At 62.9% G+C, this 47,368-nt stretch carries 39 protein-coding genes and 1 pseudogene; 22 read left to right on the top strand and 18 right to left on the bottom strand.

Annotated elements, in window-relative coordinates; genetic code table 11:
- Nucleotides 1-118: 118 nt before the first annotated feature.
- Nucleotides 119-418 carry a putative quinol monooxygenase gene (locus tag EGJ86_RS21325; RefSeq protein ID WP_059391271.1) on the top strand — a complete coding sequence of 100 codons (300 nt, stop codon included), beginning with the start codon at nucleotides 119-121 and terminating at the stop codon, nucleotides 416-418.
- Nucleotides 419-669: 251 nt separating this feature from the next.
- Here EGJ86_RS21325 and EGJ86_RS21320 read toward each other — a convergent pair whose 3' ends face one another.
- Nucleotides 670-1,365, bottom strand: coding sequence for a GNAT family N-acetyltransferase (locus EGJ86_RS21320; protein ID WP_125836533.1), 696 nt, complete (start codon nucleotides 1,363-1,365; stop codon nucleotides 670-672).
- Nucleotides 1,366-1,567: 202 nt separating this feature from the next.
- On the opposite strand from EGJ86_RS21320, the gene EGJ86_RS21315 reads away from it, so the two are divergent.
- A complete protein-coding gene (locus EGJ86_RS21315) occupies nucleotides 1,568-1,903 on the top strand; it encodes a hypothetical protein (protein WP_125836534.1) in 336 nt (111 codons plus the stop codon).
- Nucleotides 1,887-2,078 (top strand): DUF1289 domain-containing protein, encoded by a 192-nt coding sequence (locus EGJ86_RS21310; protein WP_125836532.1) that lies wholly within the window; start codon nucleotides 1,887-1,889, stop codon nucleotides 2,076-2,078. Before EGJ86_RS21315 ends, EGJ86_RS21310 begins: the two co-directional genes overlap by 17 nt.
- A 948-nt stretch (nucleotides 2,079-3,026) precedes the next feature.
- On the opposite strand, the gene EGJ86_RS21305 is transcribed toward EGJ86_RS21310, so the two are convergent.
- The 3 genes from EGJ86_RS21305 to EGJ86_RS21295 form a co-directional block, all read right to left on the bottom strand.
- Nucleotides 3,027-4,226 (bottom strand): DUF3800 domain-containing protein, encoded by a 1,200-nt coding sequence (locus EGJ86_RS21305; RefSeq protein ID WP_125836531.1) that lies wholly within the window; start codon nucleotides 4,224-4,226, stop codon nucleotides 3,027-3,029.
- A gap of 109 nt (nucleotides 4,227-4,335) precedes the next feature.
- A complete protein-coding gene (locus EGJ86_RS21300; protein WP_037000242.1) occupies nucleotides 4,336-5,586 on the bottom strand; it encodes a ribonucleotide-diphosphate reductase subunit beta in 1,251 nt (416 codons plus the stop codon).
- Nucleotides 5,587-6,044: 458 nt separating this feature from the next.
- Entirely contained in the window at nucleotides 6,045-8,951 is a 2,907-nt protein-coding gene (locus EGJ86_RS21295) for a ribonucleoside-diphosphate reductase subunit alpha (protein ID WP_125836530.1), read from the bottom strand.
- A gap of 762 nt (nucleotides 8,952-9,713) precedes the next feature.
- Here EGJ86_RS21295 and EGJ86_RS21290 point away from each other — a divergent pair.
- A complete protein-coding gene (locus EGJ86_RS21290) occupies nucleotides 9,714-10,469 on the top strand; it encodes a winged helix-turn-helix domain-containing protein (protein ID WP_106735505.1) in 756 nt (251 codons plus the stop codon).
- 10 nt (nucleotides 10,470-10,479) lie between these two features.
- Nucleotides 10,480-12,087, top strand: coding sequence for an ATP-binding protein (locus EGJ86_RS21285; protein WP_125836529.1), 1,608 nt, complete (start codon nucleotides 10,480-10,482; stop codon nucleotides 12,085-12,087).
- Nucleotides 12,088-12,353: 266 nt separating this feature from the next.
- On the opposite strand, the gene EGJ86_RS21280 is transcribed toward EGJ86_RS21285, so the two are convergent.
- Entirely contained in the window at nucleotides 12,354-13,058 is a 705-nt protein-coding gene (locus EGJ86_RS21280) for a 4'-phosphopantetheinyl transferase (RefSeq protein WP_125836528.1), read from the bottom strand.
- 599 nt (nucleotides 13,059-13,657) lie between these two features.
- On the opposite strand from EGJ86_RS21280, the gene EGJ86_RS21275 reads away from it, so the two are divergent.
- Complete coding sequence (locus EGJ86_RS21275) at nucleotides 13,658-15,532, top strand: MFS transporter (protein ID WP_125836527.1); 1,875 nt, start codon at nucleotides 13,658-13,660, stop codon at nucleotides 15,530-15,532.
- An 83-nt stretch (nucleotides 15,533-15,615) separates the two neighbouring features.
- On the opposite strand, the gene sugE is transcribed toward EGJ86_RS21275, so the two are convergent.
- The 3 genes from sugE to EGJ86_RS21260 all read right to left on the bottom strand — a co-directional run bounded on the left by sugE (nucleotide 15,616) and on the right by EGJ86_RS21260 (nucleotide 18,004).
- Nucleotides 15,616-15,930: a quaternary ammonium compound efflux SMR transporter SugE gene (sugE, locus tag EGJ86_RS21270; RefSeq protein WP_017674886.1), complete on the bottom strand. Its 315-nt coding sequence runs from the start codon at nucleotides 15,928-15,930 to the stop codon at nucleotides 15,616-15,618.
- A gap of 142 nt (nucleotides 15,931-16,072) precedes the next feature.
- The gene (locus EGJ86_RS21265) at nucleotides 16,073-17,020 is read right to left on the bottom strand and encodes a bile acid:sodium symporter family protein (RefSeq protein WP_125836526.1); all 948 of its coding nucleotides are present in this window, start codon (nucleotides 17,018-17,020) and stop codon (nucleotides 16,073-16,075) included.
- 123 nt (nucleotides 17,021-17,143) lie between these two features.
- Entirely contained in the window at nucleotides 17,144-18,004 is an 861-nt protein-coding gene (locus EGJ86_RS21260) for a MurR/RpiR family transcriptional regulator (RefSeq protein ID WP_177432902.1), read from the bottom strand.
- Nucleotides 18,005-18,215: 211 nt separating this feature from the next.
- On the opposite strand from EGJ86_RS21260, the gene zwf reads away from it, so the two are divergent.
- The 6 genes from zwf (at nucleotide 18,216) to EGJ86_RS21230 (ending at nucleotide 24,184) form a co-directional block, all read left to right on the top strand.
- Nucleotides 18,216-19,685, top strand: a complete 1,470-nt coding sequence (gene zwf, locus EGJ86_RS21255; RefSeq protein WP_125836524.1) for a glucose-6-phosphate dehydrogenase — start codon at nucleotides 18,216-18,218, stop codon at nucleotides 19,683-19,685.
- Nucleotides 19,672-20,385: a 6-phosphogluconolactonase gene (pgl, locus tag EGJ86_RS21250; RefSeq protein WP_125836523.1), complete on the top strand. Its 714-nt coding sequence runs from the start codon at nucleotides 19,672-19,674 to the stop codon at nucleotides 20,383-20,385. Before zwf ends, pgl begins: the two co-directional genes overlap by 14 nt.
- A 1-nt stretch (nucleotide 20,386) precedes the next feature.
- Complete coding sequence (locus EGJ86_RS21245) at nucleotides 20,387-21,058, top strand: bifunctional 4-hydroxy-2-oxoglutarate aldolase/2-dehydro-3-deoxy-phosphogluconate aldolase (RefSeq protein WP_125836522.1); 672 nt, start codon at nucleotides 20,387-20,389, stop codon at nucleotides 21,056-21,058.
- A gap of 141 nt (nucleotides 21,059-21,199) precedes the next feature.
- A complete protein-coding gene (locus tag EGJ86_RS21240) occupies nucleotides 21,200-23,122 on the top strand; it encodes a methyl-accepting chemotaxis protein (protein WP_125836521.1) in 1,923 nt (640 codons plus the stop codon).
- Nucleotides 23,123-23,327: 205 nt separating this feature from the next.
- The gene (locus tag EGJ86_RS21235) at nucleotides 23,328-23,762 is read left to right on the top strand and encodes a YciI family protein (protein ID WP_125836520.1); all 435 of its coding nucleotides are present in this window, start codon (nucleotides 23,328-23,330) and stop codon (nucleotides 23,760-23,762) included.
- Nucleotides 23,763-23,764: 2 nt separating this feature from the next.
- Complete coding sequence (locus tag EGJ86_RS21230; protein ID WP_099525542.1) at nucleotides 23,765-24,184, top strand: VOC family protein; 420 nt, start codon at nucleotides 23,765-23,767, stop codon at nucleotides 24,182-24,184.
- 140 nt (nucleotides 24,185-24,324) lie between these two features.
- Here the strand turns inward: EGJ86_RS21230 and ggpS are convergent, their stop codons facing one another.
- The 6 genes from ggpS to phhA form a co-directional block, all read right to left on the bottom strand.
- A complete protein-coding gene (gene ggpS, locus EGJ86_RS21225) occupies nucleotides 24,325-26,583 on the bottom strand; it encodes a glucosylglycerol-phosphate synthase (RefSeq protein ID WP_125836519.1) in 2,259 nt (752 codons plus the stop codon).
- A gap of 145 nt (nucleotides 26,584-26,728) precedes the next feature.
- Nucleotides 26,729-27,991, bottom strand: a complete 1,263-nt coding sequence (locus tag EGJ86_RS21220) for an MFS transporter (protein WP_125836518.1) — start codon at nucleotides 27,989-27,991, stop codon at nucleotides 26,729-26,731.
- 145 nt (nucleotides 27,992-28,136) lie between these two features.
- Nucleotides 28,137-29,480, bottom strand: a complete 1,344-nt coding sequence (locus EGJ86_RS21215) for a DUF2254 domain-containing protein (RefSeq protein WP_125836517.1) — start codon at nucleotides 29,478-29,480, stop codon at nucleotides 28,137-28,139.
- 85 nt (nucleotides 29,481-29,565) lie between these two features.
- Complete coding sequence (locus tag EGJ86_RS21210) at nucleotides 29,566-30,765, bottom strand: amino acid aminotransferase (protein WP_125836516.1); 1,200 nt, start codon at nucleotides 30,763-30,765, stop codon at nucleotides 29,566-29,568.
- Nucleotides 30,762-31,115 (bottom strand): 4a-hydroxytetrahydrobiopterin dehydratase, encoded by a 354-nt coding sequence (locus EGJ86_RS21205; RefSeq protein WP_017674872.1) that lies wholly within the window; start codon nucleotides 31,113-31,115, stop codon nucleotides 30,762-30,764. The genes EGJ86_RS21210 and EGJ86_RS21205 overlap by 4 nt, the downstream gene beginning before the upstream one ends.
- A 230-nt stretch (nucleotides 31,116-31,345) precedes the next feature.
- Nucleotides 31,346-32,131 carry a phenylalanine 4-monooxygenase gene (gene phhA, locus EGJ86_RS21200; protein ID WP_125836515.1) on the bottom strand — a complete coding sequence of 262 codons (786 nt, stop codon included), beginning with the start codon at nucleotides 32,129-32,131 and terminating at the stop codon, nucleotides 31,346-31,348.
- A 253-nt stretch (nucleotides 32,132-32,384) separates the two neighbouring features.
- Between phhA and EGJ86_RS21195 the strand changes: the two genes are divergently transcribed.
- Nucleotides 32,385-33,938, top strand: a complete 1,554-nt coding sequence (locus EGJ86_RS21195; RefSeq protein ID WP_125836514.1) for a sigma-54-dependent transcriptional regulator — start codon at nucleotides 32,385-32,387, stop codon at nucleotides 33,936-33,938.
- An 86-nt stretch (nucleotides 33,939-34,024) separates the two neighbouring features.
- On the opposite strand, the gene EGJ86_RS21190 is transcribed toward EGJ86_RS21195, so the two are convergent.
- Both EGJ86_RS21190 and EGJ86_RS21185 read right to left on the bottom strand, forming a co-directional pair.
- On the bottom strand, nucleotides 34,025-34,579 hold the full coding sequence (locus tag EGJ86_RS21190) for a nucleoside deaminase (RefSeq protein WP_125836513.1): 555 nt from the start codon (nucleotides 34,577-34,579) through the stop codon (nucleotides 34,025-34,027).
- Nucleotides 34,580-34,807: 228 nt separating this feature from the next.
- The gene (locus EGJ86_RS21185; protein WP_125836512.1) at nucleotides 34,808-35,695 is read right to left on the bottom strand and encodes a LysR substrate-binding domain-containing protein; all 888 of its coding nucleotides are present in this window, start codon (nucleotides 35,693-35,695) and stop codon (nucleotides 34,808-34,810) included.
- 200 nt (nucleotides 35,696-35,895) lie between these two features.
- On the opposite strand from EGJ86_RS21185, the gene EGJ86_RS21180 reads away from it, so the two are divergent.
- The 6 genes from EGJ86_RS21180 to EGJ86_RS21155 all read left to right on the top strand — a co-directional run bounded on the left by EGJ86_RS21180 (nucleotide 35,896) and on the right by EGJ86_RS21155 (nucleotide 42,550).
- The gene (locus EGJ86_RS21180; protein ID WP_125836511.1) at nucleotides 35,896-36,723 is read left to right on the top strand and encodes a MaoC family dehydratase N-terminal domain-containing protein; all 828 of its coding nucleotides are present in this window, start codon (nucleotides 35,896-35,898) and stop codon (nucleotides 36,721-36,723) included.
- Nucleotides 36,724-36,909: 186 nt separating this feature from the next.
- The gene (locus tag EGJ86_RS21175; RefSeq protein ID WP_059391297.1) at nucleotides 36,910-38,073 is read left to right on the top strand and encodes an acyl-CoA dehydrogenase family protein; all 1,164 of its coding nucleotides are present in this window, start codon (nucleotides 36,910-36,912) and stop codon (nucleotides 38,071-38,073) included.
- Nucleotides 38,074-38,083: 10 nt separating this feature from the next.
- The gene (locus EGJ86_RS21170; RefSeq protein ID WP_125836510.1) at nucleotides 38,084-39,436 is read left to right on the top strand and encodes an MmgE/PrpD family protein; all 1,353 of its coding nucleotides are present in this window, start codon (nucleotides 38,084-38,086) and stop codon (nucleotides 39,434-39,436) included.
- 14 nt (nucleotides 39,437-39,450) lie between these two features.
- On the top strand, nucleotides 39,451-40,653 hold the full coding sequence (locus EGJ86_RS21165; RefSeq protein ID WP_125836509.1) for a CaiB/BaiF CoA-transferase family protein: 1,203 nt from the start codon (nucleotides 39,451-39,453) through the stop codon (nucleotides 40,651-40,653).
- A complete protein-coding gene (locus EGJ86_RS21160) occupies nucleotides 40,653-41,480 on the top strand; it encodes a CoA ester lyase (protein WP_125836508.1) in 828 nt (275 codons plus the stop codon). The genes EGJ86_RS21165 and EGJ86_RS21160 overlap by 1 nt, the downstream gene beginning before the upstream one ends.
- Before the next feature lie 74 nt (nucleotides 41,481-41,554).
- The gene (locus EGJ86_RS21155) at nucleotides 41,555-42,550 is read left to right on the top strand and encodes a TRAP transporter substrate-binding protein (RefSeq protein WP_125836507.1); all 996 of its coding nucleotides are present in this window, start codon (nucleotides 41,555-41,557) and stop codon (nucleotides 42,548-42,550) included.
- Nucleotides 42,551-42,613: 63 nt separating this feature from the next.
- On the opposite strand, the gene EGJ86_RS21150 is transcribed toward EGJ86_RS21155, so the two are convergent.
- Together EGJ86_RS21150 and EGJ86_RS21145 are read right to left on the bottom strand one after the other, a co-directional pair.
- Nucleotides 42,614-43,549 carry a hydroxymethylglutaryl-CoA lyase gene (locus EGJ86_RS21150; RefSeq protein ID WP_055985036.1) on the bottom strand — a complete coding sequence of 312 codons (936 nt, stop codon included), beginning with the start codon at nucleotides 43,547-43,549 and terminating at the stop codon, nucleotides 42,614-42,616.
- Between the two features lie 163 nt (nucleotides 43,550-43,712).
- Entirely contained in the window at nucleotides 43,713-44,915 is a 1,203-nt protein-coding gene (locus tag EGJ86_RS21145; protein ID WP_055985033.1) for a CaiB/BaiF CoA-transferase family protein, read from the bottom strand.
- 168 nt (nucleotides 44,916-45,083) lie between these two features.
- Here EGJ86_RS21145 and EGJ86_RS21140 point away from each other — a divergent pair, with 168 nt between their 5' ends.
- The 3 genes and pseudogenes from EGJ86_RS21140 to EGJ86_RS21130 all read left to right on the top strand — a co-directional run.
- Nucleotides 45,084-46,004: a LysR family transcriptional regulator gene (locus EGJ86_RS21140; protein ID WP_055985030.1), complete on the top strand. Its 921-nt coding sequence runs from the start codon at nucleotides 45,084-45,086 to the stop codon at nucleotides 46,002-46,004.
- Nucleotides 46,005-46,122: 118 nt separating this feature from the next.
- Complete coding sequence (locus EGJ86_RS21135) at nucleotides 46,123-47,142, top strand: TRAP transporter substrate-binding protein (protein ID WP_055985027.1); 1,020 nt, start codon at nucleotides 46,123-46,125, stop codon at nucleotides 47,140-47,142.
- Nucleotides 47,143-47,293: 151 nt separating this feature from the next.
- Nucleotides 47,294-47,368 (top strand): annotated as a pseudogene (locus tag EGJ86_RS21130) (C4-dicarboxylate ABC transporter); the annotation flags it as partial.

The following is a 47,368-nucleotide window of genomic DNA, read 5'->3' as shown; positions in this document are numbered from 1 at the left end:
GCTTTACGATCAGTTACGAAGACAGGCTGCCGCAGCAGTAACCCAAGCCCCGGTTACACAAAATTCTGCACACCCTCTCGCCGGGTGCGCAAGCCAACCCACCGAACGAGTTAACACCATGAGCAAACCATTGGTATCCCTTGCCGTACTCAAGGCCAAACCCGGTAAGCAACAGGAACTGAAAGAAGGCTTGCTGAGCCTGATAGAACCCACGCGGGCCGAGCCGGGCAATCTTGATTACGTGCTGTTCGAAATGCGTGATGAACCGGGCACCTTCTACATGCGTGAAGCCTTCAAGGATCAGGCAGCCCTGGATGCGCATTTTGCGACGCCCTATTTTCAGGCGTTTGCCGCCACCGCTGATGAACTGCTCAGCGAGCCATTGCAGCTGATATTCCTCGAGCAGGTATCCAACTGAGTGGGACCCATGGCCATTGCTTGATGCATGGGGATGCCCGTTGGTTCGCTGATGGTCGCTCCCACGCCTCTAGATGGGCCGCCTGGTGGTCTGCGCCGACCGGGCGAGAGTCCCTGTCTTAATGCTTTATCAGCGTTGGCGGGCGTTCAACGTCCGCCAACTGCGCGTGTGCATGCGTGGTGTCGGCTGACCGCCACAGGTGATTGCAATCGGCGTTTCGTGAAGCCCCACGGCTAGCGTGGGGCATTGCCTCAATGCAGGGCGCGCGAGGGCAGGCGCTCGTCGACCAGTTGCTGAGCCTGGAGCGCGAGTGCATCGAGGTGCGCGTCACGCTGCTTTTCCGCCTGTTGCATGGCGCGCTGGCCGTGTTGCTTGAGCAGGTAGGCGTGAATCTGCCTGACCTCGGTGGAGGCAAACACCGGCGCCAGGTCGGCGACCGCTACCATGCCGGTGGAGCGGTAGTCGCGGCTGTTCATCATCACCAGCGCACCCTGAGCGGCCAGCACCTGCAAGCCTAGGGCCTCGAACAGCGGCACCTTGCCTGCCACGCAGGCCAGCTCCAGATGCGGGCGTCGCTCCAGCACCCGTTGCAGCAGCGCCCGGCCGATGCCCTGAGCGCGATACTCGTTATGCACCGCCAGATAGGCGAGGGTGCAGGCGGCAGCATCGTCCGGGCTCGGCAGATACAGGGCAAACCCCAGCACACGGGCCGGATCTTCATCGTCCAGCGCCAGTAGCAACTGCACGGGGCCTTCGGCGTCGCCGTTCATGGTCTGCAGGTGCAGATGCAGCTCATAGCCGATCACGTACTGGTACAACTGATACAGCGGATTGCTTGGCAGCAGCGGTACTGCGCTGACATCGGCGAAGTAGTCCACCACCATCTGCTGCACTTGGCTCTTCAGTGACTCGGGCGGCGGGCTGCTGAGGTGGGAAAGGGTGAACATCGGTATATGGTCCGCTGGAGAATGCGTGGGCCGTGGATTGTAACCCGCGGGCGGGGTTGCTCGGGCGCCATGATCGTACCCTCACTCGGCGTTACCCCGTGTCGCGGATACCATTTTCCGGCCTCGCCCCATCAATTCCCTCTGGCCGTTTTGCGCCTCGGGTAACATGGCGGCGCAGCGAACTCGGACCCAGAACAACCTTATGCCATCGCCGAAACGAAAATACTCAGGCATCGAGCGCGAGCTGATTCGCACCCTGACCCTTGCCTGTGAAACGGCGAAAAGCGAAATCGTCGGCTTCCAGTGGCTGACCCATGATGTGAACTACGAGCAGTTTCCGCAGAGCCTTGTGGTGACCTGGGTGTTCGACAGCGAAGCGAACAAGGCGCGTGCACTTGCCTGCGCCGACAAGGCGAGAATGCGGGCGCTGACGCTGGCCGCTTTCGATGAGGTGGGCATCAGCGTTTCCAGCATCGCCGACCACGTCGCGTTCTCGGTCGAACGACCGGCAAGGGGCAAGCGTGGCCAAGGACATTGAGAACCCCTGCGTGTCGCTGTGCCAGCTCAACAGTGAGCTGTGCGTCAGTTGCGGGCGCACGCGCGAGGAAATCCGCAAATGGCGAGGCATGAAAAGGCCCGAGAAGATGGCCAGTGTGCAGAAGGCCGCAGCGCGGATGAAGGCGATTGCCAAGAAGAAAGGCAAAGGTCAGTAGGGTGGATGACGCTTTTTTCATCCACTCTTCAGCGGTTCTCAGGTCTACTCGCTCAACCAGCCAAGAACCACGATGGCTCACGCCTGACGGCACTTTGGTTAGACCTCAGTTACACCACTTCCTGGGACACGATCCGGCGTGAACTCGCCGCTTCCATGTTGTTGCCGATACCGGTTCCGCTCTTACAGCGGCTCACTTTTGGCAGACGCCCCAAAAGTAAGCAAAAGGTCTGTGCCCCTGCCATCCGGCCCGACTTCGTCGGGTTCCCTCGCTCCATCATTGTTCTAGGGGCCCGCCGCGAAGGGCCATCCCTGGCCCATCGCGGCTCTCGCGGCATCCATGCCGCTCAACCCCTTACACAACGATTCCACTCGGCCTCCTGACGGGGCGTTTGGCGTCGTCTGTGAGATCGGCGATCCAGCACCAAACAGAGCGAGAGCATTGCGGCTTGGCCGCAATGCTCTCGCTTTAAGCTCTGCTTTTGCTTTTTTGCTCTGCCTTCCACAACACGTTCAAACACCGCGGTCCCCGAATCCCGTCAGGAGGCCGAGTGGAGGTGCTGTGGAGAGGGGCGTTTGGCATGGATGCCAAACGAGGAGTGATGGGCCAGGGATGGCCCTTCGCGACGACCCTCGGAGCAGCGCCGGAGCGAGGGGAGTTTCGCGTAGCGAAACCCGGATGCCGGGCGCGCTTTCTCTTTGGTTACTTTCTCTTTCGCGCGAGCAAAGAGAAAGTGACTCGCCGTAAGGGCGAAAAGGGGCATGGGTGGCGCCGGTAAATCGTGGTCTGTCCCCGATTGTTCTTTCTCTTTCTCTTTCTCTTTCTCTTTCTCTTTCGCGCGAGCAAAGAGAAAGTGGCTCGCCGTAAGGGCGAAAACGGTAAAGGAGAGCGACATAAAAACGTTTCAGGTTTAACTGGAGTCGTAGGGGGATTAGTATTTTGAAGTTTTTAATTGTTATCTTTGATAAGTTGCGCTTGGATTTTTTGCCATGCGGGGTCACTAGCCTCTATTAAATTGCATAGGTCTCCGGCGCTGTCTTTATTGATCATTTCAAGTGTTCCTGCAGATTGGGTGCGATAATGATTATGCATTTTCTTAACGCGATCCAATATGGGAATTATTTGAGATGTTACTTTATTTAGATAGTCTTGGATGTCAGATAGAGATGTCGGTATTTTGTAACCATTTGGGCTGCTCGCGATTATGACGCTTTCGTCTCGAAGTTTTGCAATTCCTCCAGTGCGTAGCATTTGTTGTGTGATGTCTGTGAGTCCAATATTTTTTAAGTGATTTTCTATTTCTACCGTGCTTATGTAGTTGGACGTTCCCTCTAGTGTGTTTTTGAAAAGCAAGAATTTCAGTATCGCCGTTTGTAGTCTTTTAGATTGATCGGCAGATTTTGGTGTTTTAGAAAGGTAATCATATGCGCTTTTTATAGCGATTTCGTATACCTTTTGGTCTTGGGGTGTTGAAGATTTAGATTGGGGAGGTGATGTGTATCGGATTGGCCACTCAATAAAAGAATTCTGCTTTTCTCTGATTTTATTTAAGTACTCCAGGGCAATATACGGTGGGCATTTTTCTTCGTATATGTGCGCTATCGTGCCCGCATAGAAGTCGGCTACTTGAATTAATATGGCTTCATGGCTCTTTGCTGTTCCGAAGGCCGAGGTGGAGTCGATTAAATCAAATTTCCTATTGACGTACGCTTCTAGCGAGGATTTGAATTCTGGCGACCCATGCTCATCAGCTAACACCTCAATGGTGGGATATGTTTCATATAGGTTTTTATATAGTATGCTGGTTCCATATTTTATGAAGGATTTTTTATGCTTGAGGCCGCTATCTGGATATATTTCAGATTTGTTTATTGCGATAATCTCAAGCCTTATCTCGAGCTTGGCTAGGTCTTCTAGTATTTGAATTCTGCGGTTATGGCTTTTATGTCCGACGTTGCTTGATTTTATTTCGCTTGTTTTGAAATGTCTTTCTCTTATTGCTTCGGCAACTTTTTCGTTTTGCTTTAAATTGTGCTCTGAGCTAATTATTGCGCATACTACATAGTATTCTGATGTTCCGTCCTTTTCTATGTTTAAGCTAGTATTTCCCGACTCGTCGACATATGCGTAATGTTTTTCAGTAAGCATATATTCCTCGCCAATAAAAAGCCCCGCACTAGGCGGGGCTTTTTATTCAACTTCATTCCCAACATCCCTGGCAGGTGTAGGGTCAATCTACTCTGATGTCAGCGAGCCATCAATCCCAGCTCAACGCCCCACCAGTCTGATACTCAATCACTCGGGTCTCGAAGAAGTTCTTCTCCTTCTTCAGGTCCATGATCTCGCTCATCCATGGGAAGGGGTTGGTAGTACCTGGGTACTCTTCCTTCAGGCCGATCTGGGTCAGACGGCGGTTGGCGATGAATTTGAGGTAGTCCTCCATCATCGCGGCGTTCATGCCCAGTACGCCGCGCGGCATGGTGTCACGCGCGTATTCGATCTCCAGCTGGGTGCCCTGCAGGATCATCTGGGTCGCTTCGTCCTTCATCTGGGCGTCCCACAGGTGCGGGTTTTCGATCTTGATCTGGTTGATCACGTCGATGCCGAAGTTCAGGTGCATGGACTCGTCACGCAGGATGTACTGGAACTGCTCGGCGGTGCCGGTCATCTTGTTGCGGCGGCCCATGGAGAGGATTTGGGTGAAGCCGCAGTAGAAGAAGATGCCTTCCAGTACGCAGTAGTAGGCGATCAGGTTACGCAGGAACTGGCGGTCTGTTTCCGGGGTGCCGGTTTCGAACTTGGGATCGGAGATCGAGCGGGTGTACTTGAGGCCCCAGGAGGCCTTCTTCGCGACGCTCGGGATCTCGTGGTACATGTTGAAGATTTCGCCTTCATCCATGCCCAGCGATTCGATGCAGTACTGGTAGGCGTGGGTGTGGATCGCTTCCTCGAAGGCCTGGCGCAGGATGTACTGGCGGCACTCGGGGTTGGTGATCAGGCGGTACACGGCCAGTACCAGGTTGTTGGCAACCAGGCTGTCGGCGGTGGAGAAGAAGCCGAGGTTGCGCATGACGATGCGGCGCTCGTCTTCGCTGAGACCGTCTGTGGATTTCCACAGCGCGATGTCGGCGTTCATGTTCACTTCCTGCGGCATCCAGTGGTTGGCGCAACCATCCAGATACTTCTGCCAGGCCCAGTCGTACTTGAAGGGTACGAGCTGGTTGAGGTCGGCGCGGGCGTTGATCATCTGCTTGTCGCCGACCTGTACGCGTGCGGAGGCGCCTTCGAGGTCGTCCAGGCCTTCCTGGATGTCGAGGTCGTTCAGGGCTTTCTTGGCGCGGGCCACGGCGTCGGAGTCGTTGGCGTCGACGGCGCGGGCCTGCTCGACCGAGCCGGCAGCTTCGCTGTCGAGCTTGTCGAAATTGGTGCCGGCGCTTTGTGCGTTGGCGTTGCTTGCGGCGGCTGCTTCTGCGCCGTCTTCCTTGTCGAATTCATCCCAGCTCAGCATGGCTTGGCTCCTGCGTGAGGGCCGGCGAATAAACCGGCCTGTATGGATATACAGATAATTTGAATTATGTTCCGTTGCGTGATGCGCGCAAGGGTAAACGGGTACCGCTGGTCAGCAGGCGGTGGATTGCTGGCTGACCGTTGCCCCTCGACCCGGAGGAGGAGGGGCGGGAATTTGTGGGGAGGAGTGACGGTTTTGCCTGGGCTTTGGGTCGCGGCTAAAGCCCCTCCCACAAGTACAAGCCGAACCGTTTTGCCCTCTCCCTAACCCTCTCCCGCAAGCGGGAGAGGGGATTTAACGCTGATTTGCTTTAGAGCTTCACAGACCTTCGAGCGTGTAGCTGAGCGAGTAGTCGCAAGGCACCTGCTGGAGTGGAACCCCTGAGCGTACGCATGTACGTGATGGGGGCCGCTCTAGCAGGTAACGCCGCGAATGCCGCTCAGATCCACGCGTCAGCCTTACTGACAGGCTTCGCAGTCGGGTTCGTCGATGGCACAGGCTTTTGGTACGGGCGCCGGGGCCGGAGCTGCCTGCTGGGCAGGAGCCTGGGCCTTGGCCGAGAAGCCTTCGTCACCACCAGCGGACACTGCGTTGAGCTTGCCGGTGTTGATGGTGGACTTCTCGGTGCTGGTAGCGGCCAGGGCACGGAGGTAGTAGGTGGTTTTCAGGCCACGGTACCAGGCCATGCGGTAGGTCACGTCCAGCTTCTTGCCCGAGGCGCCGGCGATGTACAGGTTCAGCGACTGAGCCTGGTCGATCCACTTCTGGCGACGGCTGGCAGCGTCGACGATCCACTTGGTTTCCACTTCGAACGCGGTGGCGTACAGGTCTTTCAGGTCCTGCGGGATGCGCTCGATCTGCTGTACGGAACCGTCGTAGTACTTCAGGTCGTTGACCATGACGCTGTCCCACAGGCCGCGGTTCTTCAGGTCGCGCACCAGGTAGGGGTTGATCACGGTGAATTCGCCGGAGAGGTTCGATTTCACGTACAGGTTCTGGTAGGTCGGCTCGATGGACTGCGACACGCCAATGATGTTGGAGATGGTCGCGGTCGGCGCGATGGCCATGATGTTCGAGTTACGAATACCTTTCTTCACGCGCTCGCGGATCGGCGCCCAGTCCAGCGATTCGGACAGGTCGACGTCGATGTACTTCTGGCCACGGGCTTCGATCAGCAGTTGCTGCGAATCCAGCGGCAGGATGCCTTTGCTCCACAGTGAACCTTCGAAGGTGCTGTAGCTGCCACGCTCTTCGGCCAGGTCACAGGAGGCCTGGATGGCGTAGTAGCTGATGGCTTCCATCGACTTGTCGGCGAACTCGACGGCAGCGTCGGAACCGTAGGCGATGTGCTGCAGGTACAGGGCGTCCTGGAAGCCCATCAGGCCGAGGCCGACCGGGCGGTGCTTGAAGTTGGAGTTACGTGCCTGGTCGACGCTGTAGTAGTTGATGTCGATGACGTTATCGAGCATGCGCACAGCGGTCTTCACGGTGCGGCCGAGTTTCTCGATGTCCAGCTTGCCGTCGACGATGTGGTTGACCATGTTGACCGAGCCCAGGTTGCAGACCGCGATCTCGTCCTTGTTGGTGTTCAGGGTGATCTCGGTGCACAGGTTGGAGCTGTGTACCACGCCCACGTGCTGCTGCGGGCTGCGCAGGTTGCACGGGTCCTTGAAGGTCAGCCATGGGTGGCCGGTCTCGAACAGCATGGAGAGCATCTTGCGCCACAGGTCTTTGGCCTGGATGGTCTTGTACAGCTTGATCTTGCCGTACTCGATCAGGGCTTCGTAGTACTCGTAGCGCTCTTCGAAGGCCTTGCCGGTCAGGTCGTGCAGGTCCGGTACTTCGGATGGGCTGAACAGGGTCCACTTGCCGTCTTCGAAGACGCGCTTCATGAACAGGTCCGGAATCCAGTTGGCGGTGTTCATGTCGTGGGTACGGCGACGGTCGTCACCGGTGTTCTTGCGCAGCTCGAGGAATTCCTCGATGTCCATGTGCCAGGTTTCCAGGTAGGCGCAGACCGCGCCCTTGCGCTTGCCGCCCTGGTTGACCGCCACGGCGGTGTCGTTGACTACTTTGAGGAACGGTACGACGCCCTGGGATTTGCCGTTGGTGCCCTTGATGTAGGAGCCCAGCGCGCGCACCGGGGTCCAGTCGTTGCCCAGACCGCCAGCGAATTTCGACAGCATGGCGTTGTCGTGGATGGCGCCGTAGATGCCCGACAGGTCGTCCGGCACGGTGGTCAGGTAGCACGAGGACAGCTGCGGACGCAGGGTGCCGGCGTTGAACAGGGTCGGGGTCGACGCCATGTAGTCGAACGAGGAGAGCAGGTTGTAGAACTCGATGGCGCGGTCTTCACGGTTCTTCGGCTCTTCGATGGCCAGGCCCATGGCCACGCGCATGAAGAACACCTGCGGCAGTTCGAAGCGGATGCCGTCCTTGTGGATGAAGTAACGGTCGTACAGGGTCTGCAGGCCGAGGTAGGTGAACTGCTGGTCACGCTCGTGGTTCAGCGCCTTGCCCAGCTTCTCCAGGTCGTACTCTTTGAGTTTCGGGTCGAGCAGCTCGAACTCGGCGCCTTTTTCCACGTAGGCCGGCAGGGCCTTGGCGTACAGGTCGGCCATCTCGTGGTGAGTGGCGCTGGCGGTGATGTTGAGGAAGCTCAGGGCTTCGGCGCGGATGTTGTCCATCAGCAGGCGAGCGGTGACGTAGCTGTAGTTCGGCTCACGCTCGACCAGGGTACGAGCGGTCATCACCAGAGCGGTGTTGACGTCTTTCTCGGCCACGCCGTCGTACAGGTTCTTCAGGGTTTCGCGCTCGATCAGCGAGCCATCGACTTCGGCCAGGCCTTCGCAAGCTTCGCGGATGATGGTCTGCAGGCGGCCCATGTCCAGCGGCTGCAGTTCACCGCCAGCGGTGGTGATGCGGATGCTCGGGTGCGGCTGGGCAATTTCGCTGCCGGCACTGGCCTTGCGCTTGTTGGCCTGGGCTTCGCGGTAGATCACGTAGTCGCGGGCGACTTTCTGCTCGCCGGCGCGCATCAGGGCCAGTTCGACCTGGTCCTGGATTTCTTCGATGTGGATGGTGCCGCCGGACGGCATGCGGCGCTTGAAGGTAGCGGTGACCTGCTCGGTCAGGCGCGCGACGGTGTCATGGATACGCGACGAAGCGGCAGCGGTGCCGCCTTCTACTGCAAGGAAGGCCTTGGTGATGGCGACGGTGATCTTGTCATCGGTGTAAGGGACGACGGTGCCGTTGCGCTTGATCACACGCAGTTGGCCGGGCGCGGTGGCAGCCAGATCCTGAGAGGATTCAGCGGCCTGCGGCGCCACGGCCTGCGGGTTCTCGCGAGTAGTGTCGGTATGCATGGAGATCTCCGTGTTCTGTAATTTTTGGTTGGACGTCACGATTAGAAACTGTGCCCTGTCCGCCGTTCATTCCATTAACAACTGAACCGCACGCGGCAGCCGGGCCGGGTACGGGGTGTCGCAAGAGCGGGCAGGTTAGGCACGACTTCAAGTGCCGTCCTGGCGCATAAGTCACAGCGGGGCATTACCACACCCCGCCTACTACATATAGTGGTCGACTGGCGGATAAGGCCGCAGTCTGACCAGCTCACACGCAACGTCTGGCGTTGCTGCGCGGCTGTAACCCAGGCCAGGCCTGGGCTAAGGCGAAACGGTTAGCCGGGACACCTGGAAAACCCTGCGAAAAGGGCTTGCGCGATTCGTTCTTATTGTGTCCGGTTTTCTGCGGTAACCCAACATCTGGTGGGTGCTGCACGATGGGGATACAAGATAGTGCGCTGTTGGAGGCATTGCAAGGCGCTAAAAAAAGAACTGCCTGTGGATAAGCTGTGAGTGCCTTGTGGGTGTTGGCGGCGTAGCCCGCGTGTTCTCTGGCTCTGGCTACCAATGACCGTTCGTCGCCCCTGGGGGAAGGATTTCAGCGAGTTGGCGAAGCTGTTCGGCGGCGCACAGACTACCACTATATATAGTGCTTTTGGCATGTGCTGTGCTTAACCCGGCGCCAGGCTTAGGCGCAGGTTTGCCGCTCGCGCCGGGACGCGCTCAGCCCCTAGAATGGCGACGGTGTTTGCGGCGCTTGCCGCTATGCGAAGGGGAATGGGTGTGGAACAAGAAGCGTGGCAGATTCTGATCGTCGAGGATGACCAGCGCTTGGCGCAGTTGACCCGCGAGTATCTGGAGGGCAACGGCCTGCGTGTGTCCATCGAAGCCGATGGTGCGCGTGCGGCGGCGCGGATTCTCGCCGAGCAGCCGCACCTGGTGATTCTCGACCTGATGCTGCCGGGTGAAGACGGTCTGAGCATCTGCCGCAAGGTACGCAGCGGTTACAAGGGGCCGATCCTGATGCTGACCGCGCGTACTGACGACATGGATCAGGTGCTGGGCCTGGAGATGGGTGCCGACGACTACGTGTGCAAGCCGGTGCGCCCGCGTGTGCTGCTGGCGCGCATTCGTGCACTGCTGCGCCGCCGTGAGGGCAGCGAGAGTGAGCGTGATGAAGGTCAGCCGCGACGTCTGCAGTTTGGTGCGCTGGCTATCGACAGCGCCATGCGCGAAGCCTGGCTGGGCGAGCAGGGCATCGAGCTGACCAGCGCCGAGTTCGATCTGCTCTGGCTGCTGGCGGCCAATGCCGGGCGCATCCTGTCGCGCGAGGAGATTTTCAATTCCCTGCGCGGTATCGAGTACGACGGCCAGGACCGTTCCATCGACGTGCGCATTTCGCGCATCCGCCCGAAGATCGGCGATGACCCGATGCATCCGCGAATGATCAAGACGGTGCGCAGCAAAGGCTACCTGTTCGTCGCCGAGGCCGCCGAAGCACTACCGTTCGGTGATGCGCCGCCGATCCTCCGCGATTGATCGGGCAGCCATGAATTCCATCTTCCTGCGTATCTACGGCGGCATGCTCGCCGCGCTGGTGCTGGTGGCGCTGTTGGGCGTCGGCACCCTGCACCTGGTCAACGAGGTGCGCGGCGACCAGTACCGCGAAGGCCTGGCGCGCGGCACCTTCCGCCTGATGGCGGACAACCTGCTGCCGATGAACGAGGTGGAGCGCAGGCGCGCCCTGGTAGTGTGGTCGCGCCTGCTTGGCATTCCGCTGGAGCTGCAGGCCCTGAGCGACGTGCCGCTGGAAAGCAGCGAGCGCAACCGGCTGCAGCGCGGCCATGTGCTGGTGCAGCAGACTGGGCCGCACTCGGCCAAGGTCTATGGCCTGCTCGACGGCAAGCAGCCGTTGCTGCTGACCGGTGAGATTCAGCAGATCAGCGAGCAACTGGCGCGGGCTACCAACTACCTCCTGATCGACGAACTGATCCGTTACCCGGTAGAGGAACAGCCGCAGCGCCTGGCCGAGCTGAAGGCAGCCAAGCAGTTCGGCTTCAACCTGCAACTGGTACGCCTGGAGGAAGCCACCATCGACCTCGACCAGCGGCGCCGCATCGATGAGGGCGATACGGTGATGGCGCTCGGCAAGGGCGGCGACTCCATCTATGTGTTCTCCGGCATCGTCGATACTCCCTGGGTACTGGAAATTGGCCCGCTGTACCAGATGAACCCCTATCCGCCGCAGCTGCTGGTGCTGATCGGCGCGCTGGGCCTGAGCCTGATCGGCTTGATCGTCTACCTGCTGGTGCGCTCGCTGGAGCAGCGCCTGCGTGCGCTCGAGGGTGCAGCCACGCACATCGCCAGCGGCCGCCTGGATGCGCGCGTGCCGACGCGTGGTGCGGACTCGGTAGGGCGCCTGGCCAGCAGCTTCAACGCCATGGCCGAGCATCTGCAGACCTCCCTGAGCACGCAGCGCGAGCTGGTGCGCGCGGTGTCCCACGAGCTGCGCACGCCGGTGGCGCGGCTGCGCTTCGGCCTGGAGATGATCGCCGATGCACCGAGTGAAAATGCTCGGCGCAAGTACATGGACGGCATGGACAGCGATATCCAGGATCTCGACAAGCTGGTCGACGAGATGCTGACCTACGCTCGCCTGGAGCAGGGTTCGCCGGCGCTGAATTTCCAGCAGGTGGAGCTCAAGGCGCTGATCGATCAGGTGATCGACGAGTTGGCGCCGCTGAGCAACAAGGTGCGCGTGGAGGCGGGTGCGGTGCTCAGCGTGCAGGCCGAGGGCGCCTGCTGGGTTGAGGCTGAGCCGCGCTATTTGCACCGCGCGCTGCAGAATCTGGTCAGCAACGCTATGCGTTACGCCGAAGGCAAGGTGCTGATCAGTTGCCAGGTCGGCTACAAGCGTTGCCGCATCGACGTCGAGGACGACGGCCCGGGCGTGCCGGAAGAAGCCTGGGAGCGCTTGTTCAGCCCCTTCCTACGCCTCGATGACAGCCGCACGCGGGCCTCCGGTGGGCATGGCCTGGGCCTGTCCATCGTGCGCCGGATCATCTACTGGCACGGTGGCCGGGCGCAGATCAGTCGTAGCGATAGCCTTGGCGGCGCGCGTTTCAGCCTGGTGTGGCCGCGGCGTCAGGGGGAGTAGGGCGCGATTGTGTGGTGGGCCCGGTGCGCTGTGCGCACCGATTTTTTGCCTGCGCTGTAGCCCGGATGCAATCCGGTGCGATTGAGCGCGGCCAAAAGCATCGCGGCTGAAGCCGCTCCTACAGAGGCTCACAGGTCCCGTGGGAGCGGCTTCAGCCGCGATAGCTCTATCCAGCTCGCATGAAATCCGGGCTACGCCGTGACCGCCGCCGGCTTTGCAGGGTGTGCCGCGCGCACCGGATTATCCATGTGCGTCGGGGCGCTTGATCACGCCGCCACGGCCACCAGGCTCAGCACCTTGTTATCGAACAGCGCGAACTGGCCATCCAGCTCGGCGCCCGTGCGCCATTCCGGGTGCAGGTCGATCAGCAGGCGTAGGCGTGCGCTGTCGTGGTCCATCTCCAGCAACTCGGCGTCATGGAAATAGAAGCGCGTCAGGGTCAGCGGGTAGAGCGCCTTGAACAGGCTTTCCTTGAGCGAGAAGGTCAGGCTGATGCGCGTGGCGCGGGCCTCGTCGTCCAGGCCCGACAAGCGCTGCAACTCGGCTGGAGTGAGGATTTCGCCCTGCAGGCGTTGGGCGCGCTCTGCGGGCAGCAGGCGCTCGACGTCCAGGCCTAGCGCGCGCCAATGCTCACGCTGGGCGACCAGTGCAGCAGCCCAGTTGTCGCCATGGGTGATGGAGCCGACCACGCCACGTGGCCACTGCGGCGCGCGGTCTTCGCCGACGGCCGGCACGCTGGGCTGGCCGGTCACGCGGCGCAGCGCCTCGCGGGCGCACAGGCGTCCGGCCAGATACTCGGCCTGGCGCTTGGCGACGCCGCGCACCGGGGCGATATCGCAGCGAGCGAAGTCATCTTCTGCGAGACGGGCAGGGTCGAAATGTGTGCTGACCAGCTGCGCGCCGTCCACTGCGTGGGGCAGCGGGTTGTGGGTGTCGAGTGGGCTACAGCAGGCGGGGTGGTGAGCGTTCATGGGCGCGATTGTGCCGCGCGGCGGACCGTGCAGTCATCTGCCGTTTACATTTCTTTGCAGGCAGGTAACAAAGCTAAACGGACGCTGAGGCTGGCTTTTGTCAGACTGCGCTGGCATTCCCCAGGGAATGCAGGTGAGGTTGTAGTCAGTGCGAGGGCACTGACGTTTTCTCCGAGTTCGAGAACGGTAGCCCGATTGGGCTGCCGTTTTTTTTCGTCTTTTATTTGCTGCTGTGGCAAGTGCCTGAGGTGTCACCCGTTTGTAGGAGCCGGCTTGCCGGCGATAGCTGCGCTGATGTACGGGATCGCCGGCAAGCCGGCTCCTACAGCATCCTTTGTTTGGCGGCGCGGTACGCCGAGGATTCGGCGGCATCGTGGTGCGCACGGCGCCCACTATGCAATGCCGAAATGCGTAGGGAGGATCGCGCCTTGCCGATCCACCGCTTTGGTGGATGTAAAAAGCGACATTCACCCTACACGACTCTCCCGGCCCTTCGTGTGATCGCCAAGGCGTTCGCATTTGCCCTGTGGCTTTCGTGGGGGTATTTGCAGTCAAATGCCTGTGCGGGCAAAAACCGACTCCCGCGAGGACCATGGACGATGACCCAACAATCGCAGTTCGCCCTGCTCGGCAAGAAGCGCTTTCTGCCGTTTTTCGTGACGCAATTGCTCGGCGCCTTCAACGACAACATCTTCAAGCAGTCGCTGATTCTCGCCATCCTCTTCAAGCTCAACACGGGCGTCGACCGCGATCTGCTGGTCAATCTCTGCGCCTTGTTGTTCATCCTGCCGTTCTTTCTGTTCTCCGCCCTCGGCGGGCAATTCGGCGAGAAGTTCGCCAAGGACGCGCTGATCCGCAAGATCAAGTTTGCCGAGATCGGCATCATGCTCGCCGGCGCTGCCGGGGTGCTGCTGGACAACCTGCCGCTGATGCTCGCCGTGCTGTTCGCCATGGGCACGCAGTCGGCGCTTTTCGGCCCGGTGAAGTATTCGATCCTGCCGCAGCACCTGAAGGAAGAGGAGCTGGTGGGTGGCAACGCCCTGGTGGAAATGGGCACCTTCCTGGCGATTCTGGCCGGCACCATCGGCGCCGGCATCATGATGGCCAGCAGCAGCTATGCGCCCATCGTCGCCGGCTCTGTGGTCGGTGTGGCGCTGCTCGGCTACCTGGCCAGTCATGGCATTCCCAAGGCTTCGGCTGCCATGCCTGAACTGCCGCTGGACTGGAATATCTTTCGTCAGTCCTGGGTGATCATGAAGCTTGGCCTGGGCCAGCGCCCTGCGGTGTCGCGCTCGCTGGTGGGCAACTCCTGGTTCTGGTTTCTCGGCGCGATCTACCTGACGCAGATTCCGGCCTACGCCAAGGAGTGGCTGTACGGCGACGAGAGCGTGGTGACGCTGATTCTCACCGTGTTCTCGCTGGGGATCGGTCTGGGCTCGATGCTCTGCGAGCGCATGAGCGGGCACAAGGTGGAGATCGGCCTGGTGCCGTTCGGCTCCATCGGCCTGACCCTGTTCGGCATGCTGCTGTGGTGGTTCTCCGGCGGTTTCCCCGAAGCTGCTGCGCCGCATGACTGGCTGGCGCTGCTGGGCTACGGCCAGACCTGGTGGATTCTCGGCTGCATCCTCGGCATCGGCCTGTTCGGTGGCTTCTACATCGTGCCGCTGTATGCGCTGATCCAGTCGCGCACCGCCGAGCACGAGCGGGCGCGGGTTATCGCGGCGAACAACATCCTCAACGCGCTGTTCATGGTCGCCTCGGCCATCGTCGCGATTCTCTTTCTCAGCGTCGCCGGGCTGTCGATTCCGCAGCTGTTCCTGGTGGTGTCGCTGATGAACATCGCGGTCAACAGCTACATCTTCAAGATCGTTCCCGAATTCAGCATGCGCTTTCTCATCTGGCTGCTGGGGCATTCGATGTACCGGGTCGAGCACAAGGGGCTCGATGCTATCCCTGACGAGGGGGCGGCGGTGCTGGTGTGCAACCACGTGTCCTTCGTCGATGCGTTGTTGATCGGCGGCGCCATTCGCCGGCCGGTGCGCTTTGTCATGTACTACAAGATCTACGACCTGCCGGTGCTCAATTTCGTCTTCCGCACAGCCGGCACCGTGCCGATTGCCGGGCGCAACGAGGATCTGCTGATCTACGACGCTGCGTTCAAGAAGATCGCCGAGTACCTGCGCAATGGCGAGCTGGTGTGCATCTTCCCCGAGGGCAAGCTGAGCGGCGATGGTGAGATCGACGAGTTCAAGGCGGGTGTCGAGCGCATTCTCGAAGAGAACCCGGTGCCGGTGATTCCCATGGCGTTGCAGGGCTTGTGGGGCAGCTTCTTCAGTCGCGATCCGCACAAGGGGCTGTTCAAGCGCCTGTGGTCACGGGTGTGTCTGGTGGCGGGAGCACCGATTGCGCCGGAGCAGGCCAAGCGCGAGGCGTTGCAGGCGCAGGTGGCGGCCTTGCGTGGGGATTGGCGTTGATGAAGGTGCGCATGGCCTAGGCGGCCCCGCGACACCCTACGGATCACCTGCTTCCGTAGGGTGTGCTGTGCACACCGGGCTTTCTAGTGGCTCATCTTGAGCCCGATCAGCCCGCAGACGATCAATGCCACGCTGGCCAGGCGCAGCAGCGCCATCGACTCGCCGAACAGGATGATGCCGGCGATCACCGTGCCCACGGCGCCGACGCCGGTCCAGATGGCGTAAGCGGTGCCCAGCGGTAGCTCCTTCATGGCCAGACCGAGCAGGCCGAGGCTGACCAGCATGGCGCAGACGGTCAGCGCCGTTGGCAAGGGGCGGGTGAAGCCTTCGGTGTATTTCAGACCGATGGCCCAGCCGACCTCGAACAGGCCGGCGAGAAACAGAATGATCCAGGACATGGTCACCTCCAGTGGCTGAAGGGGCCGTCCCCCGGATGAGCCACCCTGAGCTCAGGGTGCGGAGGTCGTCCTCGCGTGCGCCAATATTGTGCATATTGGCGTATCCGGGGCAAGTTGCCCCGGATTGGTGCGAGGCGTTGGGTCAGTCGGCGGCTTTCTCTGAGCTCTGACTCATTCGGCGATAAATGGTCGCCAGCAACGGGCCGGACAGGTTGTGCCAGACGCTGAACAGGGCGCTGGGCACGGCGGCCAGCGGGCTGAAGTGCGCGCTGGCCAGGGCGGCGCCGAGGCCGGAGTTCTGCATGCCGACTTCGATCGACAATGTCTTGCGCTGCGCCAGCGACATGCCGAACAGGCGTCCGGCCAGGTAACCCAGGCCCAGCCCGATGCCGTTGTGCAGGATCACCACGGCCATGATCAGCAGGCCCGATTCGGCGATCTTGCCCTGGCTGGCCGCGACCACGGCGGCGACGATGGCGACGATGCTCACCACGGAAATCAGCGGCAGCACCTCGACAGCGGTCTTCACTCGCTCGCCGAGCAGGCGCTGGGCGATCAGGCCCAGGGCGATGGGCAGCAGCACCATCTTGAGGATGGAGATGAACATGGCGCTGAACGACACCGGCAGCCATTCCGAGGCCAGCATCCAGATCAGTGCCGGGGTGACGAGCGGGGCGAGCAGGGTAGTGACGGCGGTGATCGAGACCGACAGCGCCAGGTCGCCACGGGCGAACCAGGTGATCACGTTGGAGGCGGTGCCGCCCGGGCAGCAGCCCACCAGGATCACGCCCACGGCGATTTCCGGCGGCAGGGCGAACGCCTGGCACAGCAGCCAGGCGGTGCAGGGCATGATGATGAACTGAGCCAGTACGCCAAGCAGCACGGCCAGCGGGCGACGAGCGACTTCCTGGAAGTCCGCGCCCTTGAGCGTCAGGCCCATGCCGAACATGATCAGACCGAGCAGCGGCACGATCCAGGCGGTCAGTGGCAGGAACCAGCTGGGCTGGAAGAAGGCCATGACGGCGAACAGCAACACCCAGATGGCGAAGGTGTTGCCGATGAAACGGCTGAGGGCAATCAGAGCTTGCATGACGGATTTCCTGGCAGGTTCGGAAAAGCCGGCAAGCCTACCAGAAGCGTCCAGCGCATCAGAACTTTAGGGGCGGACTTGCCGGCGATGCTTTTTCGAGGGGCGCTGGTTCCTGTAAACGCTTTACAGCGGCTCTTCATCCGCCGGGTAACGGCTGGCGCTGAGGCTTTCCTTGATCTTGCGCAGGTGTGGCTGGAAGTCGACACCGCGGCGCAGGGTGACGCCGGTGGCGAGTACGTCGAGCACGGTGAGCTGGATGATGCGCGAGGTCATCGGCATGTAGATGTCGGTGTCTTCCGGCAGCGGAATGTCCAGGCTCAGGGTGCTGGCCTTGGCCAGCGGCGAGCCGGCGGCGGTGAGGCCGAGTACCGAAGCGCCGTTCTCGCGCGCCAGGCGTGCCACCTCCACCAGCTCGCGGGTGCGTCCGGTGTAGGAAATGATCACGAACAGATCACCGGTGTGCGCCACCGAGGCGATCATGCGCTGCATCAGCACGTCGGAGTGCGCCGAGACCGCGAGGTTGAAGCGAAAGAACTTGTGCTGCGCGTCCAGCGCTACCGCGGCCGCGGCGCCGAGGCCGAAGAAGTGGATCTGCCGCGCCTGGATCAGCAGGTCGACGGCGCGGCTGACATGCTGCGGGTCGAGGCTCTGGCAGGCGCTGTCGAGCGAGGCGATGGTGCTGCCAAAGATCTTGCGCGTGTAAGCCTCGGGGCCGTCGTCGGCCGACACCGCACGGCTGACGTAGGCGGCGCCGCTGGCCAGGCTCTGCGCCAGCTGCATCTTCAGTTCTGGGTAGCCGTTGGCGCCGAACGAGCGGCAGAAACGGTTGACCGTCGGCTCACTGACGGCGGCGGCCTGCGCCAGCGCAGCGATGCTGAAGCGCGTGGCCTGCTGCGGGTCGTGCAGGATCACTTCGGCGACCTTGCGTTCGGCCTTGTTCAGGTCGTCCAGGCGGCTCTGGATCTGTTCCAGCAGGTTGCGCACGCGGTCCATAAGGGCTCCTAACAGGCGGTTGAACGGGCTTGGCGACAGGCGATGGGCGGTAAAACAACCGGCCTATCCTACTGATGCCGCCCCGTGGCCACCACTGACTTATCGGATGTAGTGAATAATGTTGTTGCTATCACAACATTTTTACTTGATAAAAGCAGTATCACCCGGTATTTCTAGTGCATCTTGATAAAAGAACAAACTCATGCCTGCGATGAAGCTTGAATCCTGCACCTTTGCCTTGTTCGGCGCGCTGGGCGATCTGGCCTTGCGCAAGTTGTTTCCCGCGCTTTACCAGCTCGATCGCGCCGGTTTGCTGCACGATGGCACGCGCATCCTCGCCCTGGCTCGTGAAACGGGCGAGCCGAGTGATCACCTGCGCGCCATCGAACAGGCGTTACGCCTGCACGTACCAGCCAAGGAGTTGACGGAGGCCGACATGACGCGCTTCCTCGCACGCCTGAGCTACCTGAGCATGGACTTCCTGAAGGCCGACGATTATGCGGCGTTGCTCGAGCATGTGAGCCCGCAGGATCAGTTGATCGCCTACTTCGCCACGCCGGCCTCGGTATACGGTGGCATCTGCGCCAACCTGGCTGCTGTCGGGCTGGCCGACGGCACGCGGGTGGTGCTGGAGAAACCGATCGGCCACGACCTCTCGTCCTCGCGTGCGGTCAACGATGCCGTGGCTCAGGTGTTCCCGGAAAACCGCGTCTATCGCATCGACCATTACCTGGGCAAGGAGACGGTGCAGAACCTCATTGCCCTGCGTTTTGCCAACAGCCTGTTCGAAACCCAGTGGAACCAGAACCACATCTCCCACGTGGAAATCACCGTGGCCGAGAAGGTCGGTATCGAAGGGCGCTGGGGTTACTTCGATCAGGCCGGGCAACTGCGCGACATGATCCAGAACCACTTGCTGCAACTGCTCTGCCTGATCGCCATGGACCCGCCCAGCGACCTGTCGGCCGACAGCATCCGTGATGAGAAGGTCAAGGTGCTCAAGGCGCTGGAGCCGATCAACGTCGAGCAGCTCGGCCAGCGCGTGGTGCGCGGCCAGTACGTGGCCGGCAGCAGCGATGGGCGCGCGGTGCCCGGCTATCTGGAAGAAGAGAATTCCAACACCCAGAGCGACACCGAAACCTTCGTCGCCCTGCGTGCCGACATCCGCAACTGGCGCTGGGCCGGCGTGCCGTTCTATCTGCGTACCGGCAAGCGCATGCCGCAGAAGCTGTCGCAGATCGTCATCCACTTCAAGGCGCCGCCGCACTACATCTTCGCCCCGGAGCAACGCCAACTGATCGGCAACAAGCTGATCATCCGTCTACAGCCGGACGAGGGCATCGCGTTGCAGGTGTTGACCAAGGATCAGGGCCTGGACAAGGGCATGCAGCTACGCAGTGGTCCGCTGCAGCTGAGTTTTTCCGATACCTACCGCAGTGCGCGTATCCCCGATGCCTACGAGCGTCTGCTGCTGGAAGTGATGCGAGGCAATCAGAACCTGTTCGTGCGCAAGGACGAGATCGAATACGCCTGGCAGTGGTGCGATCAGTTGATCGACGGCTGGCGTCGTCTCGGCGAGGCGCCGAAACCCTACACCGCCGGCAGTTGGGGCCCCATGGCGTCGGTCGCGTTGATCACCCGAGATGGCAGGAGCTGGTATGGCGATCTCTGAAATGAAACTGCCGTCAGGCGTGCAGGCCTGCCCGCATGATGACGCCGAGCAATTGGCCCAAGCCTTGGCCGTGCGCGTGGCCGATGCGCTGCGCCAGGCCATCGCCAGTCGCGGTCAGGCCACGCTGGTAGTGTCCGGTGGGCGCAGCCCGGTGCCGTTCTTCGAGGCGCTGGCGCAGCAGGACGTGCCCTGGGCGCAGGTGCTGGTGAGTCTGGCTGATGAGCGTTGGGTGCCGATCAATCACGCGGGCAGTAACGAGGCGCTGGTGCGTCGTCATCTGCTCCGTGGTCCGGCCGCCGAAACGCGTTTTCTCGGCCTCTATCAGGTCGCCGGCAACCTCGAACAGGCAGCCGAGCTGGCCGATGCTGCGGTTACCGAGCTGGCGCCGATCGATGTGCTGGTGCTGGGCATGGGCGATGACGGTCATACCGCCTCGCTGTTCCCGCACAGCCCTAATCTGCATCAGGCGCTACAGCCGGACTGCGCGCGCCGCGTATTGCCGATGCTTGCCCCGAGCGAGCCGGCGCAACGCCTGACCCTGACCGTGCCGGTGCTGGCCAGCGCACGCCTGCCGCTGCTGGCTATCCAGGGCCAGGCGAAACTGAACATCCTCAGCGCGGCGCTGCAGCCTGGTGAAACCTCCGAGTTGCCGATCCGCGCCTTCCTCAATTCCCCTCTTGAAATCCATTGGTGCCCCTGACATGACCAGCCTCGACCAAGGCCAGCGCGCGCGCATGGCCGACAAAATCGCCGAGATCGACCGCATCTGCGCGCAGGTGCGGATCATGCCGGTGATCACCATCGCCCGCGAGGCGGACATCCTGCCGCTGGCCGACGCCCTGGCCGCTGGTGGCCTGCGCGTGCTGGAAGTGACCCTGCGCTCTGAGCACGGCCTGGAGGCGATTCGCCGCCTGCGCGCCGAGCGCCCGGAACTCTGCGTTGGCGCTGGCACCGTGCTGGATGAAGACATGCTCGCCGCGGCGACCGCTGCCGGTGCGCAGTTCATCGTCACGCCGGGCAGCACGCGTGAGCTGTTGCTGGCGGCGCTGGATAACCCGCTGCCGCTGCTGCCGGGTGTGAGCAGCGCATCGGAGCTGATGGTCGGTTACGCCCTGGGTTATCGCCGCTTCAAGCTGTTTCCGGCGGAAATCTGTGGCGGTGTCGCGGCGCTCAAGGCGCTGTCCGGGCCTTTCGGCGGTGTGCGCTTCTGCCCAACCGGTGGCATCACTCCGGACAACCTGCAGCGCTACATGGCGCAGCCCAACGTGATGTGCGTGGGCGGCACCTGGATGTTCCAGCGCGAATGGGTGGAAAGCAGCGACTGGGCACGTATCCAGCAATGCAGTACCGAGGCCCTGCAACTGCTGGACTGATACGCGGCCGCTGCAGAATGTCGCAGCCGCTTAATATCTGTGCCCTGCCAGTCGCTTACTACGTCAGTTGATCCCTTGTGCTGGCTTCAACAAAAACAATTCTCCAGCGAAACCTGAAACATCCGCAGTTGGAGAATTGTTATGAACACCTGGTTCGCGAACCTAAGCGTGACCCGCAAGCTGGCGCTCGGCTTCGGTCTGGTGCTGGCCCTGACCCTGATCCTCGCCAGCGTGGCCTGGACCAGCATGGGCAGTCTGATTCAGCGCAGCAACTGGACTGCCGACATCAGTCACCTGAGCAATCTGCTGACCGAGCTGCGCGTCGACCGCCTGCGCTACATGCTCGATAACGGCGACGAGAAGATGGCCGAGGTGGTGCAAAAGTCGCTGGCCAGCTACAGCAATGCGCACGCCGAGGTGCGCAGCCGCTTCCGCAGTGAAGAAAACGTTCGCTTGCTGGCGCAGCAGGCCGAGCAGATCGAGCTCTACAAGCAATCCTTCAATCGTATGGCCGATGCCTATCGCACGGCGCGCGCTGCTCGCGAGCAGATGGGCAGCCTGGCGAAGCAGGCTTTTGCCGAGCTTGAAAACCTGTACAAGGCCGTGCAGCAGATGCCGGAGTTCGACGAGCGGCGCTCGCCGCGTTACCTGGCCGTGCGCGATGTGCGTGAGAGCCTGCAACTGACCCGTTACGAAGTACGCGGCTACACGGCCAATCCCAATGCCGATACCGAGCAGGCAATGCGCACCCAGAGCGAGCGTGCCGTGCAAAGTATCGATGCCCTGGCTGGGGCCTTCGCCGGCGAGCAGGGTGGTGCGATCAGCGCTGTGCGCGCCGGTCTTGATGCCTATCAGGCGCAAGTGCAGCGTTTCAGTCAGGCCAACGACATCATCGTTGCCGAACGCGTGGCGCTGACCCAGCAGGGCTACCAGATCGTCAAGGACAACGCCGCGCTGGTACAGATCCAGATTGACCGCCGTGACGAGGAAACCGCCACCGCACGCAATCTGCAGATCATTACCACGTTGCTGGCCCTGCTGTTCGGCGTGCTGGCTGCCTGGATCATCACTCGGCAGATCACCCGTCCGCTGCAGGACACGCTGGGCGCGGTGCAGCGCATTGCCGAGGGCGATCTCACCGCTACCGTCCAGGTCGACCGTCGCGACGAGATGGGTCAGTTGCAGCAGGGTATCCAGTACATGGCCAGCACCCTGCGTGAGCTGATCTCCGGCATCCGCGACAGCGTCACGCAGATCGCCAGCGCCGCCGAAGAATTGTCGGCGGTCACCGAGCAGACCAGCGCCGGCGCCAACAGCCAGAAGAGCGAGACCGATCAGGTCGCTACCGCCATGCACGAGATGTCGGCCACCGTGCAGGAAGTCGCGCGCAACGCCGAGCAGGCTTCGCAGGCGGCCAATCAGGCCGATGGCCAGGCGCGTGTCGGTGATCAGGTGGTGGCGGAGGTGATTTCGCAGATCGAACGCCTGGCCGCCGAAGTCAGCCGCTCCAGCGATGCGATGAATGGGTTGCAGCAGGAAAGCGACAAGATCGGCAGCGTCATGGACGTGATCAAGTCGGTGGCCGAGCAGACCAACCTGCTGGCGCTCAACGCCGCCATCGAGGCGGCGCGCGCTGGCGAGGCCGGACGCGGTTTTGCCGTGGTCGCCGATGAGGTTCGCGGCCTGGCGCAGCGTACGCAGAAGTCCACCGAGGAGATCGAAGCGCTGATCGCTGGCCTGCAGAGCGGCACCCAGCAGGTCGCCGCGGTGATGCGCAACAGCCGCAACCTGACCGACAGCAGTGTCGAGCTGACGCGCAAGGCTGGCGACTCGTTGGGCAGCATCACCCTGGCGGTGTCCAACATTCAGTCGATGAACCAGCAGATCGCCGCTGCTGCGGAACAGCAGAGCGCTGTGGCCGAGGAAATCAGCCGCAGCATCCTCAGCGTGCGTGATGTGTCCGAGCAGACCGCCACTGCCAGCGACGAAACGGCCAAATCCTCGGCCGAGCTGGCGCGCCTGGGCGGCCAGTTGCAGTCCATGGTCAGTCGCTTCCGCGTTTGATCCTGCCTGCGCGGCGCGTTCCTTGCGGCGCCGCGCACTCTATCCCTGCCGCGGGTCGTATCAGGCGACCTGACGAAAATATTCCTAGCGCCTGTCGATTCTTTCCTCACTCGTTCGACTACTGCATAGAACCCCGCCCTGGGTTCACTGTCAGCCGTAGGGAGACACCCTGCGCGCGACTTCGACTCGAACAAGGAGAAAGGCGATGCGTTTCATGGTGATTGTCAAAGCGACGGCCGATTCCGAAGCCGGTGTGATGCCCAGCGAAGAGCTGCTGACGGCCATGGGCCGTTACAACGAAGAGCTGGCAGCCGCTGGCGTGATTCAGGCTGCCGAAGGTCTTCACCCCAGTTCCAGGGGCGCCCGTGTGAGGTTTTCCGGGGCGCAGCGCACGGTGACCGATGGCCCGTTCATGGAGACCAAGGAGCTGGTAGCCGGCTTCTGGATCTTTCAGGTCGAGTCGCTGCAGGCCTGCATCGACTGGGTCAAGCGTTGTCCCAACCCCATGCCTGGCGAATCCGATATCGAGATTCGGCAGATCTTCGAGGCCGAAGATTTCGGCGCCGAATTCACCCCCGAGTTGCGTGAGCAGGAAGAACGTATCCGCGCACGCATGAGCAGTGAAAATCAAGGAGAGTAGCGATGAAGATTCATGCCTATCTGATGTTCGATGGCCAGTGCGAGCAAGCCTTCAATTTCTACGCCGAGCTACTGGGCGGCAAGCTGGAACTGATGCGCTTCGGTGAAAGCCCGGATGCTGGCGAGGTGCCGCCGGAGTTTCACGACCGGGTGATGCACGTGTGCCTGACGGCCGGTGATCAGATCCTGATGGCGTCGGACACCATCCCGCAGTATCCGCACGAGGGCATCAAGGGTTGCTCGATTTCCCTGCAGGTGGACAACGTGCCGGAGGCCGAGCGCCTATATGAAGCACTGTCGGCTGGTGGTGAGGTGCAGATGGAGTTGCAGGCTACCTTCTGGGCGACCCAATTCGCCATGCTCACTGACCGTTTCGGTGTGCCATGGATGATCAACTGCGTGGTCGATAGCCAGGAGGGTTGACGGCGAGTTTCTCGGCAAACGTAGCCCGGATGAAATCCGGGGAAACGAGACTGCGCCTTCGCGGCTGAAGCCGCTCCTACCAGACCAGTTAGGCCGTAGGAGCGGCTGGGCGGCATTCCGTTTCAGCCGCGATGAGCTATCTAGCTCACCAGCGTCAGCGGCTTGGGTTCTTCCTGCACTTGCACGCCCGCCAGGAACTCCTCGCCCCAGCGGCGAATGTCGTTGTAGCAGACGATATCGAACAGCTCGCGCAGGCGCGCCTGGGCCTCGCTTTTGGGCAGGTTCAACGCCAGGTAGCAGGTCTGCGCCAGGTCTGCCGGATCATGCGGGTTGGTCAGCAGCGCGCCCTTGAGCTCGGCTGCGGCACCGGCGAACTCCGACAGCACCAGCACGCCACGTCCGCCGAGCAGGCCTTGCGCTGCGACGAACTCCTTGGCTACCAGGTTGAGGCCGTCACGTAGCGGGGTGATCCACATGACGTCGGCCATGGCGTACCAGGCGCTGACTTCCTCGAAGGGCAGGCTGCGGAAGAAGAACTGCAGCGGCGTCCAGCCAATGCGTGCGAAGCGGCCGTTGATACGGCCGACCGCCTGCTCGATCTGGCTTTGCAGCTCGTTGTAGACGGTCATCTCCTTGGCCGCCGGTACGCACACGGTGACCAGGGTTACCTTGCCGATCAGCTCGGGGTTATCGGCCAGCAGGCGCTCGTAAGCGTTGAGCTTTTCCAGAATGCCTTTGGTGTAGTCGAGGCGCTCTACCGAGAGGATCAGCTTCACGCCTTTCATTTCCTCACGCAGTTGACCCATCAGCTCCTTGATCTTCGGCGCCTCCAGGGCGCCTCGCACGCGGTCTATGTCGAGCCCGACCGGGTGTGCGCCGAGCTTGACCTGACGGGTGCCGGTGTCCAGTTCGGTGGTCATGCGCTCCAGGCCCACGGCGCAGCCGTAAGTGATGAAGCGCGGCGCGCAGTTCTGCCGCTCCAGGGTTTTCAGCGGGAACACGCCACGGGCGACGTCGACGAAATTTTCCACCTGGCGTGGAATGTGGAAGCCGATGTAGTCGCACTGCAACAGGCTGCCGACGATCTGCCGGCGCCACGGCAACACGTTGAACACGTCGGCCGAGGGGAAGTAGGTGTGGTGGAAGAAGGCGATGCGCAGGTCCGGGCGCAGCTCGCGCAGGTAGGCCGGCACCATCCACAGGTTGTAATCGTGCAGCCAGACGATGGCGCCTTCGGCTGCCTCCAGCGCGGTGCGTTCGGCGAAGGCGCGGTTGACCTTGAGGAATACCTGCCAGTCGTCCTCGTTGAAGGTGGCGCGTTCCCAGAAGGTGTGCAGGGTCGGCCAGAAGGCTTCCTTGGAGAAGCGCTTGTAGAAGATGTCGACTTCTTCCTTGCTCAGCTTGACCCGCGCAGCGGTGAGCTTGGGATAACGCTCGGCGTCCACGGTGGTGTGGCTGTCGAACGGTTCGTCGCCATCCTCGTGCACAGCCCAGGCGACCCAGGAGCCGGGGCGGCCGTCGCCGAAGAAGCTGAGCAGAGTGGGAATGATGCCGTTGGGCGAAGTGGGGCGGCGGCGCTGCAGCTTGCCGGCGGCGTTGCGGGATTCCTCATAGGGCAGGCGGTGATAGACCATTACCAGCTCGGCCTTGCCAGGTTGCGCGGCCTGGCGGCGTTCGGCGGCGATACCGTGCTCGCCGAGGAAGCCGAAGTGGGCAAAGGCTTCGAGGATGCCGCCGCAGCCCGGACGCTCGGCGTGCAGGGTGCGTGAGTGGTGGTTGGTGGCTTCCAGCAATGCGGTTTCCGACTGGCCGACGCACACGCCGTGGAAGCTGGAGCTGAGCATGGACAGGTCATTGAGCGTGTCGCCAGCGGCTAGCACCTGATCGTGGCTCAGCTCCAGCCAGTCGGCCAGGGCCTGCAGGCTGCTGCCCTTGTTCACGCCCTTGGGCAGGAAATCCAGGTACAGCTCGGCGGAGTACAGCAGGTCGCAACCCAGCTCATCGGCGATCTCGCGTAGTGCCGGGTTGGCCGCCTGTTCGGGCGTGCAGAAGTAGGAGCAGCGACGCGCCTGCGGTACGTCCTGGCGTTCCAGACCGAACGGCTCGATGGCGCTGGCTACCTGGGTTTCGCCGGGCCAGCGGGCATCGACCACGCTTTGCAGCTGCTGGATCGGTTGCAGGCTGTCGCCATGCACCAGGGTCGCGCCGACGTCGGCGATGATGTAGTCCGGCTGCGGCAACGTTGGGTCGGCCAGCAGCGGCAGCACGGCTTCCAGGCTGCGCCCGGTGACGTAGGCGAGCTTGATTTCGGGGTGGGCGGCGATGGTCTGATAGAGGCTCAGGCGATCTTCGGGGTCGCCAGCGAGAAAGGTTCCATCCAGGTCGGTAGCTAATAGCATCGTTGTTTCTCCAGAAGTGGCCGCTGCGGCTCTGCGCGAATGCGCGCGGCCGAGGTGCCGGGTTTCTGGCTGCTTGGGGTAGGCTCGGGGCCTTGCCGAAACAGCCGTCCTTCAGCAGGTCGTTTTTCAACAGCCTGCCAGGTGTTCAGGAGGCGTGGGGGGAAGGTTCCTCCGTAGCTTCGTGATCTTGCGGTGGTGCATCGGGCATCAGCTCCAGCACCGTAGGGCTGGTACGCAGCATGGGCGTGAAGTGCGCGGCTTCGCCGCTGACCAGATCGCTGACATGGCGCAGCCGGTATAAGGTATAGGCGGCCAGCAGGCCGAGGGTGCAGGCGAAGTACAGTGGCAGTGCGCTGGCGCCCAGTTGCTCCATCAGCACGCCAGCCAGCAGCGGGCCGCACACCGAGCCGATGCCATTGACCATCAGCAAGCTGGCGGAGCCGGAAAGAATCTCGTCGCTGTGCAACTGGTCGATCAGTTGCGCCACGGCGATGGGGTAGATGGCGAAGGCCAGCCCACCCCAGATGAAAATGGCGCCGAGCAGCAGCGGACCGGCCGGCAGCAGGCTCATGATCAGCGCCAGGGCGACTGCCAGTATCACCACCCAGAGCAGCACCTGACGCCGGTCGTGACGATCCGAGTAGATACCGATGGGCCATTGCAGCAGGGCGCCACCGAGAATGGTCGCGGTCATCAGCAGGCCGACGCCGGAGGTATCGAAGCCGGCCAGGCTGGCGTAGACCGGCGCCATGCCCCAGAAACCACCCATGGCCAGGCCGGAAAGCCCGGCGGCGACTATCGCCAGCGGAGCAATAGTCCACAGTTGGCGCAGGTTGGTCGGCGGCGTTTCCGGCAGGCTCGGCTGTGCCTGACGGGTCAGGGTAATGGGCATCAGCGCAGCGCTGATGAGGATGGCAGCGATGGCGAACAGGGTGAATTGCACCGGGTCGGCCAGCTGCAGCAACTGCTGGGCCAGCGCCAGGGCGCCAAGGTTGACCACCATGTACACGGCGAACACCTGGCCACGCCTCTCGTTGGGCGCCTGCGCGTTGAGCCAGCTCTCGATGACCATGTACAGCGTCACCAGCCCCAGGCCGTAGAGCACCCGTAGGCCCAGCCAGACCCAGGGATTTATCAGCAGCAGATGGAGCAGGGCGGCGATGGCGGCCAGGGCGGCACAACAGGCGAACGCGCGAATGTGCCCGATACGTTTGACCAGCGGAGTCGCCAGCCAGGTACCGAGGAGGAACCCGACGAAGTACCCGGACATGATCAGTCCGAGCATCGTGGTGGAGTAGCCTTCGGCGACGCCACGCAGGGTCAGGAGGGTGTTGAGCAGACCATTGCCAAGCAGGAGTAACGCGACCCCGCTCAGCAATGAACTGATGGGGGCAATCAGGGACCACATGCAAACTACCCTAGGGAACTGTGCCTCTGATAGCAAGCATGAAGTACGCCATGTTTTTTACGTTTCGTTTTTATCTATTTGATTTTTAACGATTATTTTTACTGATGAACGGTCATGCAATTTTTTGGCGGCAAACTTGGCACCATCATGGTGCCTCGTTCGCGATCTGCAGGGGCGCCAGCGTCTGATCCGAGTCCTGCAACGCGCGATTGATGCGAGTGATGAAATCGTTGATTTCCTCGCGATCACGCCGCTCGCGCAAATGGCGCTCGGCGGTGTCGCGTACGCTGCGTGCATGGCACAGAAGGTCGGCGCGTTGCTGGCAGCTGGCAGGGCGATGCAGCAGGTTCTTGAAGGCCTGCAGCAGGCTGACCAGCACACAGACATCGGCGGCGCCATAGGTGCGTATCGGACCCAGAAGTTGCAGCAGTAGCTGGTCCAGCGACAGCTCCTGGTAGCACAGCCGCGGTGGCTCGTCGGGCAGGCTGGCGAAATCTCGTTCGGACAGCGCCAGGCGTCTGCTCAACAGTACGCTGAGCAGGTCCACGGTCTTGATTGCCGTGCCCGGATCGTTGATGCCGGGGCTCAGCGCCTTCACGGCGATCTCCGACATCTGCCGGCAACCGAAGAAGTAATGGCTGCTGGCGTACTCCTCGATGAAGAAGTCGAAGCAATCGAGCAGTTGCTGGCACACGGCTCCATCTAGCGGACGCTCCAGGCGAAACAGCGGATGCCCCTCGCTGACGAAGAAACCGCGGTGGGCAAGGACTGTCATCCGTACCTGGTGGCGCTGCAGCAGCGTGTTGACCTCCTTGATGTTGAGCTCCTTGAAGTAGCCGTTGCGCTGCGCGTGAACGGTGATCCACTCACTGTCATCCGGCCACTGGGGCGCGGCGTCGCGCGAAGCTGGACTGCCGCCGCAGGCATCGAGCTTTTCCAGGCTGGTGTTGTAGAGGTTACCGAGGATGTGCTCGACCTGAATCGACTGCGAAATCGAGCGGATGAAGTGCACGAACAGGCCCAGGCAGACGATGCCCAGGGCCAGGGTTATGAGCACGCCGAGGCTGGGTATCCGCTCATTGTTGCCCTGCTCGATGGTGGTGATCAGCAGCAGCGCGTAGAGGATGGTGCCGAGGTAGAAGCCCAGGGTTTTCTGGTGCCCCTTGTCGCTGACCAGGCCGGGAATCACCCGTGGTGACAGCGATGCGGCTGCGTTGTTGAGCACCACCATGACCATCGAGAAACTGAACACCATCAGTGACAGAATACCCGTGACCAGCGTGCCGAGAATCAGCCTGGCATTGTCTGCATTGCTTACCAGGCCGAGATCGACGTGATCCTTGAACGCCATCATCCACGGCTGGTACTCGGCAGCCATGGTCAGCAGGCACAGCAGGAAGAAGCCGCTGGCGATCAGCGTCGGGTAGAACGCCAGGCTGTGGATGATGCGCTGGTAGGCACGAAAGAGGATGTTGCTGGGTACGGCCATGGGCGAATCCGTCGTGAATGGCGATGACCGCACTATAGCTGTGAAGCTGGCAGGCGGCGGTCAGTAAGACCTGCCGCCTGTGGACTCAGTTCACGCAGACCCGAGCGATGGCGTCGGCCAACTGGTCCAGCCGGCTGGCATCCAGCCCGGCGACGTTGGCGCGGCCGCTGCCGACCATGTACACGCTGAACTCCTCGCGCAGGCGTTGCACCTGCAGCGGCGACAAGCCGGTGTAGGAGAACATGCCGCGCTGTTCGGCGATATGCGCGAAGCGCTCGCTCAGACCGTGCGGTGCCAGCGCCTCGACCAGGCCGTGACGCAGGCTGGCGACGCGCAGGCGCATGCTTTCCAGCTCGTCCAGCCACAGCGCCTTGAGTTCTTCGTCGCCGAGAATCTGCGCCACCACGGCGGCGCCATGGGCCGGCGGCGTCGACCACAGGTTGCGGGCGATGGAGGCCAGCTGACTGCGGATGTCGACGAGCTTTTCGGCGTCGCCGGCGCAGACGATCAGGGCACCGGTGCGCTCGCGATACAGGCCGAAGTTCTTCGAGCAGGAACTGGTGATCAGCAACTCCGGCAGCTCGGCGGCGAACAGGCGCACGGCCCAGGCATCTTCTTCCAGGCCATCACCGAAGCCCTGGTAAGCGAAGTCGATCAGTGGTAGCAGCTCACGCGCCTTGACCACCTCCAGCACGCGCTTCCAATCGCGCGGAGTGAGGTCGAAGCCGGTGGGGTTGTGGCAGCAGGCATGCAGAAGTACCACGTCACCCTTGGGCAGGTGGGTGAGGGCGGCGATCATGGCCTCGACGTCGAGGCGATTGTTGGCGCCGACGTAGGGGTAGTGGCCGACCTTGAGCCCGGCCTCGGCGAACAGCGTTTCATGGATCGGCCAGGTCGGATCGCTCAGCCAGATACCGCGCCCGGCCAGGCAGTGGCGGATGAAATCACCCGCCAGACGCAGGGCGCCGGTGCCGCCTGGCGTTTGCGTTGCGCCGGCGCGCTGCTCGGCGAGCAGTGCCGAGTCCGCACCCAGCACCAGCTGGCTCAGGAGCGTGCCGAACGCGGCGTCGCCATGGCCGCCGATGTAGGTCTTGGTTTGCTCGACGTCGATCAGGCGCTGTTCGGCCAGCTTCACCGCGCGCGGGATCGGCGTCAGGCCCTGGGCGTCTTTGTAAACGCCGACGCCGAGATCCAGGCGCGCCGGATTGCTATCGAGGCGATAGGCTTCCATCAGGCTGAGGATGGGATCGCCCGGCACGCGGGCGATCTGGGCGAAATGACTCACTTGCGGCCCTCGGCGCTGGCAGCCAGCACATCGGTGCGCGCGGCCATGATGAAGTCGTTGCGGTGCAGGCCGCGCATTTCGTGGCTCCACCAGGTGACGGTGACCTTGCCCCACTCGGTGAGCAGCGCCGGATGGTGACCCACTTCCTCAGCGATGGCGCCAACGGCATTGGTAAAGGCCAGGGCATGGCGGAAGTTCTTGAACAGGTACACGCGCTCCAGCTCCATGTGGTCGCCGCGTACCTCGATGTTCCAGTCGGGGATCTCGCGGATCAGCTCGGCCAGTTCTTCATCGGTCACTTTCGGCGCATCGGCGCGGCAGGCTTCGCATTGGGCTTGGGCAAGGCTCATTGGGGTTCTCCTGGGTAAACAATGTAATGACAGTAGTTGATCATCGAGTGTAGGAGCCGCGCCCTCGCGGCGAATCGCGGGGGCAACGTCGATAAGGGAGTCAGGCCACAATCGTTTCGCGCCGGGGGCGGCGCTCCTACAGGGCGATGCATCGCACCAAGGTGTAGGAGTCGCGCCCTCGCGGCGAATCGAGAGGGCAGCGCCATTCGTGCGTAATGGGACGTCACGGTCTACGCGGCTTTCGGCGGAAACTTCGGCGCGTGCAAGCCCAGCGCCATGGCCCTATGCACCAGCGCCATGATGTCTTCCTGAGCCAGCTCGAACAGGCGCTTGAGCTCGGGCAGGACGAAGTACACCGGCTGCAGGATATCGATGCGATACGGCGTGCGCATCGCTTCCAGCGCATCGAAGGGCTGGTGCTCGGGCACGTCGGACAGCGCGTAGAGAGTTTCCTTCGGCGAGGAGAGGATGCCGCCGCCATAGATGCGCCGGCCCTGCGGGGTGTCGAGCAGGCCGAATTCGATGGTCAGCCAGTACAGCCGCGCCAGGTAGACGCGCTGCTCTTTCGTGGCCTTGAGACCGAGCTTGCCGTAGGTGTGGGTGAATTCGGCGAACCAGGGGTTGGTCAGCAGCGGGCAGTGGCCGAAGATCTCGTGGAAGATGTCCGGTTCCTGCAGGTAGTCCAGCTCCTCGGGCTTGCGGATGAAGGTGGCGACGGGAAACTGCTTGCTGGCCAGCAGCTCGAAGAAGGTCTGGAAGGGGATCAGCGCCGGCACTCGCGCCACGCGCCAGCCAGCGGTGGCTTCGAGCACACGATTGATCTCGCCGAGCTGCGGAATGCGCTCCAGCGGCAGGCCGAGCTGTTCGATACCGTCCAGATACTCTTGGCAGGCGCGGTTCTCGATCACCTTCAACTGGCGAGTGATCAGGGTGTTCCACACCTGATGTTCGCTTTCCGGGTAATGGATAAAGCCACTCTCGTCCGGTTCCCGGGCCAGGTACTGCGTACTCTTCATCGCTGCCTCCTTCTGGGGGCTGTTGTTCTTGTCTTGACCCGAGCATGCCGCTGATTGCTCGGGTTGAAAGCAGGCGAGTGAGAGGCGGTGCCTTGTGCAGGGTCCAGAAACTGTAAAATTTTGATTACGATTTTGCCGGAATGGCGAATACCCAGCTTGCTGGTTGGTTTTGGTGTCACATATTCTTGACGGAAATTATGCTGCCATCGTCGATTTCTACGCCCCGGCGGCCACAACAACAAGAGCCTGAGCCATGCGTATCAAGGTCCACTGCCAGAACCGTGTCGGCATCCTGCGTGACATCCTCAACCTGCTGGTCGACTACGGCATCAACGTCGCCCGTGGCGAAGTCGGGGGCGAGCAGGGCAACGCCATCTACCTGCACTGTCCGAATCTGATCAATCTGCAGTTCCAGTCGCTGAGGCCGAAGTTCGAGGCCATTGCCGGCGTATTCGGCGTCAAGCGCGTGGGCCTGATGCCCAGCGAGCGGCGTCATCTCGAGCTCAATGCCCTGCTCGGTGCGCTGGATTTTCCCGTGTTGTCCATCGATATGGGCGGCAGCATCGTCGCGGCCAACCGCAGTGCCGCGCAGTTGCTCGGCGTGCGCGTGGACGAGGTGCCGGGCATGGCGCTGTCACGCTATGCCGAGGATTTCGACCTGCCCGAGCTGGTACGTGCCAACAAGGCGCGGATCAACGGCCTGCGGGTAAAGATCAAGGGTGATGTGTTCCTTGCCGATATCGCCCCGCTGCAGAACGAACACGACGACAGCGAGGCGCTGGCCGGCGCCGTGTTGACCCTGCACCGCGCCGACCGCGTGGGTGAGCGCATCTACCATGTACGCAAGCAGGAGCTGCGTGGCTTCGACTCGATCTTCCAGAGTTCCAAAGTAATGGCGGCGGTGGTCAGGGAAGCGCGGCGCATGGCGCCATTGGATGCGCCGCTGCTGATCGAGGGTGAAACCGGCACCGGCAAGGAATTGCTGGCGCGCGCCTGTCATCTGGCCAGCCCGCGTGGGCAATCGCCGTTCATGGCACTCAACTGCGCTGGCCTGCCCGAGTCCATGGCCGAGACCGAGTTGTTCGGCTACGGCCCCGGTGCCTTCGAAGGCGCGCGCCCGGAAGGCAAGCTTGGCCTGCTGGAGCTGACTGCTGGCGGCACGCTGTTTCTCGACGGCGTCGGCGAGATGAGCCCGCGTCTGCAGGCCAAGCTGCTGCGCTTTCTGCAGGATGGTTGCTTCCGCCGTGTGGGCAGCGACGAGGAGGTGTACCTCGATGTGCGGGTGATCTGCGCCACCCAGGTCGACCTGTCCGAACTCTGCGCCCATGGCGAGTTTCGTCAGGATCTCTACCACCGCCTCAACGTGCTCAGCCTGCACATTCCGCCCCTGCGTGAATGCCTCGACGGTCTGGCGCCGTTGGTGGAGCACTTTCTCGATTCCGCCAGCCGGCAGATCGGCTGCGCGTTGCCAAAGCTGGCGCCGCAGGCCTTCGAGCGCTTGGCCCATTACCACTGGCCGGGCAACGTGCGCCAGCTGGAGAACGTGCTGTTCCAGGCGGTGTCGCTGTGTGACGGCGGTACGGTGAAGGCCGAGCATATCCGCTTGCCGGACTATGGCGCGCCGCAGCCGTTGGGTGAATTCTCGGTGGACGGCAGCCTCGACGATATTCTCGGCCGCTTCGAGAAGGCGGTGCTGGAGCGCCTGTTCCGCGATCATCCCAGCAGCCGCCAGTTGGGCAAACGCCTCGGTGTTTCCCATACCACCATCGCCAACAAGCTACGGCAGCACGGGCTGGGCAAGGACTAGGCGTAGGGTGCGCCGCGCGCACCAATGCTCCGCTGGCCCTGGCTGATACCTGCAATTTTTGGTGCGCACGGCGCAACCTACGGTTTTCAACGACTGCCGCGCCAGGCCGCGAGCACGCGCTCGCGCATGGCTCGTCGGTCTTGCAGGCGCTCGATCAGTTGCTCGGCCAGGTCGAGCCAGTAGGGATCGGCCTTGGCCTGAACCACCGCAAGGCCGGAAGCGAGATTGGCCCATGCCGGAGGCAGGCGGCCGTGACGCAGGGCGAAGCCGCCGTCACGGTCACGCGCCAGATAGCGTACGCGGGTGATGCCGGCCAGCAGGATACGGCCGTAGCACATCAGGCAGGGTTCGAGGCTGACGTACAGGGTCAGACCTCGGCGGTCCACTTGCGCATGTTCGCTTTCGAGCTGGTCGAGCACCTGCATCTCGGCGTGAGCGGCGCTGCTGTAAGTCGAGACGAACACTTGGTTGCGAGCGCTGCACAACAGTTCACCTGCGCCATCCACCAACAAGGCGCCGACCGCATAACAGCCTTCCTCGACTGCCAGCAGGGCCTGTTCGCAACAGAGCCTGGCCCAGGTGTCATCGTCGTGGATGCTGGCTGGCGCCTGCTGCAACAGGGCTAGGTGCTCGGTGTTCATGGCGTCTCCATGGCCGGCGAAATGTTGCCGGAGTATGGCCCGCCATTGGTCACGTGCCCTACGACCTTGGTGCAATAGGCAGGGCAGGCACCGGCGGCGACACTGAGGCCGTCCCGATCATCCTGCGTGATTTGGGTGCAAGCGTTTCCGCATTCCTTTCGAGGAGTGCCTTGAATGGGCGGGCGACCAATTTGGTCGCCCTTTTTTTTCCCGGAATTTAGCCCGGCTCTAGACGCCCTGGTTCAGCCGGTCGATCAGCGCGCGTACGCTGCCCGGTAGCGCATCCAGCTCACGTACCAGCATGCTGCGCTCGCGCACCGCCCAGGCTTCGTCCAGCTGCAGGATGGCCAGCTGCATGGTGCGGCTGTGCCGGCGTGCAGCCGACTCGGGAATGATGCCGATGCCGACGCCGCCCTCGATCATCCGGCAGATCGCCTCAAAGCTCGATACCTGGATACGCAGGGCCAGGTTGCCACCGAGTTTCTCCACCTGTTCACGCAAAAAACTCAGCAGGGTGCTGCCTTCGTGCAGGCCGATGTGCTGGTAGGCGAGGGTGTCGGCGAAACTTACCGACTGCCGCTGTGCCAGGGCATGGCCCAGCGGTACGGCCAGCACCAGACGGTCGGTGCTGAAGTGCAGCACCTGCAAACCCGGCGCCTGCACCGGGCCGGCGATGATGCCGAGATCCGCCGCGCCATCGAGTACGCCACGGACGATATCGCGGCTGAGGCGCTCCTGCAGGTCGACGGTAACGCCGGGACGTTCGGCGAGAAAACCGGCCAGCACCTCGGGGAGAAATTCGGTCACTGCCGTGGTGTTGGCGAAGATGCGGATGTGCCCGGCGGCGTCGGTGCCGTATTCGGTGAATTCGCTTTTCAGGTAGTCCACCTGACGCATGATCAGCCGTGCGTGCTGCAACAAGCGCTGGCCGGCCGGGGTCAGCTCGACGCCACGGCTGTCGCGGTACAGCAGGCGCGAACCGAGCTGGCCCTCCAATGCCTTGATCCGCGCACTGGCGGCGGCCGGCGAGAGAAACGCCTTACGCGCGCCCTGGGTCAGGCTGGGCGACTCGGCAATGTGGATGAACAGGCGCAGGTCGGGCAGATCGAAATGCATGGTGGCCATTTCCTGAGGTCATTCGTAGGGGCCCGCTTGCGGGCGATCACTGGCGATCTGTAAAGCATCGCCCGCAAGCGGGCTCCTACAGGATTGGCGTTAAGCATACCCGAACGCTGGTTTAAATAAATGCGGATTCTCTGAACGCATGCGGCATCGCATGCTCCAGCTCACACAAGAACCGAGCTGGAACCTGCCCCATGAGTGATTCTGCTTTTTCCGCCTGGATCGGTCGTAGCGAAGAAGTCCACGACCAACTCAGCCGCAATCTGGTCAAGCGCATCGCCGCCACCTTTGGTGAAGCCACGCCGGCCCATGGCGAGGCGCTGCCGCCGCTGTGGCACTGGGCGTTCTTTCAGGAACCGGTCGCCGAGAATGGTCTGGGCGAGGACGGCCATCCGGCGCGCGGCGGCTTCCTGCCGCCGGCCGACAACCGCAACCGCATGTGGGCCGGCGGCCGTATCGAGTTCATCCAGCCGCTGCGGGTGGGTGGCGAAGCCAGCCGGATATCGACCATCAAGCACATCGAGGAAAAGCACGGCCGCACCGGTGCGCTGTTGTTCGTCACCGTGCAGCACGACTACCTGCAGGACGGCCAACTGGCCATCCGCGAAGAGCAGGACATCGTCTACCGCGAGCCCAGCCCGCCGAAGGCCAGCAGTGGCGAGCCGCTGGTCGCTGGTGACTGGCGCGAGGCGGTCACGCCGTCCAGCACGCTGCTGTTTCGCTACAGCGCCGTGACCTTCAACGGCCACCGCATCCATTACGACTGGCCCTATGTCACCGAAACCGAAGGCTACAGCGGCCTGGTGGTGCACGGCCCGCTGATCGCCACCCTGAACCTGCGCGCCTTCTGCCGCGTCAACCCGCAGGCGCGCCTGCGTCATTTCGCCTATCGCGGCCTGCGCCCGTTGATCGCACCGAACCCCTTCGAGGGGGGTGGGCGCATCAGTGGCGATGGCCACGCCGAGCTGTGGGCGGGTAACGAAGCCGGCCTGGCGCAGCGCGCCGAAGTGCAATTCGACTGATTAGTAGGGCGAACCGGGATGCTGATTTCGTAGGGCGGCCTCAGGAGCCTAAGCGAACAGTCCGCCGAACCATGCCAATACCGGCACCGCACCTAAGGCTCAGCTTTCTAACGGCGTACTGCTTCGCGAGTACGCCCTACATCGTTGCCGGGCGGTGCCACGCCCACATGATTTCGAGGAAGACCGATGGACTACAACAATAACGAAGAACTCAACGCGATCCGTGAAGGCGTGCGCGCGCTCTGTGCGGAGTTCCCGGCCGAATACTGGCGCAAGATCGATGAAGAGAAGGGCTTCCCGGAAGCCTTCGTCACGGCCATGACCGAGGCTGGCTGGCTGTCGGCGATGATCCCGGAAGAATACGGCGGCTCGGGTCTGGGGCTGGCCGAGGCCTCGGTGATCCTCGAGGAGGTCAACCACTGCGGCGGCAACTCCGGCACCATCCACGGGCAGATGTACAACATGTTCACCCTGCTGCGTAACGGCAGCGAGGAGCAGAAGCGCCACTACCTGCCGAAGCTGGCCAGCGGCGAGCTGCGCCTGCAGTCGATGGGTGTCACCGAGCCGACCACCGGCACCGACACCACCAAGATCAAGACCACCGCCGTGCGCCAGGGCGACAAGTACGTGATCAACGGCCAGAAGGTGTGGATCTCGCGTGTACAGCATTCCGATCTGATGATCCTGCTGGCGCGCACCACGCCGCTGGCTGAGGTGCAGCGCAAGTCCGAGGGCATGTCGATCTTTCTGGTCGATCTGCGCGAGGCCATCGGCAATGGCCTTACCGTGCAGCCGATCGCCAACATGGTCAACCACGAGACCAACGAGCTGTTCTTCGACAACCTGGAGATTCCCGCCAGCAGCCTGATCGGCGAAGAGGGCAAGGGTTTCCGCTACATCCTCGACGGCCTCAATGCCGAGCGCACGCTGATCGCTGCCGAGTGCATCGGTGACGGTCGCTGGTTCATCGAGAAGTCCGCGCAGTACGCCCGCGACCGCGTGGTGTTCGGTCGGCCCATCGGCCAGAACCAGGGCGTGCAGTTCCCCATCGCCGAGGCGCACATCGAGATCGAGGCCGCCGACCTGATGCGCTGGCGCGCCTGCGAGGAATACGACGCCGGGCGCAACGCCGGGGCGGCGGCGAACATGGCCAAGTACCTGGCGGCCAAGGCCAGCTGGGAGGCGGCCAACGCCTGCCTGCAGACCCACGGCGGCTTCGGTTTCGCTAACGAATACGACGTCGAGCGCAAGTTCCGCGAAACCCGCCTGTACCAGGTGGCGCCGATCTCCACCAACCTGATCCTGAGCTACGTGGCCGAGCACTTGCTCGAACTGCCCCGTTCCTTCTGAGGCCGCGACCATGAGCAAACATACTCAACAACTGGCCGCGTTCCTTGCCGAACTCGCCTACGAGCAGATTCCCGAGCACGTACTGGACCGCACCGAAGACCTGTTCCTCGACTGGCGCGGCTCGGCCCTGGCCAGCGAAGGCGCACGGCCGATCCCGCTGTTCGAGGCCTATGCGCAGAAGATGGGCCCGGCCGATGGCCCCGCACGCATCCTGGTCAATGGCCGCGGCACCTCGGCGTACTTCGCCGCGCTGGTCAACGGTGCCTCCTCGCACCTGGTGGAGCAGGACGACCTGCACAACAGCTCGGTGCTGCACCCGGCCACCGTGGTCTTCCCGGCCGCTTTGGCGGCGGCGCAGGACCTGGGCAAGTCCGGCCGCGAACTGCTGCTGGCCTCGGTGGCCGGCTACGAGGCGGGCATTCGCATCGGCGAATTCCTTGGCCGCTCGCACTACCGCATCTTCCACACCACGGCCACGGTGGGCACCTTGGCCGCTGCGGTGGCGGTGGGCAAGCTGCTGGACTTCGACCAGCAGCAGTTCATCCATCTGCTTGGCAACGCTGGCACCCAGGCCGCCGGGCTGTGGGAATTCCTGCGTGACGCCGCCGACTCCAAGCAGCTGCACACCGCCAAGGCCGCGGCCGACGGTCTGCTGGCCGCGTACTTCACCGAGCAGGGCCTGACCGGCGCGCAGAACATTCTCGAAGGCGAGCAGGGCATGGCTGCGGGCATGTCCAGTGACGCCAATCCAAGCAAGCTGTCGGACCGTCTCGGCCGACGCTGGGCGCTGGTGGAAACCTCGTTCAAGTTTCACGCCTCCTGCCGCCATACCCATCCGGCGGCTGACGCGCTGCTCGACCTGATGCAGCGCGAAGGCCTGCGCCACGAGCAGATCGAGCGAGTCGTCGCCCGCGTGCATCAGGGCGCCATCGATGTGCTCGGCCGCGTGACCGTGCCGCAGACCGTGCACCAGGCCAAGTTCTCCATGGGCACCGTGCTCGGCCTGATCGCGGTGCATGGCAGTGCGCAACTGACCGAGTTCGCCAACCTGGCCCTGCAGGACCCGGCCGTGGCCGCCTTCCGCGACAAGGTGCAGATGCGCCTGGACCCTGAAGTCGATGTGGCCTATCCGCAGCGCTGGCTGGGCCGCGTCGAGGTGATCACCACCGATGGCCGCACCCTGCGTGGTGCCATCGATGAGCCCAAGGGCGACCCTGGTAACACCCTCAGCCGCGTCGAGCTGGAAGCCAAGTTCCGCCGCCTGCTGGCCTTCGCCGGCAAGCGCAGCAGCGATGAGGCGGGCGTGCTGATCGAACGGGTCTGGCGTCTGCGCAAGACCGACGACCTGAGCCAACTGGCCTGACCGAGGACATGGACATGAACAACGCACAACAACCCCGGCCACTGGATGGCATCACCGTGGTCAGCCTGGAGCACGCCATTGCTGCGCCGTTCTGCACTCGTCAGCTCGCCGACCTCGGCGCGCGGGTGATCAAGGTCGAACGTCCCGGCAGTGGCGATTTCGCCCGTGGCTATGACGAGCGCGTCGACGGTCTGGCCTCGCATTTCGTCTGGACCAACCGCTCCAAGGAAAGCCTGACCCTCGACCTCAAGCAGGACGATGCGATGCAGGTGCTCGGCAGTCTGCTGGCCAAGGCCGATGTGCTGGTGCAGAACCTCGCACCGGGCGCCGCCGCGCGCATGGGCTTGTCGTTCGAAGCGCTGCACGAACGCTTCCCGCAACTGATCGTCTGCGACATCTCCGGCTATGGCGAGGGCGGCCCGTACGAGCAGAAGAAGGCCTATGACCTGCTGATCCAGAGCGAGGGCGGCTTTCTCTCTGTCACTGGCGGCGCGGGCGAGGAGGAGATGGCCAAGGCCGGCTGCTCCATCGCCGATATCGCTGCCGGCATGTACGCCTACACCGGCGTGCTGTCAGCGCTGATGCTGCGCGGCAAGACCGGTGTCGGCAGTCGCGTCGATGTGTCGATGCTGGAAAGCCTGGTGGAGTGGATGGGCTACCCGCTGTACTACGCCTACGACGGCGCCACGCCGCCGCCGCGCGCGGGCGCCGCGCACTCGACCATCTACCCCTATGGCCCGTTCCCGGCTGGCGACGGCGGTACGGTGATGCTCGGCCTGCAGAACGAGCGTGAGTGGCAGGCGTTCTGCGCCAAGGTGCTGGAGCAGCCCGAACTGGCCAGTGACGAGCGCTTTGCCGCCAACTTCAAGCGCTCTGCAAACCGCAGCGAGCTGCGTGCGCTGATCGTCGAAGCCTTCTCGCGCATGAGCACCGCGCAAGTGATCGAGCGCCTGGAGCTGGCGCAGATCGCCAATGCCCAGGTCAATGACATGGCCGGCGGCTGGGCTCACCCGCAGCTCGAAGCGCGCCAGCGTTGGCGCCAGGTCGACAGCCCCAGCGGCAGCCTGCCGGCACTGCTGCCGCCAGGGCGCAACAACGCCTTCGAACCGCGCATGGACGCCATTCCAGCGTTGGGCCAGCACACCGATACGCTGCTCGCCGAGCTGGGTTATGCCGCTGGCGATATCCAGCGCCTGCATCAGCAGGGGGCCGTGTGATGAACCCATCCATCATTCGTACCGCGCTGTTCGTGCCAGCCAGTAGACCGGAGCGTATTCCCAAGGCGCTTGCCGTCGGGGCTGACGCGGTGATCGTCGACCTGGAAGACGCCGTGCAGGAGAGCCTCAAGGTCGAGGCCCGCGCCCATCTCGATGGCTTTCTCACCGCCAATCCAGAGGCTCGCTTGCTGGTGCGCATCAACGCGCCGGAGCATGCCGGCCATGGCGCCGATATCGAACTGTGCGGCCGTCATGCCGGAGTCGTCGGTGTGCTGCTGCCCAAGGTGGAAAGTGCCGCCCAGGTAGCGCGAGTGGCTGCCTGCGGCAAGCCGGTGTGGCCGATCATCGAGAGTGCGGCGGGCTTGTTGGCGTTGGCGGAAATCGCCCGCGCGGAAGGCGTCGAGCGTTTGTCCTTTGGCGCGCTCGACCTGGGGCTGGACCTGGGGCTGAGCAGCGGCAGCGCTGCGGCCGAACGAATCCTCGATCAGGCCCGCTATGACTTGCTGCTGCATTCGCGCACGGCAGGCCTGGCGGCGCCACTGGACAGTGTGTTCCCCGCCATCGAAGACCCTGACGGCCTTGCTCGCACGACGCGCGATGCCCGTGACATGGGCTTCGACGGTTTGCTCTGCATCCATCCCAAACAGGTGGAGGTCATCCATCGTGCGTTGCATCCGGTCGAGGAAGAGCTGGCCTGGGCACGACGCGTGATGGCAGCGGCCAGCAGCGGCGAAGGCGTTTTCGTGGTCGACGGCCAGATGGTCGACGCCCCGGTGCTCGGTCGCGCTCGTCGTCTGCTGCAACGCGCCGGCGAGAGTCCGGCCTGAATACCGGCCGGCGGCACTGCGCCGCCGGCTATTTCGTCCCACGTACCGACCTACAAAAACAATGAGGTAACGTCATGTTCAAATTCACCGCCAAGGCGCTGGCCTGCGCCGCCATCCTCTCTTGTGCCAGCCTGGCCCAGGCTGCTGATGCGCCCATCCTGATCAAGTTCGCCCATGTGGTGGCGGACAACACGCCCAAGGGACAAGGCGCACTGCTGTTCAAACAACTGGCCGAAGAGCGCCTGCCAGGTCGGGTGAAGGTAGAGGTCTACCCCAACTCGTCGTTGTTCGGCGATGGCAAGGAGATGGAGGCGCTGCTGCTCGGTGATGTGCAGATGCTGGCTCCGTCGCTGGCCAAGTTCGAGCAGTACGCCAAGCCGGTGCAGATCTTCGACCTGCCATTTCTGTTCGACAACATGGAGGCGGTCGACCGCTTCCAGGCTAGCCCCGAGGGCCGCGGGCTGCTGACCTCAATGGAAGACAAGAACATCACCGGCCTGGCCTACTGGCACAACGGCCTGAAGGTGATGTCGGCCAACAAACCGTTGCGTGATCCGGCCGATGCCCGTGGCCTGAAGTTCCGCGTGCAGGCGTCGGCGGTGCTTGAGGAGCAGTTCAAGGCAGTCCGCGCCAACCCGCGCAAGATGAGCTTCGCCGAGGTCTACCAGGGCCTGCAGACCGGCGTGGTCAACGGCACCGAGAACACCTGGTCGAACTACTACAGCCAGAAGGTGCACGAGGTGCAGAAGTACATGACCGAGTCCGATCACGGCCTGATCGACTACATGGTGATCACCAACACCAAGTTCTGGAAGGGCCTGCCGGATGACGTTCGCAGCGAGCTGGAGAAGGTCATGGCCGAGGTTTCGGTCGAGGTGAACAAGCAGGCTGATGAACTCAACCGCACGGCCAAGCAAGACATCGCCAAGGCTGGCACCACCGAGATCATCGAGCTGACCCCGCAGCAGCGCGCCGAATGGCGTGAAGCCATGCGCCCGGTGTGGAAGAAATTCGAGAAGGAGATCGGCGCCGAGCTGATCCAGGCGGCGGAGAAGTCCAACCAGCAGTGACGTGGCGCTACAAACGAAAACGCCCGGTGCTTGCACCGGGCGTTTTTTTGTCTCGGCCGAGCCTCAGAGCCCGGCTTCCTGCATCCACTTGGGCTTGGGATAACGACGGTCCGACTTGCCGGCCTTGAGGATGGCGCCGGGTACGTCGTGGCCAATCAGGCCGGGCAAAGTGGCAGCCGCTTCGAGCAGGGCATCGAGGTTCACGCCGGTGTCCAGGCCCATGCGCTGGAACATATGCACCAGATCCTCGGTGCAGATATTGCCGCTGGCGCCCGGTGCATAAGGGCAGCCGCCAAGACCGCCAAGTGAGGCGTCGAAACGGTCGATGCCCGCGTTCAATGCCGCCAGGGCATTGGCCAGGCCCATGCCACGGGTGTTGTGGAAGTGTGCGGTGAACACCGCCTCGGGCCAGCGCTGCAGCGACTCACGACAGATGCGCTCGACCTGGGCCGGGTCGGCCATACCGGTGGTGTCGCAGAGGGTCACGCCCTGCACGCCGATTTCGAGCAGGCGCTCGATCAGCTCATAGACGCGGGCCTCGGGCACTTCGCCCTCGAACGGGCAACCGAAGGTGGTCGACAGCGACGCGTTGATGAATACGCCGCTGCCACGGCTGACCTCGATGATCTCGGCGAACTGCGCCAGCGACTGCTCCGGTGTCATGCGCAGGTTGGCCAGACCGTGGGTATCGCTGGCCGACATCACCAGATTGATCTCGTCCACTTCGCAGGACAGCGCGCGCTCGCAACCCTTCACGTTGGGCACCAGCACGGTGTACTCCACGCCAGCCACGCGCCGGATGCCGCGCATCACTTCTTCGGCATCGCGCAGGTTGGGGATGGCCTTGGGGGAGGTGAAAGAGGTGACCTCGATCTTCGCCAGGCCGGTATGGGACAGGCGGTCGATCAGGGCGATCTTGTCTTCGGTGGGGATGAAGGAAGCTTCGATCTGGAAGCCGTCACGGGTGGCGACGTCCTGGATGTATAGGCGTTTGCTCATGGCATGATCCTGGTTGTTCGCGGCGTAGGGTGCGCTGTGCGCACCGGCTTGAGCTGCGTTGCTGTCTTGGTGGACAAGCTTCGCGTTGTCCACCCTACGAACTGTTGTAGTGCGCACGGCCTAGGCGGTCCCGCGACACCCTACGGGCTAAGCGGTACTGCTGTTAGATGATCCCGCGTTCGCGCAGCCCCGCGACCTGCTCGTCGCTCAGGCCAAGCCCGGCGAGGATGTCGTCATTGTGCTCACCGAGCTGCGGGCCGCCGGTGCCGATACGGCCCGGTGTGCGGCTGAGCTTGGGCAGCACGCCCGGCACCTTGAGCGGGCCGACGCTGGTCTGCACCTGCTCGATCATCTGCCGAGCCAGGTAGTGCGGGTCCTGCACGATGTCGGCGGCGGTGTAGGGGTAGCCGGCCGGCACGCGCGCGCCCTTGAGCGCTTCGATCACTTCATCGCGGCCGCGCTGGGCGGTCCATTCGGCGATGGCACTGTCGATCAGTTCGGCGTGCTGGCTGCGTCCGTCGTTCTGCTCCAAACGCGGGTCGTTGCCCAGGTCGTCGCGGCCGATCAGGCTCATCAGGCGCTTGTAGATGCTGTCGCCATTGCCGGCGATCAGTACGTAGCTGCCGTCCTTGCAGGGGTAGGAATTGGACGGCGTGATGCCGGGCAGGGCGCTGCCGGCCGGCTCACGGATATAGCCGAAGGCGTCGTATTCGGGAATCAGGCTTTCCATCATGGCGAACACCGACTCGTACAGTGCCACGTCGATTTCCTGGCCTTCGCCGCTGCGCGCCCGTTCCTGCAGGGCCAGCAGCACGCCGATCACGCCGTACAGCGAAGACAGCGAATCACCGATGCTGATACCGACGCGCACCGGCGCCTGGCCGGGGTAGCCGGAGAGGTGGCGCAGGCCGCCCATGGCTTCGCCGATCACGCCGAAACCGGGCAGATCGCGGTAGGGGCCGGTCTGCCCATAGCCGGAGATGCGCAGCATGATCAGGCGCGGGTTGATCGCCTTCAGCGCGTCATAACCCAGGCCCCAGCCTTCCAGCGTGCCGGGGCGGAAGTTCTCCACCAGCACGTCGGCCTCGGCCACCAGCTTACGCACGATGTCCTGGGCTTCGGCCTGCTTCAGGTCCAGGGTCAGCGAGCGCTTGTTGCGCGACTGCACGTGCCACCAGAGCGAGGTGCCGTCCTTGATCTTGCGCCATTTGCGCAGCGGGTCGCCTACACCCGGCGGCTCGATCTTGATCACGTCGGCGCCGAATTCGCCGAGCAGTTTGCTGGCGAAGGGACCGGCGATGAGCTGGCCCATCTCGATCACCTTGAGCCCCTGCAGGGCCATGTTGCTGGTGTTGTTTTGAGTCATGGCTGCACCTGATTTGCCTGTGCGTTTCTCGTGGTGCGCAGAATGGCGCAGCGGCGCGGTGCCGACAATTGCCCAATGGCCAAGCTAGGCTTCGCGTATCGCGAAGTGGCATGCTGTAAATCAGCTTTCTGGCAGCCTCGCTTCGCCAGGCACGAAATGGAGACCTTCATGCGCCGCATCGATTTCGTCACCCTCAAGCTGTTCGTCGCCATCGCCGACGAGCGCAGCCTGACCCGCGCCGCCGAGCGCGAACACCTGGCCCTGGCGGCGGTGAGCAAGCGCGTCAGCGACCTGGAAAATCAGCTCGGCATCGCGCTGCTCTATCGTCAGCCCAAGGGCGTAGAACTGACCCCGGCCGGCCACGCGCTGCTGCACCACGCGCGCAACATGATGGACAACCTCGAGCAGCTCAATGCCGACCTCAGCGAGTTCAGCGAAGGGGTGAAAGGCCATGTGCGCATCCACGCCAACACCTCGGCAGTGATCGAATTCCTGCCCGAGGATCTGGCCAGCTTCAGCCGCCTGCACCCGCAGGTGAAGATTGATCTGGAGGAGCGGGTCAGCAGCGAAACCATCCGCGCCGTGCGCGAGGGCCTGACCGATATCGGCATCTTCGCCGGGCACGTGCCGGCCGAGGATCTGCAGGTGTTCACCTACCGCCACGACCAGCTGGTGCTGGTCACCCCGCGCGAGCATCCACTGGCCGAACGCGACGGCCTGTTCCTGCGTGAAGCAGTGGGCTTCGATTTCATCGGCCTGCAGCAGGACGCCTCATTACATGGCCTGTTGCAGCATTCGGCGCAGAGTCAGGGCGTAGCACTGCGCCTGCGCATTCAGGTGCGCAGCTTCGAGGCCATCTGCCGGATGATCCACACCGGTATGGGCGTCGGCGTATTACCGGACCTGGCGGTGCGTACCTACTTGCCAGCGCTCGATGTGCGGGTCATCCCGTTGCACGATCCCTGGGCGCGGCGCGAACTCAAGGTGGCGGTGCGCAATCAGGACAACCTTTCGTTGACCGCGAAGCAGATGCTCGATCACCTGCGAAACAGTGGAGCGCCAGAGGGAGATTCAGCGCTGCCTTCGTGAATGCCGAAGGCTCGGTTGTTCAAATGTGAATTTCAGCCGGGGGGAGGGCGGAGTAGAGTCCGGGCCAATCGACGGCGATCCGCCCTCGACGCTCAGACAAAAACAACAGGAGCCTTCCATGAAGTTTTCTTTCGTCCGTCGTGGCCTGGCCGGCGTGCTCGCCGGTTGCGCACTGCTTGGCGCACTTTCGGCACACGCAGCCGAGTCGCAGCCGACCGCCCCGATCTTGATCAAGTTTTCCCATATCACCGCCGACAGCACGCCGAAGGGCCAGGGCGCGCTGCTGTTCAAGAAGCTGGTGGAGGAGCGTCTGGCCGGCAAGGTTAAGGTCGACGTCTATGCCAACTCTTCGCTGTATGGCGATGGCAAGGAAATGGAAGCCCTGCTGCTCAACGAAGTGCAGATGCTGGCGCCGGCACCATCCAAGCTGGAGCAGTACACCAAGCAGCTGCAGCTGTTCGACATGATGTTCCTGTTCGATGACGTGGCTGCCGCGCAGCGCTTCCAGTCTTCGGACAAAGGCAAGGCGCTGCTCAAGTCGATGGAGAGCAAGGGCATCACCGGCCTGGCGTACTGGCTCAACGGCATGCGCCAGCTCACTGCCAACAAGCCGCTGGTCGAGCCGGCCGATGCCCGTGGGCAGAAATTCCGCGTGCAGCCGTCCGATCTGCAGGCTGCGCAATACAGCGCCCTGCGTGCGGTGCCGCGCAAGATGGCCTTCGCCGAGATCTACCAGGGCCTGCAGACCGGCGTGGTCAACGCCCAGGACAACCCCTGGTCGAACATCTACTCGCAGAAGTACTTCGAGGTACAGAAGTACATGACCGAGTCCAACCATGCCATCGGCAACTACCTGCTGATCACCAACACCCAGTTCTGGAACGGTCTGCCGGCGGACATCCGCAGCGAGCTGGAGCAGATCGTCGACGAGGTGACCGTCGAGGTGAACAAGCAGGCCGAGGCGCTGAATACCGAAGCCCGTCAGGCCATCGTTGCTACCGGCAAGAGCGAGATCATCACCCTGACGCCCGAGCAGCGCGCCGCCTGGCGTGACGCCGTACGCCCGGCCTGGAAGAAGTTCGAAGCCGAGATCGGCACCGACGTGATCGAAGCCGCGCAAGCCGCCAACCAGCCGTAAGCCCCACAGCCGCTCCGGGCCCATGCACCCGGAGCGGCCTTTCATTCGCCGTCGCCTAAGACGGCGTTTGCCAATGACGAATATCGCGCCGTCCCAGGCTCGGTTAGATTCGTCCGACTCCTGACAATCACAAGAACCTCGCGGAGATGCCATGAACGCCTTGCGGCGCGGCTGGGAGCACTTCGAGGAAGGCTTTATCGCTTTCCTCCTGGCGACCATGACGCTG

The organism is Pseudomonas sp. o96-267, assembly GCF_003935465.1.
In the GTDB taxonomy this organism is placed as follows: domain Bacteria; phylum Pseudomonadota; class Gammaproteobacteria; order Pseudomonadales; family Pseudomonadaceae; genus Aquipseudomonas; species Aquipseudomonas sediminis.
This window is presented reverse-complemented; position numbering and strand designations above follow the sequence as displayed.

Coding starts and splice junctions, on each gene's coding strand:
- EGJ86_RS21325 (WP_059391271.1), top strand. CDS start 119: ATGAGCAAACCATTGGTATCCCTTGCCGTACTCAAGGCCAAACCCGGT.
- EGJ86_RS21320 (WP_125836533.1), bottom strand. CDS start 1,365: ATGTTCACCCTTTCCCACCTCAGCAGCCCGCCGCCCGAGTCACTGAAG.
- EGJ86_RS21315 (WP_125836534.1), top strand. CDS start 1,568: ATGCCATCGCCGAAACGAAAATACTCAGGCATCGAGCGCGAGCTGATT.
- EGJ86_RS21305 (WP_125836531.1), bottom strand. CDS start 4,226: ATGCTTACTGAAAAACATTACGCATATGTCGACGAGTCGGGAAATACT.
- EGJ86_RS21300 (WP_037000242.1), bottom strand. CDS start 5,586: ATGCTGAGCTGGGATGAATTCGACAAGGAAGACGGCGCAGAAGCAGCC.
- EGJ86_RS21295 (WP_125836530.1), bottom strand. CDS start 8,951: ATGCATACCGACACTACTCGCGAGAACCCGCAGGCCGTGGCGCCGCAG.
- EGJ86_RS21285 (WP_125836529.1), top strand. CDS start 10,480: ATGAATTCCATCTTCCTGCGTATCTACGGCGGCATGCTCGCCGCGCTG.
- EGJ86_RS21280 (WP_125836528.1), bottom strand. CDS start 13,058: ATGAACGCTCACCACCCCGCCTGCTGTAGCCCACTCGACACCCACAAC.
- EGJ86_RS21275 (WP_125836527.1), top strand. CDS start 13,658: ATGACCCAACAATCGCAGTTCGCCCTGCTCGGCAAGAAGCGCTTTCTG.
- sugE (WP_017674886.1), bottom strand. CDS start 15,930: ATGTCCTGGATCATTCTGTTTCTCGCCGGCCTGTTCGAGGTCGGCTGG.
- EGJ86_RS21265 (WP_125836526.1), bottom strand. CDS start 17,020: ATGCAAGCTCTGATTGCCCTCAGCCGTTTCATCGGCAACACCTTCGCC.
- zwf (WP_125836524.1), top strand. CDS start 18,216: ATGCCTGCGATGAAGCTTGAATCCTGCACCTTTGCCTTGTTCGGCGCG.
- pgl (WP_125836523.1), top strand. CDS start 19,672: ATGGCGATCTCTGAAATGAAACTGCCGTCAGGCGTGCAGGCCTGCCCG.
- EGJ86_RS21245 (WP_125836522.1), top strand. CDS start 20,387: ATGACCAGCCTCGACCAAGGCCAGCGCGCGCGCATGGCCGACAAAATC.
- EGJ86_RS21240 (WP_125836521.1), top strand. CDS start 21,200: ATGAACACCTGGTTCGCGAACCTAAGCGTGACCCGCAAGCTGGCGCTC.
- EGJ86_RS21235 (WP_125836520.1), top strand. CDS start 23,328: ATGCGTTTCATGGTGATTGTCAAAGCGACGGCCGATTCCGAAGCCGGT.
- EGJ86_RS21230 (WP_099525542.1), top strand. CDS start 23,765: ATGAAGATTCATGCCTATCTGATGTTCGATGGCCAGTGCGAGCAAGCC.
- ggpS (WP_125836519.1), bottom strand. CDS start 26,583: ATGCTATTAGCTACCGACCTGGATGGAACCTTTCTCGCTGGCGACCCC.
- EGJ86_RS21220 (WP_125836518.1), bottom strand. CDS start 27,991: ATGTGGTCCCTGATTGCCCCCATCAGTTCATTGCTGAGCGGGGTCGCG.
- EGJ86_RS21215 (WP_125836517.1), bottom strand. CDS start 29,480: ATGGCCGTACCCAGCAACATCCTCTTTCGTGCCTACCAGCGCATCATC.
- EGJ86_RS21205 (WP_017674872.1), bottom strand. CDS start 31,115: ATGAGCCTTGCCCAAGCCCAATGCGAAGCCTGCCGCGCCGATGCGCCG.
- phhA (WP_125836515.1), bottom strand. CDS start 32,131: ATGAAGAGTACGCAGTACCTGGCCCGGGAACCGGACGAGAGTGGCTTT.
- EGJ86_RS21195 (WP_125836514.1), top strand. CDS start 32,385: ATGCGTATCAAGGTCCACTGCCAGAACCGTGTCGGCATCCTGCGTGAC.
- EGJ86_RS21190 (WP_125836513.1), bottom strand. CDS start 34,579: ATGAACACCGAGCACCTAGCCCTGTTGCAGCAGGCGCCAGCCAGCATC.
- EGJ86_RS21185 (WP_125836512.1), bottom strand. CDS start 35,695: ATGCATTTCGATCTGCCCGACCTGCGCCTGTTCATCCACATTGCCGAG.
- EGJ86_RS21180 (WP_125836511.1), top strand. CDS start 35,896: ATGAGTGATTCTGCTTTTTCCGCCTGGATCGGTCGTAGCGAAGAAGTC.
- EGJ86_RS21175 (WP_059391297.1), top strand. CDS start 36,910: ATGGACTACAACAATAACGAAGAACTCAACGCGATCCGTGAAGGCGTG.
- EGJ86_RS21170 (WP_125836510.1), top strand. CDS start 38,084: ATGAGCAAACATACTCAACAACTGGCCGCGTTCCTTGCCGAACTCGCC.
- EGJ86_RS21165 (WP_125836509.1), top strand. CDS start 39,451: ATGAACAACGCACAACAACCCCGGCCACTGGATGGCATCACCGTGGTC.
- EGJ86_RS21160 (WP_125836508.1), top strand. CDS start 40,653: ATGAACCCATCCATCATTCGTACCGCGCTGTTCGTGCCAGCCAGTAGA.
- EGJ86_RS21155 (WP_125836507.1), top strand. CDS start 41,555: ATGTTCAAATTCACCGCCAAGGCGCTGGCCTGCGCCGCCATCCTCTCT.
- EGJ86_RS21150 (WP_055985036.1), bottom strand. CDS start 43,549: ATGAGCAAACGCCTATACATCCAGGACGTCGCCACCCGTGACGGCTTC.
- EGJ86_RS21145 (WP_055985033.1), bottom strand. CDS start 44,915: ATGACTCAAAACAACACCAGCAACATGGCCCTGCAGGGGCTCAAGGTG.
- EGJ86_RS21140 (WP_055985030.1), top strand. CDS start 45,084: ATGCGCCGCATCGATTTCGTCACCCTCAAGCTGTTCGTCGCCATCGCC.
- EGJ86_RS21135 (WP_055985027.1), top strand. CDS start 46,123: ATGAAGTTTTCTTTCGTCCGTCGTGGCCTGGCCGGCGTGCTCGCCGGT.